59 protein-coding genes, 3 tRNA genes and 2 pseudogenes (1 of these 64 running past the window's edge) are annotated in these 54,972 nt (G+C 68.2%); 32 read left to right on the top strand and 32 right to left on the bottom strand.

What is annotated here, in order from left to right:
* On the bottom strand, positions 1–972 hold the 5' portion of the coding sequence (gene lat, locus FDZ84_RS15540) for an L-lysine 6-transaminase (RefSeq protein WP_168586492.1). 396 nt of this gene lie to the left of the window's left edge; 972 of the gene's 1,368 nt are visible here — the first part of the coding sequence; it begins with the start codon at positions 970–972; its stop codon lies beyond the left edge, outside the window.
* Positions 973–1,168: 196 nt separating this feature from the next.
* Here lat and FDZ84_RS15535 point away from each other — a divergent pair.
* Positions 1,169–1,961, top strand: a pseudogene (locus FDZ84_RS15535) (AfsR/SARP family transcriptional regulator); the annotation flags it as partial.
* Between the two features lie 253 nt (positions 1,962–2,214).
* Here the strand turns inward: FDZ84_RS15535 and FDZ84_RS15530 are convergent.
* Genes FDZ84_RS15530 through FDZ84_RS15520 form a run of 3 tightly spaced genes read right to left on the bottom strand, consistent with a single transcriptional unit; the run spans position 2,215 to position 5,354 of the window.
* Complete coding sequence (locus tag FDZ84_RS15530) at positions 2,215–4,464, bottom strand: 2OG-Fe(II) oxygenase (RefSeq protein WP_168586491.1); 2,250 nt, start codon at positions 4,462–4,464, stop codon at positions 2,215–2,217.
* 45 nt (positions 4,465–4,509) lie between these two features.
* Complete coding sequence (locus tag FDZ84_RS15525) at positions 4,510–4,899, bottom strand: hypothetical protein (RefSeq protein ID WP_168586490.1); 390 nt, start codon at positions 4,897–4,899, stop codon at positions 4,510–4,512.
* Positions 4,900–4,913: 14 nt separating this feature from the next.
* A complete protein-coding gene (locus tag FDZ84_RS15520; RefSeq protein ID WP_210435577.1) occupies positions 4,914–5,354 on the bottom strand; it encodes an SEC-C domain-containing protein in 441 nt (146 codons plus the stop codon).
* Positions 5,355–5,794: 440 nt separating this feature from the next.
* On the opposite strand from FDZ84_RS15520, the gene FDZ84_RS15515 reads away from it, so the two are divergent.
* Entirely contained in the window at positions 5,795–6,376 is a 582-nt protein-coding gene (locus tag FDZ84_RS15515) for a DUF1841 family protein (protein ID WP_168586489.1), read from the top strand.
* Between the two features lie 19 nt (positions 6,377–6,395).
* Positions 6,396–7,706 (top strand): helicase-associated domain-containing protein, encoded by a 1,311-nt coding sequence (locus tag FDZ84_RS15510; RefSeq protein WP_168586488.1) that lies wholly within the window; start codon positions 6,396–6,398, stop codon positions 7,704–7,706.
* Between the two features lie 882 nt (positions 7,707–8,588).
* On the opposite strand, the gene FDZ84_RS15505 is transcribed toward FDZ84_RS15510, so the two are convergent.
* The 5 genes from FDZ84_RS15505 to FDZ84_RS15485 all read right to left on the bottom strand — a co-directional run bounded on the left by FDZ84_RS15505 (position 8,589) and on the right by FDZ84_RS15485 (position 12,616).
* Positions 8,589–8,661 (bottom strand) — tRNA-Ala (locus FDZ84_RS15505).
* Between the two features lie 73 nt (positions 8,662–8,734).
* Positions 8,735–9,502, bottom strand: coding sequence for a gephyrin-like molybdotransferase receptor GlpR (gene glpR / locus FDZ84_RS15500; protein ID WP_168586487.1), 768 nt, complete (start codon positions 9,500–9,502; stop codon positions 8,735–8,737).
* 267 nt (positions 9,503–9,769) lie between these two features.
* Positions 9,770–10,435 (bottom strand): GNAT family N-acetyltransferase, encoded by a 666-nt coding sequence (locus FDZ84_RS15495; protein WP_168586486.1) that lies wholly within the window; start codon positions 10,433–10,435, stop codon positions 9,770–9,772.
* Between the two features lie 7 nt (positions 10,436–10,442).
* Entirely contained in the window at positions 10,443–11,666 is a 1,224-nt protein-coding gene (gene glp, locus FDZ84_RS15490; RefSeq protein WP_168586485.1) for a gephyrin-like molybdotransferase Glp, read from the bottom strand.
* 47 nt (positions 11,667–11,713) lie between these two features.
* Complete coding sequence (locus FDZ84_RS15485) at positions 11,714–12,616, bottom strand: UTP--glucose-1-phosphate uridylyltransferase (RefSeq protein ID WP_168586484.1); 903 nt, start codon at positions 12,614–12,616, stop codon at positions 11,714–11,716.
* Positions 12,617–12,653: 37 nt separating this feature from the next.
* On the opposite strand from FDZ84_RS15485, the gene FDZ84_RS15480 reads away from it, so the two are divergent.
* The 4 genes from FDZ84_RS15480 to mscL all read left to right on the top strand — a co-directional run bounded on the left by FDZ84_RS15480 (position 12,654) and on the right by mscL (position 15,138).
* Entirely contained in the window at positions 12,654–13,250 is a 597-nt protein-coding gene (locus tag FDZ84_RS15480; RefSeq protein WP_168586483.1) for a 5-formyltetrahydrofolate cyclo-ligase, read from the top strand.
* Between the two features lie 98 nt (positions 13,251–13,348).
* Positions 13,349–13,675 (top strand): FmdB family zinc ribbon protein, encoded by a 327-nt coding sequence (locus FDZ84_RS15475; protein WP_168586482.1) that lies wholly within the window; start codon positions 13,349–13,351, stop codon positions 13,673–13,675.
* A 212-nt stretch (positions 13,676–13,887) separates the two neighbouring features.
* Positions 13,888–14,538, top strand: coding sequence for an SAF domain-containing protein (locus FDZ84_RS15470; RefSeq protein WP_210435576.1), 651 nt, complete (start codon positions 13,888–13,890; stop codon positions 14,536–14,538).
* Positions 14,539–14,679: 141 nt separating this feature from the next.
* The gene (gene mscL / locus FDZ84_RS15465) at positions 14,680–15,138 is read left to right on the top strand and encodes a large conductance mechanosensitive channel protein MscL (RefSeq protein WP_168586481.1); all 459 of its coding nucleotides are present in this window, start codon (positions 14,680–14,682) and stop codon (positions 15,136–15,138) included.
* A gap of 29 nt (positions 15,139–15,167) precedes the next feature.
* On the opposite strand, the gene FDZ84_RS15460 is transcribed toward mscL, so the two are convergent.
* The gene (locus FDZ84_RS15460) at positions 15,168–15,353 is read right to left on the bottom strand and encodes a hypothetical protein (protein WP_168586480.1); all 186 of its coding nucleotides are present in this window, start codon (positions 15,351–15,353) and stop codon (positions 15,168–15,170) included.
* Between the two features lie 151 nt (positions 15,354–15,504).
* Here FDZ84_RS15460 and FDZ84_RS15455 point away from each other — a divergent pair, with 151 nt between their 5' ends.
* The gene (locus tag FDZ84_RS15455; RefSeq protein ID WP_168586479.1) at positions 15,505–15,774 is read left to right on the top strand and encodes an antitoxin; all 270 of its coding nucleotides are present in this window, start codon (positions 15,505–15,507) and stop codon (positions 15,772–15,774) included.
* Positions 15,775–15,844: 70 nt separating this feature from the next.
* On the opposite strand, the gene FDZ84_RS15450 is transcribed toward FDZ84_RS15455, so the two are convergent.
* Positions 15,845–16,345, bottom strand: a complete 501-nt coding sequence (locus FDZ84_RS15450; protein ID WP_168590083.1) for a molybdenum cofactor biosynthesis protein B — start codon at positions 16,343–16,345, stop codon at positions 15,845–15,847.
* Between the two features lie 256 nt (positions 16,346–16,601).
* Entirely contained in the window at positions 16,602–17,558 is a 957-nt protein-coding gene (locus tag FDZ84_RS38880) for a S1C family serine protease (protein WP_168586478.1), read from the bottom strand.
* Between the two features lie 105 nt (positions 17,559–17,663).
* Between FDZ84_RS38880 and FDZ84_RS38875 the strand changes: the two genes are divergently transcribed.
* Entirely contained in the window at positions 17,664–18,215 is a 552-nt protein-coding gene (locus tag FDZ84_RS38875; RefSeq protein ID WP_168586477.1) for a hypothetical protein, read from the top strand.
* Positions 18,216–18,343: 128 nt separating this feature from the next.
* On the opposite strand, the gene galT is transcribed toward FDZ84_RS38875, so the two are convergent.
* The 7 genes from galT to mrf all read right to left on the bottom strand — a co-directional run bounded on the left by galT (position 18,344) and on the right by mrf (position 24,548).
* Complete coding sequence (gene galT, locus FDZ84_RS15435; RefSeq protein WP_168586476.1) at positions 18,344–19,417, bottom strand: galactose-1-phosphate uridylyltransferase; 1,074 nt, start codon at positions 19,415–19,417, stop codon at positions 18,344–18,346.
* Positions 19,414–20,205 carry a DeoR/GlpR family DNA-binding transcription regulator gene (locus FDZ84_RS15430; protein ID WP_168586475.1) on the bottom strand — a complete coding sequence of 264 codons (792 nt, stop codon included), beginning with the start codon at positions 20,203–20,205 and terminating at the stop codon, positions 19,414–19,416. Before FDZ84_RS15430 ends, galT begins: the two co-directional genes overlap by 4 nt.
* 180 nt (positions 20,206–20,385) lie before the next feature.
* Positions 20,386–21,816: a HAMP domain-containing sensor histidine kinase gene (locus FDZ84_RS15425; RefSeq protein WP_168586474.1), complete on the bottom strand. Its 1,431-nt coding sequence runs from the start codon at positions 21,814–21,816 to the stop codon at positions 20,386–20,388.
* Positions 21,813–22,508, bottom strand: coding sequence for a response regulator transcription factor (locus tag FDZ84_RS15420; RefSeq protein ID WP_168586473.1), 696 nt, complete (start codon positions 22,506–22,508; stop codon positions 21,813–21,815). The genes FDZ84_RS15425 and FDZ84_RS15420 overlap by 4 nt, the downstream gene beginning before the upstream one ends.
* Positions 22,509–22,644: 136 nt before the next feature.
* The gene (rpmF, locus tag FDZ84_RS15415; protein WP_168586472.1) at positions 22,645–22,797 is read right to left on the bottom strand and encodes a 50S ribosomal protein L32; all 153 of its coding nucleotides are present in this window, start codon (positions 22,795–22,797) and stop codon (positions 22,645–22,647) included.
* A 119-nt stretch (positions 22,798–22,916) separates the two neighbouring features.
* Positions 22,917–23,168 (bottom strand): type B 50S ribosomal protein L31, encoded by a 252-nt coding sequence (locus tag FDZ84_RS15410; protein ID WP_168586471.1) that lies wholly within the window; start codon positions 23,166–23,168, stop codon positions 22,917–22,919.
* 123 nt (positions 23,169–23,291) lie between these two features.
* Positions 23,292–24,548: a ribosome hibernation factor-recruiting GTPase MRF gene (gene mrf / locus FDZ84_RS15405; protein ID WP_168586470.1), complete on the bottom strand. Its 1,257-nt coding sequence runs from the start codon at positions 24,546–24,548 to the stop codon at positions 23,292–23,294.
* Between the two features lie 97 nt (positions 24,549–24,645).
* Here mrf and rpmB point away from each other — a divergent pair, with 97 nt between their 5' ends.
* The 7 genes from rpmB to FDZ84_RS15370 all read left to right on the top strand — a co-directional run bounded on the left by rpmB (position 24,646) and on the right by FDZ84_RS15370 (position 29,477).
* Positions 24,646–24,882, top strand: a complete 237-nt coding sequence (gene rpmB / locus FDZ84_RS15400) for a 50S ribosomal protein L28 (protein WP_168586469.1) — start codon at positions 24,646–24,648, stop codon at positions 24,880–24,882.
* Entirely contained in the window at positions 24,882–25,049 is a 168-nt protein-coding gene (rpmG, locus tag FDZ84_RS15395) for a 50S ribosomal protein L33 (protein WP_010316403.1), read from the top strand. The genes rpmB and rpmG overlap by 1 nt, the downstream gene beginning before the upstream one ends.
* Positions 25,050–25,114: 65 nt before the next feature.
* Positions 25,115–25,420, top strand: a complete 306-nt coding sequence (gene rpsN, locus FDZ84_RS15390; RefSeq protein WP_168586468.1) for a 30S ribosomal protein S14 — start codon at positions 25,115–25,117, stop codon at positions 25,418–25,420.
* A gap of 3 nt (positions 25,421–25,423) precedes the next feature.
* Positions 25,424–25,663, top strand: coding sequence for a 30S ribosomal protein S18 (rpsR, locus tag FDZ84_RS15385; RefSeq protein ID WP_168586467.1), 240 nt, complete (start codon positions 25,424–25,426; stop codon positions 25,661–25,663).
* Between the two features lie 179 nt (positions 25,664–25,842).
* Entirely contained in the window at positions 25,843–26,523 is a 681-nt protein-coding gene (gene bluB / locus FDZ84_RS15380; protein WP_168586466.1) for a 5,6-dimethylbenzimidazole synthase, read from the top strand.
* Positions 26,524–26,610: 87 nt separating this feature from the next.
* Positions 26,611–28,095 (top strand): diguanylate cyclase, encoded by a 1,485-nt coding sequence (locus tag FDZ84_RS15375; protein ID WP_210435704.1) that lies wholly within the window; start codon positions 26,611–26,613, stop codon positions 28,093–28,095.
* 92 nt (positions 28,096–28,187) lie between these two features.
* Positions 28,188–29,477: a hypothetical protein gene (locus tag FDZ84_RS15370; protein WP_246869031.1), complete on the top strand. Its 1,290-nt coding sequence runs from the start codon at positions 28,188–28,190 to the stop codon at positions 29,475–29,477.
* Between the two features lie 28 nt (positions 29,478–29,505).
* Here FDZ84_RS15370 and FDZ84_RS15365 read toward each other — a convergent pair whose 3' ends face one another.
* Positions 29,506–31,548, bottom strand: a complete 2,043-nt coding sequence (locus FDZ84_RS15365) for a tetratricopeptide repeat protein (protein ID WP_168586465.1) — start codon at positions 31,546–31,548, stop codon at positions 29,506–29,508.
* Positions 31,549–31,690: 142 nt separating this feature from the next.
* On the opposite strand from FDZ84_RS15365, the gene FDZ84_RS15360 reads away from it, so the two are divergent.
* From FDZ84_RS15360 to FDZ84_RS15350, 3 genes are all read left to right on the top strand, one after another.
* A tRNA-Arg gene (locus FDZ84_RS15360) sits at positions 31,691–31,763 on the top strand.
* A gap of 134 nt (positions 31,764–31,897) precedes the next feature.
* Positions 31,898–32,389 (top strand): hypothetical protein, encoded by a 492-nt coding sequence (locus FDZ84_RS15355; RefSeq protein ID WP_168586464.1) that lies wholly within the window; start codon positions 31,898–31,900, stop codon positions 32,387–32,389.
* A 192-nt stretch (positions 32,390–32,581) separates the two neighbouring features.
* Positions 32,582–33,334 carry a hypothetical protein gene (locus FDZ84_RS15350; RefSeq protein ID WP_168586463.1) on the top strand — a complete coding sequence of 251 codons (753 nt, stop codon included), beginning with the start codon at positions 32,582–32,584 and terminating at the stop codon, positions 33,332–33,334.
* A gap of 32 nt (positions 33,335–33,366) precedes the next feature.
* Here FDZ84_RS15350 and FDZ84_RS15345 read toward each other — a convergent pair whose 3' ends face one another.
* Positions 33,367–34,014, bottom strand: a complete 648-nt coding sequence (locus FDZ84_RS15345) for a hypothetical protein (RefSeq protein ID WP_168586462.1) — start codon at positions 34,012–34,014, stop codon at positions 33,367–33,369.
* A gap of 392 nt (positions 34,015–34,406) precedes the next feature.
* The gene (locus FDZ84_RS15340) at positions 34,407–34,658 is read right to left on the bottom strand and encodes a hypothetical protein (protein WP_210435574.1); all 252 of its coding nucleotides are present in this window, start codon (positions 34,656–34,658) and stop codon (positions 34,407–34,409) included.
* 60 nt (positions 34,659–34,718) lie between these two features.
* Between FDZ84_RS15340 and FDZ84_RS15335 the strand changes: the two genes are divergently transcribed.
* Positions 34,719–35,639, top strand: coding sequence for a hypothetical protein (locus FDZ84_RS15335; protein WP_168586461.1), 921 nt, complete (start codon positions 34,719–34,721; stop codon positions 35,637–35,639).
* Between the two features lie 308 nt (positions 35,640–35,947).
* Here FDZ84_RS15335 and FDZ84_RS15330 read toward each other — a convergent pair whose 3' ends face one another.
* The 4 genes and pseudogenes from FDZ84_RS15330 to FDZ84_RS15315 form a co-directional block, all read right to left on the bottom strand.
* On the bottom strand, positions 35,948–36,607 hold the full coding sequence (locus FDZ84_RS15330) for a hypothetical protein (RefSeq protein WP_210435573.1): 660 nt from the start codon (positions 36,605–36,607) through the stop codon (positions 35,948–35,950).
* A 148-nt stretch (positions 36,608–36,755) separates the two neighbouring features.
* Positions 36,756–36,833 (bottom strand): annotated as a pseudogene (locus FDZ84_RS40660) (hypothetical protein); the annotation flags it as partial.
* Positions 36,834–37,004: 171 nt separating this feature from the next.
* Complete coding sequence (locus FDZ84_RS15320; RefSeq protein ID WP_168586460.1) at positions 37,005–37,214, bottom strand: hypothetical protein; 210 nt, start codon at positions 37,212–37,214, stop codon at positions 37,005–37,007.
* Entirely contained in the window at positions 37,211–37,423 is a 213-nt protein-coding gene (locus FDZ84_RS15315; RefSeq protein WP_168584098.1) for a hypothetical protein, read from the bottom strand. Before FDZ84_RS15315 ends, FDZ84_RS15320 begins: the two co-directional genes overlap by 4 nt.
* Positions 37,424–37,438: 15 nt before the next feature.
* Between FDZ84_RS15315 and FDZ84_RS15310 the strand changes: the two genes are divergently transcribed.
* The 7 genes from FDZ84_RS15310 (at position 37,439) to FDZ84_RS15280 (ending at position 44,423) form a co-directional block, all read left to right on the top strand.
* Positions 37,439–38,020, top strand: a complete 582-nt coding sequence (locus FDZ84_RS15310) for a DUF5753 domain-containing protein (protein WP_210435572.1) — start codon at positions 37,439–37,441, stop codon at positions 38,018–38,020.
* Positions 38,020–38,223 carry a DUF397 domain-containing protein gene (locus tag FDZ84_RS15305; RefSeq protein ID WP_168586459.1) on the top strand — a complete coding sequence of 68 codons (204 nt, stop codon included), beginning with the start codon at positions 38,020–38,022 and terminating at the stop codon, positions 38,221–38,223. The genes FDZ84_RS15310 and FDZ84_RS15305 overlap by 1 nt, the downstream gene beginning before the upstream one ends.
* A 234-nt stretch (positions 38,224–38,457) precedes the next feature.
* A tRNA-OTHER gene (locus FDZ84_RS15300) sits at positions 38,458–38,514 on the top strand.
* A 232-nt stretch (positions 38,515–38,746) separates the two neighbouring features.
* Entirely contained in the window at positions 38,747–39,139 is a 393-nt protein-coding gene (locus FDZ84_RS15295) for a hypothetical protein (protein WP_168586458.1), read from the top strand.
* 1,245 nt (positions 39,140–40,384) lie between these two features.
* A complete protein-coding gene (locus tag FDZ84_RS15290; protein WP_168586439.1) occupies positions 40,385–41,638 on the top strand; it encodes an ISAs1 family transposase in 1,254 nt (417 codons plus the stop codon).
* Between the two features lie 381 nt (positions 41,639–42,019).
* The gene (locus tag FDZ84_RS15285; protein ID WP_246868362.1) at positions 42,020–43,561 is read left to right on the top strand and encodes an IS1380 family transposase; all 1,542 of its coding nucleotides are present in this window, start codon (positions 42,020–42,022) and stop codon (positions 43,559–43,561) included.
* A 649-nt stretch (positions 43,562–44,210) separates the two neighbouring features.
* On the top strand, positions 44,211–44,423 hold the full coding sequence (locus tag FDZ84_RS15280) for a hypothetical protein (RefSeq protein ID WP_168586457.1): 213 nt from the start codon (positions 44,211–44,213) through the stop codon (positions 44,421–44,423).
* A gap of 254 nt (positions 44,424–44,677) precedes the next feature.
* On the opposite strand, the gene FDZ84_RS15275 is transcribed toward FDZ84_RS15280, so the two are convergent.
* The 3 genes from FDZ84_RS15275 to FDZ84_RS15265 all read right to left on the bottom strand — a co-directional run bounded on the left by FDZ84_RS15275 (position 44,678) and on the right by FDZ84_RS15265 (position 46,900).
* Positions 44,678–44,893: a hypothetical protein gene (locus tag FDZ84_RS15275; protein ID WP_168586456.1), complete on the bottom strand. Its 216-nt coding sequence runs from the start codon at positions 44,891–44,893 to the stop codon at positions 44,678–44,680.
* Positions 44,894–44,905: 12 nt separating this feature from the next.
* The gene (locus tag FDZ84_RS15270; RefSeq protein WP_168586455.1) at positions 44,906–45,088 is read right to left on the bottom strand and encodes a hypothetical protein; all 183 of its coding nucleotides are present in this window, start codon (positions 45,086–45,088) and stop codon (positions 44,906–44,908) included.
* 387 nt (positions 45,089–45,475) lie between these two features.
* On the bottom strand, positions 45,476–46,900 hold the full coding sequence (locus FDZ84_RS15265; RefSeq protein WP_168586454.1) for a PLP-dependent aminotransferase family protein: 1,425 nt from the start codon (positions 46,898–46,900) through the stop codon (positions 45,476–45,478).
* Between the two features lie 49 nt (positions 46,901–46,949).
* Between FDZ84_RS15265 and FDZ84_RS15260 the strand changes: the two genes are divergently transcribed.
* The 5 genes from FDZ84_RS15260 (at position 46,950) to FDZ84_RS15240 (ending at position 51,082) form a co-directional block, all read left to right on the top strand.
* Positions 46,950–47,381 (top strand): hypothetical protein, encoded by a 432-nt coding sequence (locus tag FDZ84_RS15260; protein WP_210435571.1) that lies wholly within the window; start codon positions 46,950–46,952, stop codon positions 47,379–47,381.
* A gap of 172 nt (positions 47,382–47,553) precedes the next feature.
* Positions 47,554–48,759 (top strand): amidohydrolase, encoded by a 1,206-nt coding sequence (locus FDZ84_RS15255; RefSeq protein WP_168586453.1) that lies wholly within the window; start codon positions 47,554–47,556, stop codon positions 48,757–48,759.
* An 80-nt stretch (positions 48,760–48,839) separates the two neighbouring features.
* The gene (locus FDZ84_RS15250) at positions 48,840–49,532 is read left to right on the top strand and encodes a hypothetical protein (protein ID WP_168586452.1); all 693 of its coding nucleotides are present in this window, start codon (positions 48,840–48,842) and stop codon (positions 49,530–49,532) included.
* Positions 49,533–49,559: 27 nt separating this feature from the next.
* Positions 49,560–50,666, top strand: a complete 1,107-nt coding sequence (locus tag FDZ84_RS15245) for an ImmA/IrrE family metallo-endopeptidase (RefSeq protein WP_168586451.1) — start codon at positions 49,560–49,562, stop codon at positions 50,664–50,666.
* Positions 50,667–50,797: 131 nt separating this feature from the next.
* Positions 50,798–51,082 carry a hypothetical protein gene (locus FDZ84_RS15240; RefSeq protein WP_168584097.1) on the top strand — a complete coding sequence of 95 codons (285 nt, stop codon included), beginning with the start codon at positions 50,798–50,800 and terminating at the stop codon, positions 51,080–51,082.
* Positions 51,083–51,173: 91 nt separating this feature from the next.
* Here the strand turns inward: FDZ84_RS15240 and FDZ84_RS15235 are convergent, their stop codons facing one another.
* The 3 genes from FDZ84_RS15235 to FDZ84_RS15225 all read right to left on the bottom strand — a co-directional run bounded on the left by FDZ84_RS15235 (position 51,174) and on the right by FDZ84_RS15225 (position 54,903).
* Positions 51,174–51,680, bottom strand: coding sequence for a methylated-DNA--[protein]-cysteine S-methyltransferase (locus tag FDZ84_RS15235; RefSeq protein WP_168586450.1), 507 nt, complete (start codon positions 51,678–51,680; stop codon positions 51,174–51,176).
* Positions 51,681–51,693: 13 nt separating this feature from the next.
* Entirely contained in the window at positions 51,694–53,160 is a 1,467-nt protein-coding gene (locus FDZ84_RS15230) for an AlkA N-terminal domain-containing protein (RefSeq protein ID WP_168590079.1), read from the bottom strand.
* A gap of 201 nt (positions 53,161–53,361) precedes the next feature.
* Positions 53,362–54,903, bottom strand: a complete 1,542-nt coding sequence (locus FDZ84_RS15225) for an SWIM zinc finger domain-containing protein (RefSeq protein WP_168586449.1) — start codon at positions 54,901–54,903, stop codon at positions 53,362–53,364.
* Positions 54,904–54,972 lie beyond the last annotated feature (69 nt).

The following is a 54,972-nucleotide window of genomic DNA, read 5'->3' as shown; positions in this document are numbered from 1 at the left end:
GTTGTCGGCGACCTCCAGTACGCGGCGACCGCCCATCACACCGCACACCTGCAGCCGCTTGCCGAACGCCACCAGGTCCGGTTCCAGCCCGAGCGCCTGGTGCGCCCAGGCCCGGCCGGTCAGCGCGCCGGTCTGCACCTCGTCGGCGACGGTGAGCACGTCGTTGTCCCTGCAGAGCTCCTGCACGGCCTGCAGGAACTGCGGCCTCAGGTGCCGGTCGCCGCCCTCGCCCTGGATCGGCTCGTACACGAAACAGGCGATCTCCGCGCCGTACCGGCGCATCGCCGCGCGGGCGGCGTCGAGCGCGACGGTCTCCTCCGGCAGCAGCTTGGCGCTGTCCCACCGCTCGCCCGGTTCGATCGCGGGGCTGGGGATGCGCGGCCAGTCGAACATCGGGTAGTCGCGGATCTTCGCCGGATCGGTGTTGGTCAGCGAGAGCGTGTAGCCGCTGCGGCCGTGGAAGGCTCGCTCCAGGTGCAGCACGCGGCTGCCGCGCAAGGCGATCCCGTTGCGCGCGTTGACCTTGGTCTTCCAGTCGAACGCGACCTTCAACGCGTTCTCCACCGCGAGGGTGCCGCCGTCGATGAAGAACAGCAGCGGCAGCTCGGGCACGCCGACCACGCGCCGGAAGGTCTCGGCGAAGTGGGCCTGCTCGGTGGTCGCGAAGTCCGGGTTGGACGGCTTGACCCGCCCGGCGCGCACCAGCGCGGCCTCGAACTCGGCGGTGCGCAGGCCGGGGTGGCCGTGCCCGAGCGGCGCCGAGCTGAAGAACATCGTCATGTCCAGGTACTCGGTGCCGTCCCGGGCGTCGCGGAGCCGGCATCCGTCGCCGGCGTCAAGGTCCACGACGATGTCCAGCAGATCACCGGTGACGTGGGCTTTCAGCGCCGCGACGGCGTCGGTGGCCGCCTCGCGCGGGCTTGGAACGTCGGTCGGTACCACTTCGCGAACGGTCTCGTGCTGAGCGGTCATGTTCGGCCTCCCGGCGCCGCGTGGTGCGGTGTCGCGCATCACTTGTCAAGAAGAATTACATCAGGAATCCGCGAATAAGCAACATCTTTCCGTCATAACTGCGTATAGGCGAAAGATTTTTTCTCCCGCGGGCAGGGGGAGGCCCGCGAGAACCGCAGCGCGTGGATGCGTCAGGCGAATCGGGAGCCGTCGCCCTGGCCACGACAGCCGGGATGCGGACGCATATCTCGAGACGGCGCTCACCGAGTTTCGCGCGCTCGGTGAACGGTGGCGGATTTCGTTCGCCCTGACCGAGCTGGCGAACCGAATCGCGATGCGCGGCGAGTTCGCCAGTGCGTGCGAGCACTATGAGCAGGCGATCGCGGTCGTCACCGAGGTTGGTGCCACCGACGATGTCGTGCCGATGCGGTCGCGGCAGGCCCAGTTGTATTGGTTGTTGGGCGATGAGGAGGCGAGCGCGGCCGCCATGGCCGAGGCGCAGCGGTCCGCGGAACGAGTCGCCTGGCCGAATGCGCTGGCCGAGCTGGCGCTGGCGAAGGCGGAGCTCGCGCGCTGGAGCGGCAAGCCGAGCAGGCACACCGACAACTCGACGTCGCCATAGCGATGCTGGGCGACGACGCCGAGCGGGAAACGTCCGCGCGGTGATACAAGACCTGCTCGGCTACCTTGCCGAGGCTCTCGACGAGGCCCGCGAACACCGCATCGCGGCCTTCCAGGCGGCGTCCGAGGCGGGGTATGCGCCCTCGATCGCGCAGGCACTCGTCGGGATCGCGGACCTGGCGCTGCGCCAGGAACAGTTCGAGCAAGCCGCGCGGCTGCTCGCGGCGAGCACAGGCGTGCGCGGCCTGCAGGATCGTTCGCAACCGGATGCGGCCCGGATCGAGCAGGCCACGCGACGTCACCTCGGCGACTCGCGGTTCACCGAGGCGACGCGGGCGGGGGCGCAGGCGAGCTGGCGTGAGTTGGTCGCGGTCACGCTCGCTTCTTAAGTCGCGGTCACGCACCGCTTCTTGAGTCGCGGTCACGCTCGCTTCTTTAGTCGCGGTCACGCTCGCTTCTTGAACGTGGCGGACGCCCTGCAGATACCCGACGAGCGCGATCCCGGCGCAGATACCCGACGGGCGCGATCCCGGCGCACCAGGCGAGGGCGGCGATGCTCGATCTCGCCGACCGCGCCCTTCACGCCGGGGAAACCTGGGTACAGGCCAGGCCCGGGCAACGGTACGCACCGCAGGACGTGCCTTATGTTCGCGCTGATACGTCATCCAACGTCGAGATCAACCACTTCAGGTCGGTCTCGGCGGTGTGCCGCGCGGTCTTGGCGCGCGTGAACAGCTCGTCGGTTTTCGTCAGCACGAGCGTGTATGGCCGGCCCTTTCGTCGAGTCTGGTGCCGAACCGGCAGCCCGGCCGAGTCGATCTGGGTGTGCACGTGCTGGCGTCCGTTCTTCACCAGCGGCCACTCGAAGATCCGCCGCGACCGGGACTCGAGAAACGTTCTCAACGTGTCACACAGGTCACACCTGCACCCGGTCCACGCGATTGACCAGTCGTCGTCTTCCCGCGGCGGCCGCGCGACGATCGTGCCAAGCCGCTGCGCGCAGTCCCGCGCGATTTTGTCGAACCCAGCCGCCCGCCGCGACGCCACCGAGCGCAATGCCGGCATCAGACATTCCAGCACCGTGTCCTCGTATCCGCGCAGCGCTGTGGTGATCTCCTCGCGCAACGTGTCGTCGGCCGCCTCGATGAGCTGTGTCAGCGGTGAACTGAGCATCTCCAGACTCGGCCGGCGGGCATCGGTGCGCGCGGTCGTGGTCCAGGTCCGCAACTCATCGTCCAGCCAGTGCCACGTTCGGGCGGCCAGCAGCCGCACCACCTCCGGTCTTCCGGCAACACGTAGCGCCTCGCACAGACCTGGGAGTCCCTCGACCCACTCGTGCCGGTCGGTTCCGTAGTGGTGCCTCCGTTCGAACCACCCGTTGATGACGTCCCGCGTCCACTCCTGGCCGTACCGCCCGGCCGCTGCCGCCAGCCCGCCCGCGTGCTCCCGTGCGAGCGTCTCCACACGGAACGGCTTCAGCAGCATCGCCGACGTCCCGGCAACACCCAGGCCCGCTGCCACGTCCAGCGCGTCGCCGAGCAATCCCGCGCGCGACGCGGTCCTGTTCCAGAACGGCGCGAGCGACTCCGCCGCGGCCCGTGCCCACGCCAGGTCGCCGGCCTGGATGCGATCGCGAAGCTCGTGCAGCGCCCACTGCGATCCGGCCTCGGCACGCGCCGCGAAAGCCCGGTCCCGGGGCCACACGACGACCGCGGCCCGCCGGTACCACCGGTCCAGCGTGTTGCCGTAGTTACCCATGTAGCCCTCGTACTCGGACTGGTAGGGCTCCATAGCCGCATTCGGGGTGGTGGTGCACACCTCATAGTCGCGGACGTACAGCGAGATCGGCTCGCCGCCGGTGCCGTCTGGGCCGGTCCACCAGCCGAGGGTGATCTCGTCGTTGATCAGGTCGGTGAGCTGATCGTCGCCGGGGTCCTCGTCATAGTCCTCGTCCCACCCGTAGTCGTCGGACGGCTGGACGTCCCAGGTCTCCTTCACCTCGGCGAGCGCCAGCACTGCCTCGCATCCAGCCCGCTCCGCGGCTGCGCGCATCAGCGCGGCACGTTCCGCGTCGTCGCCCTTGAGCCGACGCCAGGTCAGGCCCCGCTGGGTGTATTCGTGGTCTAGCAGGAAGACCAGCCGGTTCGGTGGGTCAAGGTCGCGGCCGCCGTACCGCGGGGTGGCCGGCGTGGCGAAATGCTCGGTCAGGCAGTGCGCCAGCTCGGTGACCGGGCCTGCCTCCGGGGCCGCGGTCTCGGCACCGGCAAGCAGGTTGAACGTGAGCGTCACCCGGTACCCGGACCTGACCGGCGTGACCTCATGACGGCAGTTCGAGTAGAACGCGACGAGGGTCAGCTCCTTTTTCGACGCGCGGTAGGTCCTGCTCTCCCCGGCGTGGTCGATGACCAGTTCCCCGCCGGTGTGCGCCGACGGCAGTGACACCACAAGGGTGCCCACCATCTCGTCGTGCTTCTCCGAGTCCTGGTGAGGCAGGAAGAACTGTCCCTTGCCGTAGACCAGCATCGCGTGCGGCTCCGCCCGCAGCCGTGCCGTCCGCGGGAGCCCGAGCTCGTCACGGAAGTGGTCCAGCGCGCCGTCCAGCACCGCCGTCCAGTCGGGCCCTCCGAGCGTGATCTGATCCGGGGTCAGCTCCCACGTGTCGCGGACCCCGGTGTCGGTCAGCGTCTCCTCGCCCCGGCCGAACATCGCCGGCCGCGCCACCGCGATCAGTTTCTTCGCCATGGGTGCGCGGATCGGCAGGCGTACCGGCCCGACACCGGACACCTCAAGCTCGAGCATGTGCGCCGGTGCCAGCAGTTGAGCGCTGAACGACCCTGTCGGCTCGACGTCGTCGAACAGTTGTGCAAGCCGTTCCCGTGCCGTTTTCGTCATGTGTCCCCTCATATGCTCGCCGGACGTTGCCGATGTGCAGCCGGCTCAGTCTTCGCCGCTGAGCCCGTTAGCCTTGGGTGGTAACCAGTGAGTGCGGTAGGCGCGCTCGATGCCCGGGTCTCCCGATTTGGAGAACCGCAGTCGGCGGCGATCCCTGGTCCAACTGACGTATACCGTCTCGCTGGGGCGCATGCCTTCGCTCTCGGCCCAGCTTCGGAAGATCCGCATCGCAGTACTGATCTTGGGCAGGCTGGCGACCATTACCCGCTCCAGGTATGGCACACGGCAACGCCGCCAGTCCTCAACTCTCTCAGGCCGAAGCCAGCCGGTGGCGAGCAACGCGTCGATCGCGGTGACGTAGCCGTTCCTGGCGACGGCGGCAGTGCCGGCTGCGGCGATCCCGCGCCGGAGTTTCGCCTGATTCTGGGAATTCATCGACCACTGGACCTTCAGTCGAGGGAGCCCAGGCCGTGTGGTCGGCAGCATTGCTTGTACTTGCGCCCCGAGCCACACCAGCAGGTCGCGCCTCGTGCCGGTGGCCAGGGGATCATGGCGGGTCCGGTCCGCAGGTCCGGGTAGGCGAGCAGGTCTTCCGCCGACGGCTTGCGGACTCCGTTGTCTCGCAGGAAGGCCTCAAAATCGGCGACGTTGCCGGGCGTCTGGTTGACGCCGTGGCCGGCTCGCGTGACGAGTGCGCAGTGCCGCTCGACCAGCTGCCGGTGCTCGTCCCAGGTCGCGCCCACCTCGGCGACCAGGTGTGGCCACCGGGCGACCAGCTTCGCGTGCTCGGCCGGTGGCCAGAAGACGGACAGCGTCATGGTCGAGTAGTAGTACGTACGGTCCCGGCCGGCCGGGCTCCAGTTCGGGGTCACGCGGACTGGGATTGTCACTCTGCGTCCTCTTTACCAGTCGGTGGTGTCGCTGAGGTGCAGGCATTTTTGCAGGAGGGGGTGGCCTTGCGGATGGCGGCCTGCTCGGCGGGGAACGCCTCGGCGACCTCCGGGCAGGTGGCCTGCGCGGCACGGGACCAGTAGCGGACGGCGCGGTCGACGAAGGCGGCGAGTACGCGAACGGCTGGAAGGCCAGCAGCGGCAACGACAACAACGTGTCGAAACCTGGGCGGCGCAGCACCGCGACAGCCCGGTCCACCAGTGCCGACGCCGCCGGATCGACCACCGGAGCCGGCACCGGCCAACCGGCTGAGCCGCCCCCGCAGCGCCGCGGGCGATTCCTGTTGGACGGAAAATGGCTCGTGCCCGACATCGAGCACACCGCAGCGGAGCCGGCTACCCGACGAGCCCGCGCCGGCACGACATGAGAACCTGTTTTCGTGAGCCCAGTAAGCAAGGGGCGCAGGCGCAAGCCCAAGAAGTCCGGTCGAAGTAGGCGTGCCTCCCGGTCTCCTGGGTACGCCTCGCCGCCAGGACCGCCGGTAGAAGGCAATGTCGAGCCGGCGGCATATCTGGACGACGTTCCGCCGTCGGCGGACAAGGCCGAGGTCGAGAGCATCCTGGACCGGCGGATGTTCACCGTGGCTCACCAGAGCACCGTCATCGACGGCGAGCGGTTCGACCGGCTCAACCCCGCCGACCCGGATGAGCGAGCGATGCTCATCGAGAGTGAGCATCCCGAATACCACGATTCGTTGGCCGATCCGGTCTTCGAGGGCGAACTCGACGGGCGCTCCCCCCGGCTGCACCTGGCGATGCACGAGGTGATCGCCAACCAGTTGTGGGACGACGACCCACCCGAGGTGTGGCAGGCCGCCCGACGGCTCCGCGACCAGGGCATGAACCGGCACGACATCCTGCACAGGCTCGCCGCGGTCCTCTCCGAGCACATGTACCCCGTCCTGGCCAAACATGAGCAGTTTGATGCCGAGGCGTACCGGCGGGCCCTCAACGACCTGTAGCGCGAGTAACCTCCGCACGGTGAACGACGTCCTTGAACATCAGGTGCGGCCGACCGAGCAGGAGGCCCAGCTGAACCTGCGGGCGGTACTGGAGTTGTGCGCGGCCGGCGAGGTGCGGTGCAGCGAGAAGACCGGCCGGCCGTCGGCGGCGACCATTCGTACGGTGCGTTCGCGCCTGGCGAGCGGCGATTTCTATCCGGACGAGCCGATCGCGGCGTTCGCGTGGCCCTTGTTGCTGCAGGCGGGCGGGTTGGCCAGGATCGACGGTGGGCGGCTGCGGTTGACCCCGAAAGGCCGTGCCGCGTTGGCCGCTCCCGCGGCTGAGGTCATTCGGGCGTTGTGGCAGCGGTGGTTGACGCACGCGGTGATCGACGAGTTCAGCCGGATCGACGAGATCAAGGGCCAGCGGATCAAGAACGTGATCAGTGCCGCCAAGCCTCGCCGGCAGGTCGTCGCCAGGGCGCTGGCCGGCTGCCCGGTGGACGAGTGGATCGGTGTGGACGGCCTGTTCGCCTCGATGCGGCGGGCACGCCTGAATCCCGCCGTCGCCCGCAGTGACATGGCGTTGTGGAAGCTGTACCTCGTCGATCCGCAGTACGGCAGCCTCGGCTACGACGGCTTCCACCGATGGGAGATCCTGGAAGGCCGCTACACGCTGGCCGTACTGTTCGAGTACGCGGGCACGCTGGGCCTGATCGATGTCGAGTACGTGCATCCCGACGGCGAGCGGGACGACTTCCGGGACAACTGGGGCGCGGACGAGTTGGATGCCCTGAGCCGTTACGACGGCCTACAGGCGATCCGGCTCAACGCCTTGGGCTGCTTCGCCCTGGGCCTCGCGGATAGCTACCAGCCGCCGGCCGCCACCGGTCAGGAACGCGGCCTGAAGGTCCTACCGAACCTTGACGTGGTGGTCACCGGCTCGCTGCCGCCGGGTGACGAGCTGTTGCTGTCGGCGTATGCCGAGCAGACCGCGGATCGGGTGTGGACGATCTCGTCCACGAGCCTGCTGACCGCCCTCGACACCGGGCGTGAACTAGCTGAGTTCACCGGCTTCCTGGCCAGCCGTGCCGAGAATGAGGTACCCGGCACGCTGGATACCCTCGTCGACGACATCAGCCGTCGTGCCGGACAGTTGACCGACCTCGGGCACGTCCGCATGATCGAGTGCGCCGACTCGGCGTTGGCGACGCTCATCGCCCGCGACCGGGCAACGCGCTCCCTCTGCCGGCTCGTCGGTGATCGCCATCTCGCCATTCCGCTCGACAGGGAGTCGAAGTTCCGCGTGGCCGTGCGGAAGCTTGGCTATGTCATGCCCACATCATCCTGACCTAGCGTGGAGGGCGATGTCGACTACGTCATCGTCATAGCCGAGTTACGCAGGCGCTGCGTCACGCACAACAAGGTGGGACAGAAAGCCCGCGCTGGCGGGATTCTCGGCCGAGCCCAAGATCGGGTACCTCAACCACACCGACCTCCTACTCCACGGCCTTCAATCGGGCGCGTGTCTTAGTAGTACCTCTAAGTAAGGTGGAGCTGAGGGAACTTACTCGATTACCACCGAAGTGCTGGAGCCTGTCGCGTTTTCGGCGAAAACGGCTGAACCGAAGTACCAAATCAGTTTCGATCGCCGTTCCTCCGCCAGTGGCCGCCTCAGCCGTCATCGATCGATCACGGTACGTGATGGGCGCGATTCTGCGACCGGCTCGCTGGTCCGTGAACAGACCGGGAACACTGCCCAACGCAAGGAGCCGACGAGACGAATCCACCGCACCGTGGGGGGCATGGGGGGCTCGGCCCCCCAATGTCATAACGCGAAGAGCCCCGCCGACGCATTCCGTCGATCACGGTACGTGATGGGCGCGATTCTGCGACCGGCTCGCTGGTCCGTGAACAGACCGGGAACACTGCCCAACGCAAGGAGCCGACGAGACGAATCCACCGCACCGTGGGGGGCATGGGGGGCTCGGCCCCCCAATGTCATAACGCGAAGAGCCCCGCCGACGCATTCCGTCGATCACGGTACGTGATGGGCGCGATTCTGCGACCGGCTCGCTGGTCCGTGAACAGACCGGGAACACTGCCCAACGCAAGGAGCCGACGAAACGAATCCACCGCACCGTGGGGGGCATGGGGGGCTCGGCCCCCCAATGTCATAACGCGAAGAGCCCCGCCGACGCATTCCGTCGACGGGGCTCTCCCAATCTTCGCGTGGAGCTGAGGGGAATCGAACCCCTGACCTTCTCGATGCGAACGAGACGCGCTACCAACTGCGCTACAGCCCCTTGTTGAGTGCTGACGAAAGCTTAGCAAGGCCCGAAATCAGCTTTCGCAGCACCCCCTCTTAGGGGCCCTGGGCTATTCGCCGGAGGCTCGCCGGTAAGGCTCCCAGGTGCGTTCGTCCAGCTCATCGAACATGGGGTCCTCGTCGTCGATCTCCACGCGTACGGCGCGCGCGGCCGGCCGGCGGTCGTCGGGCCGCCCGGTTTCGCGGTCACGGTCCTCGTCGTGCTCGTCGACCGGCTCGTCGATGTCGACGTCGTCGTCGTAGTCGTCGATCTCGTCGCGCTCGCCGGACATCCGGGCCAGCCGACGGCTGCGGATGTCCTCTTCGATGCGGACCTGGCGGCGCAGGTATGCGAGGTAGCCCACGACGACCAGGTCGGTGGCGCCGTGCAGCCACCATATGACCGGCCATACCAGGGCACCCAGCAGCGCCGTGGTCACCGCCACGAGCAGCATGACGAGCACGATGCGCTGCCGTCGGGCGTACTTTGCGCGTGCGGCCAGCGCCGCGGCTTCCGGGTCGAATCCGCCGCGGCCGGGCCGGTAGCGGCGGCCGGCGCGGACGTCATCGCTGTGCACCCGTCGCCACGAGCCGTCCGCCTCGTACTCTTCGATGGCGTCGTCAAGGTCGGTGTCAGGCATCCCGAGCGCCTCCTCCACCTCGTCGGTTGTCGCGGCTCCGGGGGTCGCCGGGCGCCGTCCGCTGCCTCGCCGCACGACTCGTGCGGCCAACGCGGAGTCGGTGGTCTTGGAAACTTCCTGGCGGCGGCGGGCGAACATTGGAACCAGTACCACCAGCCACGCCGCTGCCAGCGCAGCGAAGATCAATGAACTGGGCATGCCTCGCCACCTCCCCCTGGCCACCGGCAGCACACAAGTCTGCGATCGCCACGCTAACCACGTCAGCCACTTCTGTCTCGAAACACGCCGAGTCACCTTGGTCCCCGGAAACAAGAGAACCGCACGTTCAGAGCAGTCGGCGGCAACATCGACATCGGCGTGTCCGTCCCCGTACCGCCGAATGGCGAGACATCTGCCGCCGTTCGGTGCATTTTTCGGTCGATCCCGCCCGGTCGGCGGTGACGGTGCGTGATCAATATCTCGGCGTCATGGCCGGCTCGCGCCGCCGGTCCTGATCAGCCTGCTCACCGCGCCGTCGGGGACCTCCTCGACCGTCAGGGCGTACACGTAGTGGTCCCGCCAGGCGCCGGCCACATCCAGATAGCGGTGGAACAGCCCTTCGCGGCGGAAGCCGGACTTCTCCAGCACCCGCACGCTCGGCTGGTTTTCGGGCCGCACGGTGGCCTCCAGCCGGTGCAGCCCGACGGGGCCGAAGCAGTGGTCCACCGCCATCGCGACGGCCGCCGTGGCGACCCCGCCGCCGGCCAGGCGCGCGGCCACCCAGTAGCCGATCCACCCGGAGCGCAGCGCGCCGCGCACGATGTTGCCGACGGTCAGCTGCCCGGCGAACTCGCCGCCGATGGTGATGGTGAACGGCAGCGCCTGGCCGCGTCGGGCCATGCCGCGCAGCGCGCTCCACTGCGCGGGCCAGGCCATCAGCGCGTTGCGCTCCTGCCAGCCTCCGACCGCGGTGGGCTCCCACTTCTGCAGGTAGGTGCGATCTTGCAGCCTCGTCCGGCTCCAGGCCGAGCCGTCGCGCAGCCGCGGCGGGCGCAGCGCGACGGGGCCGCGCGCCGTGATCAGCGGGCCGAGGCGCGCCGGCCAGCCGGGGTGGCGGCCGATCGGGAACCCATCGGCGTCGGCGGGCTGCATCGGTGGCTCACGCGCGCTGCGAGAGGAACCGGACCTGCACGTCCTCCCCGGCCGCGACGTCGGTGGTGTCCTCATCGACCACCACCAGGCAGTTGGCCTCGGCCAACGACGCCAGCAGGTGCGATCCCGAGGTGCCCAGCGGTTGCACCAGGTAGGAGCCGTTCTTCGGGTCGCGCAGCAGCTGGCCGCGGAGGAAGCCGCGACGCCCCTTGACGGAGGCGACCGGGGCGAGCAGTTCGGCCGCCACGGTGCGCCGGTGCGGGTTGAGCTTGCCGAGCGCGGCGCGGACCAGCGGCCGCACCAGCACCTCGAAGACGACCAGCGCGCTCACCGGGTTGCTGGGCAGCACGAAAGTGGGGATCTCGTCCGGGCCGAGCCGCCCGAAGCCCTGCACCGAGCCGGGCTGCATGGCCACCCGGGTCAAGTCGAGCTCCCCAAGGTCGGCGAGGGCCGCCCGGACCTCGTTGCCCGACGCGCCGCCGGCACCGCCGGCGATCACCACGACCTCGGACAGCAGCAGCCGCCCCTCGACGATCTCGCGCAGCCGGCGCGGGTCGCTGTTGACGATGCCGACGCGGGTGACCTCGGCCCCGGCGTCCCGCGCTGCGGCGGCCAGCGCGTAGGAGTTGACGTCGTAGACCTGACCCTGGCTGGGAGCGCGGTCGACGTCCACGAGTTCGTCGCCCACCGAGATCACCGACACCCGCGGCCGCGGATGCACCAGGACCTTGTTCCGGCCCACCGCCGCCAGCAGTCCGACCTGCGCCGCACCGATGGGTGCGCCGCGGCGCACCGCCACGTCGCCGGTCTGCACGTCCTCGCCGGTGCGGCGGACGAACGCCGCCGACGGCACCGGCTGCCGGACCGTGACCTTGGCGGGGTGCTCGTCGGTGTAGGCCAGCGGCACGACCGCGTCGGCCAGCGTCGGCAGCGGCGCACCGGCGACCACCCGCACCGCCTGCCCCGGTTGCAACCGGCGCGGCTGCCGCGATCCGGCCTGAATCTCCCCGACGACCGGCAGCACCGTCGACTCGTCGACGGCCGTCTGCACGTCGACGCTGCGCACCGCGTAACCGTCCACCGCGGCCTGGTCGAATCCGGGCAGCGCCTGTTCGGCGACGACCTCTTCGGCGCACAGCAGGCCCTGAGCCTCGGAGATCGCCACCCGCACGGGCGCGGGCCGGACGGCGGCTGTGAGTACGCGCGCGAGCTGCTCCTCCACTGATCTCATGGCTGTCGACCTCATTCCCGCGTGCCCGAGCCGTGGCCGGCGCGGCGTTAGCTCCTGCTGATCCGTTCGACGAGCCAGTTTCGCAGTTCCGGCCCGTATTCGGGATCCTCCAGCGCGAAGTCCACCGCAGCTTTGAGGAAACCGCCAGGATTTCCGAGGTCGTGTCGCCCACCTCGATGGACCACTACGTGCACCGGGTGTCCTTCGGAGATCAACAACGCTACGGCATCGGTGAGCTGGAGTTCACCTCCGGCACCGGGCTCGATGCGCTTGAGCGCGCCGAAGACGGCGCGATCCAGCAGGTAGCGACCGGCGGCGGCCAGGGTGGACGGGGCCTCGTCCGGCGCGGGTTTCTCGACCATGCCGCGGACCTGCTTGACATCGTCGTCATCGGTGTCGGTGACGTCGAAGACACCGTAGGCGGAGATCTGCTCGCGCGGCACGTCGAACGCGCACAGCACGCTGCCGCCGTAGCGGGCGCGCACCTCGGCCATCCGCGTGAGCACGCCGTGCGGCAGCACCAGGTCGTCGGGCAGCAGCACGGCGACCGCGTCGTCGGCGTCGGTCAGGTTCGGTTCGGCGCAGCCCACGGCGTGCCCCAGTCCGAGGGCGCGCTCCTGCAGCGCGGTCTCCGCGGCGATCAGGGCGGGCCCGCGGCGGACCTTTTCGAGCAGTGCGTCCTTGCCGCGGTCCTTGAGCGTCTGCTCCAGCCCGGGTTGCGGCCGGAAATACTCGATGATCGCCCGCTTGTCCGGCGAGGTCACGATGATCAGGCGCTGCGCGCCCGCTTCGGCGGCCTCGGTGGCCACCAGTTCGATCCCGGGGGTGTCGACGACCGGGAGCAACTCCTTCGGCACCGCCTTCGTGGTCGGCAGGAATCGGGTTCCCAGGCCTGCGGCGGGCACGATGGCGGTCCGGAACGCTGTGGGCGTGCTCGTCGGGCTGCTCATGGCCAGGGAGCCTATCGGGCATCCCTAGAGTGGACCTGTGAGCTCACTGGACGAATCGTTTACGACCAAGTCCGAGTGGCGCCGCGTGCTGCTGGAACAGCGCGGGGGCGTCGCCGACGACACGCGGTCTGCCGAGGCCAGGGCGCTGCAGGAGGCGTTGCTGAGGTGGCTGGACGGCCGACCGGTGCGGACGGTGGCGGCGTACGTCCCGGTGGGCGGCGAGCCGGGGTCGCCAGGTTTGCTCGACGCGCTGCTCGACGCCGGGCTGCGGGTGCTGCTGCCGGTCGTGGTCCGCGGCGGCCCCCTGGAATGGGCGGAGTTCACCGGCCCGGACTCGCTGCGCCCCGCCGGGTTCGGCCTGCTCGAACCGGTCGGCGACCGGCTGGGGACCGCAGCGATCGAGCAGGCCGACGCGCTGCTGGTGCCCGCGCTGGCCGTGGACCACAGGGGGGTTCGGTTGGGGCGCGGTGCCGGTTACTACGACCGGTCGCTGCCGATGGCCGCGCCGAACGCGCCGCGGATCGGTGTCGTCCGGGACGGCGAATTTGTCGCCGAGCTACCCGGGGAGCCGCACGATGTGCGGATGACCGGGGTACTGACACCCGGTCGTGGGGTGGTTGGCCTACCGGTGTGACATAGGAGTGTTTGCACCGGACACCCTACGTGACGCATTATCGTATTTAGCACTCCTGCAGTTCGAGTGCCAAGACGAGATGTCGGAGGTTCACGGCCGTGCCCACATACCAGTACGCCTGCACCGAATGTGATCACCAGTTCGAGACGGTGCAGTCGTTCAGTGAGGACTCCCTCACCGAGTGCCCGAAGTGCACCGGCCGGCTCCGCAAGCTGTTCAACGCCGTGGGCATCGTGTTCAAGGGCTCGGGCTTCTACCGCACCGACAACCGGTCCTCGAACTCGTCGGCCAGCTCGACCAGCAGCAGCTCCTCCTCGTCGAACAGCGGTAGCTCGTCCTCGTCGAACAGCAGTAGCTCGTCGTCCGAGTCGAGCTCGTCCTCTTCGAGCAGCAGCTCCTCGACCACCAAGGCCGCCGCTTCCTGATCTCCGCCCCAGTTCGCCGACCGCAGCTGACGCGGTCGGCGATTTTCGTGTGCACGCCCAGTGATCCTCCCCGTCCGAGGGAAATTCGTCCGGGGGAGCCGAGTTATCCACAAGGGACCGGTCTGTCCACAGATTTCCGCTACCCCCTCCCGCCCCGGCGCGCAACTCCCTAACTTCGGAGGTCATCAACGACCGCTACCGGGGAGTGGACCATGGCTTCGGAGGACCGCCTCAACTCGACAGCGCTGCACCGGATCGGCGCGCTTTTCCTCGCCAGACGGGGTTTTCGCCTGCACGCCCTGCGCAGGCTGACCGCCGTGGCGCTGCTACTGCTCGCCGCCGGGCTCGCAGTGCAGCCAGGCCACGGGCCGCCGGACTCACGCGTCGGGGTGCTCGTCGCCGCGCGCGATCTGCCGCCCGGTCGGGTCCTGTCGAAGGCCGATGTGGCGCGCCGCGAGCTGCCGGCGGACCTGGTGCCGGACGGCGCGTTGCGGGACGTTGCGGCCGCCGAGGGGCGGGTGCTCGGCACCGCCGCGCGCAGCGGGGAGCCGCTGACCGACGTCCGGTTCGACGGTCCGCTGGTGGCATCCGGGGATGCCGGGACCGCGTCCGCGCCGGTCCGCCTCGCCGACCCGGAAGTGGCCGACTTCCTGGTGCCCGGCAGACGAGTGGACCTTGTCACAACTACCACTCGATCGGGTCACGCTTCGGTGCTCGCCGAAAACGTCCGAGTGGTCGCCGTGCAAGTCCCGAAGGACCGCAACGACAAGGGCAGACTCATCTTCGTGGGACTACCCGAGGACACCGCTGCGGCGGTTGCCGCGGCGTCCCTGCTTCAGCCGGTCACCGTTACGCTCCGCTGAGTGCGCCTAGCGCGCCGCCCTCTGTGATTCGGCGCGTCATCCATCTGGCATTCGCGCGCGCGTCCTGGCATTCGCGCGTCGCACCCATCGATCGATCCGGGCTCGTCCGGACCACCCATGATTCGGAGAGGAGCTCCCAGCGTGCTCAAGGGCTTCAAGGACTTCCTGATGCGCGGGAACGTCATCGACCTCGCAGTCGCCGTGGTCGTCGGCAGCGCGTTCACCGGGCTGGTCACGTCGTTCACCACCAGCATCATCAAGCCGATCATCGCCGCCACCGGGGGCGGCAACGTCACCGGCCTGAGCATCCAGCTGCGCGACGGCAACGGGGCCTCGATCATCGACTTCGCCGCGGTGATCAACGCGGTGATCACGTTCTTAATCACGGCGGCGGTCGTCTACTTCCTGTTCGTGCTGCCGATGAAGAAGATCTCGGAACGCCGCAAGAAGGGCAAGGAAGAAGGTCAGGCCGAGCCGACCGACGTCGAGCTGCTACTGGAAATCCGCGACCTGCTGCGCCGGGAGCAAGGCCTCCCACAGGTCAAGGGCCTCGCCGTCGAAGCCGAGAAGGCGAGCGCGCGCAACGGCCAGCGGAATTGAACATCGCCGCCTGCTGAGGCCGCCGAGCGTCAGCGGGCGTCGTGGTGCGGTGGGCGGTTCTCCCGGTACCAGCGTTCGCCGTCACCCGCGGTAGTCCGGTCCGGGCGGTCGTCGGAAGTGGTCTCGGGCAGGACGTCGCCGAAGATCTCGGCGAGCCTACGCCGCCGCTCCCGTTCTGCGGGGTCGGTGGTTCTGCCTGGGTCGTTCGCGGTCACACCTCCATCGTGCCCCATCGCGATGAGCGGTTAGGAGCGCCGCGCGGCCATCGCTGTGATGTCGGCTACAGTGAATGTTGTTGCAGGTCAATGCCTGCGGGAGCGGCGCCGGGCGTGGCTCACCGGGTGTCGAAGCCACGGGAGGCAAGAGATGAGTTTCCTGGACAAGGCCAAGGAACTGGCGAACCAGGCCAAGGACAAGGCCGAAGAACTCGCCGAGAAGGCAGGCCCCAGCGCGGCGAAGGGACTCGACGCCGCCAAGTCGAGCCTGGACAAGGCCACCGGCGGCAAGTACCACGACAAGATCGAGAACGTCAGCCACAAGGTCGAGGGCATCCTCAAGCGGGACGGCCACGGCCCCGGTGACAAGGGACCGGGGGAAAAGGGCGGCCCGACCGAACCTGGCCCGAAAACCCCCTGACGCCAACCGGAACCCGAAGAGAACAGGCGGTGGCGGCTCCGCTCGGAGCCGCCACCGCTTCGTCTTCAGGTCAGGTCGTTTCCAGGCCCGAGAGCTGTTCGATCACGTGGGTCACCAGGGGGGTCAGGGTCGCCATGCCGTCCCGGACCGAGGCCCGGGAACCCGCCAGGTTCACCACCAGCGTGCTGCCGGAGACCCCGACCAGGCCTCGCGACACCCCGGCCTCGACCGCGCCCGCCGCCAGCCCGGAGGCCCGCAGGGCTTCCGCGATGCCCGGGACCGGGCGGTCCAGGACCCCCGCCGTCGCATCCGGCGTGACATCCCGGGGCGACACACCGGTGCCGCCGACGGTGATCACCACGTCGACCCCGCCGATCACCGCGGTGTTCAGCGCGTTGCGGATGTCGACGGTCTCCCCGGCCACCGCGACGGTACCGTCGACGATGAAACCGGCTTCCTCCAGCAACTCGGTCACCAACGGACCGATGTTGTCTTCCTGCTCGCCCTGGGCGACCCGATCGTCCACCACGACCACGAGGGCCCGCCCCAGCCGCTGCGCGCTGCGTTCCATGCCGGTAACCGTAGTGCCAAGGGTCTCCTCGGTCAGATCCAACGAGTTGGTGAGATCGACAATCCTCACCGGCCTGCGCGGAACCACGGTGCCTGTTTCGTCGGACATGTTCCTCCAAGTCCTGCGATGTCCCCGAGTTGATTTTTGACCGTTGTGCGATGCCGAGCCGTCGACCGCGCCGGGCGGCTCGGAGGGGGCAGGGCAGCCCGGCGCGGTCGACGCGGCACACGGCCGGCGAACCGGCCGTGCGTTCTGATCACCCCTTCTGGCCGGTCAGGGTGGCGTCCACGGTGCGATCGCCGCCCGTGCCGGTGATGGAGATCCGCACCCGGTCCCCGGGGCTGTGCGAGCGGACCGCGGCCACCAGGGAGTCGGAGTCCACGATCGCCCGGTCGTCGATCTTGGTGATGACGTCGCCGGACTGGACCCCGGCCTGCTGGGCGGGTCCGCCCGCGGTGACGTCGCGGACCTGCGCGCCGGGTTGCTGAGCGTTGCTGATCCGGACGCCCAGGGTCGTCTGGGTGGCCGAGCCGGTGTCCTTCAGCTCGGTGGCGATGCGCCTGGCCTGGTCGATCGGGATCGCGAAGCCGAGCCCGACCGAACCGGCCTGCTGCTGGCCCGAACCCGGGCTGTAGATCGCCGAGTTGATGCCCACCACGTTGCCGTCCATGTCGACCAGCGGGCCGCCGGAGTTGCCGGGGTTGATCGCGGCGTCGGTCTGCAGCGCGTTGAGCACGGTGTCCTCGCTGCCGGACTCCCCACCGGCGCGCACCGGGCGGTCCTTGGCGCTGATGATGCCGCTGGTCACGGTTCCGGAGAGGCCGAACGGCGAACCAATGGCCACCACTGGCGCACCGACCGGCAGGTCGTCGCTGCGGCCGAGCCCGACCGGGGTGAGGCCGGTGATGTCGGCCTTCACCACCGCGAGGTCGGACGACGGGTCGGTGCCGACGACCCGCACCGAAGCCGAGCGGTTGTCGTGGAACAGCGCGGTCAGCTGGCCGCGCTGCCCGCCGCCGTCGACGACGTGGTTGTTGGTGAGGATGTAGCCGTCGCTGCTGAGCACGATCCCGGAGCCCTCGCCGGCGCCGCGCGCGGTCACCAGCTGCAGCTGGACGACGCTGGGCAGCACCTTCTCGGCGACCTGCTGCACCGAGCCCTGCGGCGCGGTGCTCGCACTGCGCGCCGGCCGCGGTTGCTCCAGCGAGGTCACGGCGCCCTTGTCACCGCCGAGCTGGTACCCGACGTACCCGCCGACGCCGCCGCCGACCAGGCCCGCGACCAGCGCTAGCGCCGCCGCACCTGCGATCAGCCCGCCGTGCCGGTTTCGCTGCTGGGGCGGCTGGACCGGCGCGCCGTAGCCCCCCGAAGGCCACGGCTGCGAATGCGGGAACTGCTGCGTCGAGTGCGGCGGCTGCGCCGCCCCAGCCTGGTGATGGGAATGTTGCTGCTGGGGCTGAGTTTGCTGGTGATGGGCATGCTGCTGTTGAGCGTGCTCGGCTTGGGGCTGGGGTTGCTGATAATGGGCTTGCTGCTGTTGAGCGTGCTGCTGTTGAGCGTGCTGCTGTTGAGGGTGCTGCTGTTGAGGGTGCTGCTGTTGAGCGTGCTCAGCTTGGTGCTGCGCCTGCTGGGGTTGCTGGGACTGGGCCTGGTGCTGCGCCTGCGGCTGAGCCGGAGCTTGGGGCTGCTGGGGCTGTTGCTGCTGGGGCTGCAGCGGCACCCCGGCTGGTGGCGTGTCGCCGGTGCCCGCGGCGGGCCCATTCGCCTGCGGCTTCGGTTCTTCCGGCTGATTGCCGGAGTCGCCCGGGGTGTGTTCGGTCATGGCTCCACCTTGCTCCAGATGGCTGAGAAGTGTCTGAGACCAGGCTGAGGGTCTGCCTGATAACCGTTGGCGCGGCCTGTGATCTCCGACGCGCCCCGTGAGCGCTTTTGGGCGTTGGAGCCCCCAAAAGTACTCACGGCCCCTCCGGCACGGCGCTTCGGACGTCGAGGGGCGGATTACCGCAGCCGGGCGGCGATCTGCTCAGGGGTGACGTCGTTGATCCACACCGCCATGCCAGACTCCGAGCCCGCGAGGTACTTCAGCTTGTCCGCCGAGCGCAGCACCGAGAAGACCTCCAGGTGCAGCCAGGAAAGCTCCCGGCCGGTGCGCACCGGCGCCTGGTGCCAGGCCGCGATGTAGGGCAGCGGGCGGTCGTAGAGCCCGTCGAGGCGGCGCAGGATGTCCAGGTACGTCACCGCGAAGTCGTCGCGTTCGGCGTCGGTGAGCGCCACGATGTCCGGCACCTGGCGGTGCGGCACGAGGTGCACCCCGACCGGCCACCGCGCGGCCGCGGGCACGAAGGCGGTCCAGTGCTCGGAGTCGACGATCACCCGCTCCCCCGCCGCGCGCTCGGCGGCGAGCACGTCGCCCTGCAGGTGCCGACCGTGCTGCGCGAGGTACTTCTCGGCGACCTGCAGCATCTTCTCCGTCTTGGGCGTCACGAACGGATATCCGTAGATCTGGCCGTGCGGGTGGTGCAGGGTGACGCCGATCTCCTCACCGCGGTTCTCGAAGCAGAACACCTGCTCGACGCCGGGCGTCTCGGCCAGGCCGGCGGTCCGGTCGGCCCAGACGTCCACCACAGTCCGCGCCTGCGGTGGGCTGAGCTCACCGAACGACGAGTTGTGGTCGGAGGTGAAGCACACCACCTCGCAGCGGCCGCTCGCGGGCGCGACCGGCACCATCGGCATTCCCTCCACAGTGGACTCGGCGCCGGGAATGCCCTGGGCGAACGACGGGAACTGGTTCTCGAACACGACGACGTCGTAGTCGGGCTCCGGGATCTCGGTGGGCCTCCCGGGGGCGCTCGGGCACAGCGGGCACAGCTTGGCTGGCGGCTTGTAGGTCCGCGCCTGCCGGTGCGCGGCGATCGCGACCCACTCGCCGGTCAGCGGGTCCCGTCGCATCTCCGAAGCCGGGGCCTGCGGCGGCAGGTCCCTGGTGTCGTCGGCATCCCGGGTACGCGCCGGGTCGGCGTCGAAGTAGATGATCTCCCGGCCGTCGGCCAGGCATCGCGCCGTCCGCTTCACCGCTCCTCCTCCACGCCCTGCTGATCGGCCAGCAGCAGCTCGACGTGCTCGGTCAGCAACTGGCGCGCGTCGCCCGGCAGGCCCTGGTCGCTGATCAGCAGATCGACCTCGTCGAAGTCGACGATCGTGGAGATCCCGACCGTCGACCACTTGGAGCTGTCGGCGACCACGACCAACCGGCCTGCCGCCTCGGCCAGCGCCCGGTTCGTTTCGCTCTCGTTCAGGTTCGGGGTGGTGAAACCGGCCCGCGGCGCCATCCCATGCACCCCGAGGAACACCAGGTCCAGGTGCAGGGAGCGCAGCGCCTGCACCGCGACGGGCCCGACCAGCGCATCCGACGGGGTGCGGACGCCCCCGGTGAGCACCACGGTGCGGTCGGTGCGGCCGCGCTGCTCCAGGGCGTCGGCTATTCGCACGGAGTTGGTCACCACCGTCAGGTCGGCGACCTCGTCGAGGTGCCGCGCGAGCGTCCAGGTGGTCGTTCCCGCGGACAGGCCGATCGCGGTGCCCGGGCGGACCTGTTCGGCGGCCAACCGCGCGATCGCCTCCTTCTCGGCGAGCTGCCGCACCGACTTCGCCTCGAAGCCCGGCTCGTCGGTGCTGCGGCCGATCATCGAGGTTGCGCCGCCGTAGACCTTCTCCACCAGACCACGGCGGGACAGCGCGTCGAGGTCGCGGCGGATCGTCATGTCCGACACGCCCAGCCGCTGCACCAGGTCGCCGACCTGCACCGCCCCGGTGCGCCGCACCTCGTCGAGGATCACTTCCTGGCGTTGCCGCGCGAGCACTCCACCCGTCCCCTCAGCCCGTCGGGGCCGCGTAGGGCTCGTGAGTGTTCGTTCCGGTTCTTACCGGCACCAACACTCACGAGCCTACCCACGCAGCCCAAGCAAACAAGAACCAACATTACCCGAACCGGCGACTCGCGAATGGCACAGCAATCCGACACAGCGGACGAAGCAGAGTGTTCATTGATGTTCGATGTACGGCGGGCTGCCCGGCAGCGCCATGCGCAGGAGCGCCCCGCCCTCGGGCGCCTCACCGGCCCAGACCGTCCCGCCGTGGCGCTCCGCGACCTGCTTGACGATCGACAGGCCGAGCCCGGAGCCCGGCAGGGTCCGCGCGTCGGAAGACCGGTAGAAGCGCTCGAACACGTACGGCCGGTCCGCCGCGGCGATGCCGGGCCCGCTGTCGGCGACCTCCAGCTCGGTGGTCGCGCCGTTCGCGGCCGGATGCAGGTCCACCCGCACCCGGCCGCCGTCCGGGCTCCACTTCGCGGCGTTGTCCAGCAGGTTCAGCACCGCCCGCTCCAGCGCGGTCGCGTCGCCCATCATCACCCACGGCTCCAGGCGGACGTCGAACTCGATGCGCGGCGCCCGGCGCCTCGCGCGGCTCAACGCGCGCTCCACGACTTCGACCAGGTCCACCGGCTCATGCACGGCCTGCGGGGTGTCCTCCCTGGCCAGCTCGACGAGGTCGCCGACCAGCGCGGACAGCTCCATCACCTGCGCCTGGACGTCGGTGAACATCTCCGCCCGGTCCTGCTCGGACAGCTTCGGCGCGTCCGGCCGGGCCGAGGCCATCAGCAGCTCCAGGTTGGTGCGCAGCGAGGTCAGCGGGGTGCGCAGCTCGTGACCGGCGTCGGCAACCAAACGCCGCTGCCGTTCCTGCGACTCGGCCAGGGCGCCGAGCATCTTATTGAAACTCGTGGTCAGGCGGGCCAGCTCGTCGTCGCCGCCGACCGGGATCGGGCGCAGGTCACCGGTGAGCGCGACGCGCTCGGTGGCCGCGGTCAGCCGCTGCACCGGCCGCAGCCCGGCGCGGGCCACCGCGGTCCCGGCGGCCGCCGCGAGCAAGATCCCGGCACCGCCCATCACCACCAGCACCACGCTCAGCTGCGCGAGCGTCCGCTGCGTGGGTTGCAGCGACGTGGACATCACCAGCGCGGCGTTCTGCCCGGTCGGGACCGCCACCACGCGGCTGTTGGTGCGCTGATCGGTGCGCAGCGACTCGCCGGTCTGGCCCTTGGCGACCGCCAGCTCGTCGAGGCTGATCGGCGGCCGGTCGTTCGGGCCGACCACGACGCCGTCCGCGGACAGCACGCTGATCTTGAAGTTCTGCGCCACGAAGAACGCCACCGGCACCTGCTGCAGGTCCGAGGTACGCACCAGCGGGCCATCGGCCGCTTCCACCGCGCGCTCGGTGAGGTTGTCGTCCAACTGCTGGTAGAGGCTGTCGCGCACGGTGATGAAGGCCGCGACCGACACCAGCGCGACCGCGCCGGCCACGCAGATCGCGGCCAGCCAGGTGACCCGGTTGCGCAGCGAGACGCGCTGGAACCGGCCTTTCGGGCGCTCTTGCGGGTCGAGGTCGGGCGGAGGTGGTGCGGGGACTGTCACGGCGGCGTCTCGCGGAGCACGTAGCCGACGCCGCGGACCGTGTGAATCAACCGCGGCTCACCCTCGGCCTCGGTCTTGCGGCGCAGGTATCCGATGTAGACCTCCAGGGCGTTGCCCGAGGTCGGGAAGTCGTAGCCCCACACGTCCTCCAGCAGGCGGCTGCGGGTCAGCACCTGCTTGGGGTGCGCCATCAGCAGTTCCAGCAGGGCGAACTCGGTGCGGGTCAGGCTGATCGGGCGCTCCCCGCGGCGGACATCGCGGGTGCCCGGGTCCAGCTCCAGGTCGGCGAAGTGCAGCGCGGCCGGCTGCGCGTCCTGCCCGGCCTCCGGCGGGGTGGCGCGGCGCAGCAGCGCGCGCAGCCGGGCGAGGAGCTCTTCGAGCGCGAACGGCTTTGGCAGGTAGTCGTCGGCGCCCGCGTCGAGCCCGGCGACCCGGTCGGACACGGCGTCGCGAGCGGTGAGCACCAGGATCGGCAGGTCGTCCCCGGTGCTACGGAGGCGCCGCGCGACCTCCAAGCCGTCCAGGCGGGGCATCATCACGTCGAGCACCATGGCGTCCGGACGGTTGCCGGCCAGGAAGTCCAGTGCCTGTTGACCGTCCGCAGCGAGCTCGACCTGGTACCCGTTGAACTGCAACGACCTTCGCAGCGATTCCCGCACGGCACGATCGTCGTCGACGACGAGGATGCGCATGGGAACAGTCTTACCCCTAGCCCTGAGAAGCAGCTGAGAACCCGCCGTGCGTCGCGACACCTCGTGACATCCGTCTCCACTTCGGCGTGATCCCGGCGCGCGCCGTCACCCGGGGTGATCGCGCGCGCCGGATCGGTCACCGCTGCTGGAAGTGCCTGATGAGCGCGCGCGGCACCAGCTTGCGCTGCCCGTCGACGACGATCGGCACCAGATCGGGTGCCGTCGCCTTCCACTGCGATCGGCGGTGGCGGGTGTTGCTGCGGGACATCTTCCGCTTCGGAACGGCCATGGCGGTCCTCTCGTCGTTGCATTGATGGGCGGAGCGCTCGGCCTGTCCGCCTCCTCTGACGAGGCAAACAGGCCGTTCGCTCCAAAAACTCGCGAGCAGATCCGGTCGCGTCGCCGCTGTCAGCGGATCCGGTCGCCGTAGCGGCGGCGGAACTTCTCGACCCGGCCCTGGGTGTCCAGGACCCGCTGGTTGCCGGTCCAGAACGGGTGCGAGTAGGCGGTCACGTCGATCACGATCAGCGGGTAGGTGTTGCCGTCCTCCCACTCCGTCCGCGTGTCGGACGTGGCGGTGGAGCGGGACAGGAACCGGTCCCCGGTCGTGCGGTCCTGGAACACGACGGGCCGGTACTCGGGATGGATTCCTGGCTTCATGACTTCTCCTCGTAGGTTTTCGGCGCGGAGCCGCTGGCGGGAGCGCGGCGATTTCGCGCGAAATCGCCGCCCGGCACGCGTGGAAAGTGCCGATTTCGCGCGAAATCGCCGCCCGGCGACGCGCTACCGGATGCCGGTCTCGCCGGTGGCGTCCGCGGTGGTCTCCGCCGGGTCGTCGCCGCACGGGTCGGTGTGCCACTCGCCGAACGGGTCCTCGTAGCTCGCCCACGCGCGCTCGCCCCCGGCGAGCTCGTCGTCGGTGAGCAGGGCGTGGCGCAGGGCGTGGGCGATGTCCTCCGGGTTGGCCTCGTGGACGATCACGACCAGCTCCTGCATCCGGTCGCCGTAGTAGTCGTCCCAGGTCAGCGAGGCCCTCACCTGCCGTTCCGGCGAAACGTCGGCCCACTGGTCCGGCTCCAGCGCGGCCAGCCACGGCCCGGCGTGCGCGACGCCGAGTCCACCGCCCGCGGACTCCAGCCACAGCGCGACGCCCGGCTGGCTGGCGACCCAGACGCGGCCGCGGGTGCGCACCACGCCGTCCAGCAGCACGTCGATCGCCTGGTGCAGCCGCTCCGGGTGGAACGGCCGGCGCTCCTCGAAGAGCACCACCGACACCCCGGCATCGGTTTCCAGCGACGGCTGCCCGCGCAGCAATCGCCCCTGCGGCCCGTCGACTTCGCCGCGGCGCGCGTCGGCGGGCACCTTGGCCAGCAACGCGGAAACGTCCAGGTCGTCGAGGTGCATGCCGGGCGCGTTGGGCGTGAGCCGGGCGATCACGGCCTCGGTGCGCACCTGGTTCCACCGGTCGTCGGCACGTCCGGCGAGCACGATCGCGTCGGCGAATTCGACCTGCCCCACCGCGACCTGGGCGACGGTGCGCTCGTCGTCCGCGCTGCCGCCGAGCCCTCGCTCGACGAGCTCCTCCTCGCCGGTCGCATCGGCGAACCAGGTCGCCAGGTCGACGGTGGTGACCACGGCCTGGACGTCGACGTCGCTGGCGAGGGGGCGGTCGTCCACCAGGACGTGCTGCAGCGCCCAGCAGATGGTTTCCGGCTCCAGCGCCGGATCGAGCTGCACGACGATCCGCGTCACATCGGGCGCGGCGGACAGCCTCCGCAGCAGCGGCAGCATGTCCAGGCGCAGCGTGCAGGACACGCAGCCGTGCGCGAGCTCCAGGATCTCGGTGCTCTCGCTGTCGCCGTGACGGACCAGGCGCCGAACGACGCCCTGGGCGACTTGGCGCAGGTCGTGGTGCACGAGCGCGGTGCCCGCCGGGTCTTCCCGCCGGGCCGTTTCGGCTGCCGCCGCGACCTGCCCCGCGCGGATCCCGGCCACCATGATCAGCGGAATCCGCCGGTTCGCGGACGACTCGGTTCCCATCCCCACCTCAATCGACAACGGTTTTCATCTGATGCGGACACACGCTACCCTCGACAGCGGCGAAATGAAAACGAATGTCATTATCGAGAGGAAGGTCATGTCCATCCGCTGCCAGGTGACCGGGAAGAAACCCGGCTACGGCAACCAGGTCTCCCACTCCAACCACCGCACTCGCCGCCGCTGGCTGCCCAACGTGCAACGGCGGCGCTACTGGCTGCCGTCCGAGAACCGCTGGGTCCGGCTGCGCGTGTCGACGAAGGGCATGAAGACGATCGAGAAGCGGGGCATCGAGGCCGTGGTGGCCGAGATGCGAGCGCGAGGGGAGCGCATCTGATGGCCAAGAGCACCGACGTCCGCCCGGTGATCAAGCTGCGGTCCACGGCCGGCACCGGCTTCACCTACGTGACCACCAAGAACCGCCGGAACGACCCGGACCGCCTGGTCCTCCGCAAGTACGACCCGGTCGCCCGCAAGCACGTCGAATTCCGCGAAGAACGCTAGACGGTGATTCCCGGCTCTTGACCAGTGAGCATTCGCGAGCCCGGAGAGTTGAAAGGAACGGCCAAGTGGCCAAGAAGTCCAAGATCGCGCGCAACGAGCAGCGCCGCGAGATCGTCGCCCGCTACGCCGAGCGGCGGGCCGAGCTGAAGAAGATCATCGTCGCCCCCGGGAGCAGCCCGGAGGAACGCGAGGCCGCACAGCGTGAACTGCAGCGCCAGCCGCGCAACGCGAGCCGGGTGCGGCTGCGCAACCGCGACGCCGTCGACGGGAGGCCGCGCGGCTACTTCCGCAAGTTCGGCGTCTCCCGGGTGCGGCTGCGCGAGCTCGCGCACTCCGGCGAGCTGCCCGGCGTGACGAAGTCGAGTTGGTGAGCCGTGCGCAACAACGATCGGCCCAGCGGCCGCCGCAAGCCCAACCTCCTCCAGCGCGAAGGCGTCGTCCAGGTGGACTGGAAGGACACCTCGCTGCTGCGCAAGTTCATCTCCGACCGGGGCAAGATCCGCTCTCACCGCGTCACCGGCCTGACCGCGCAGGAGCAGCGCGAGGTGGCGAAGGCGATCAAGAACGCCCGCGAGATGGCGCTCCTCCCCTACCCGTCGAACGGCCGCAAATGAGGCGTTCGCCCAGGTGAAGGGCCGTGAGTGCTTTGGGGTGCTATGGCGCCCCAAAGCACTCACGGGTCCTGACCGGGCATAACTCGTCCCCCTGCCCCGTCCGGTAGCAGGTGTTGCGGGCGGCCAGGCACGGGTGCCCCTTACCCCCTTGCCCCAGCGGCGCGGCAGGATGGGCGGCGATGACGATTGCCCGCCGAGCCCCGAAGCTGACCGAAACCGCCCCCGCCGCCGACCTCTACGACGTGATCAACCGCCGCCGCGACGTGCGCCGGGAGTTCACCGGCGGCGAACTCCCCGACCCCGTGCTGCGCCGCGTGCTGACCGCCGCGCACAGCGCGCCCAGCGTCGGCCTGTCCCAACCGTGGGACTTCGTCCTGGTCCGCGACGACGTCATCCGCCGCTCCTTCCGCGAGCACGTGCTGGCCGAACGCAGCGTGTTCGCCGCCCAGCTCGACGGGGAACGCGCCGAGACCTTCGCCAAGATCAAGGTCGAGGGCATCGTGGAGTCCTCGCTGGGCATCGCCGTCACCTACGACCCGAACCGCGGCGCACCCCAGGTGCTCGGCCGCCACGCGATCGCCGACGCCGGCCTGTACTCGGTGTGCCTGGCCATCCAGAACCTGTGGCTGGCCGCCACCGCCGAAGGCCTGGGCGTCGGTTGGGTCAGCTTCTACCGCGAGGAGTTCCTCCGCCGCCTGCTGGGCATTCCGCAGGGGGTGCGTCCGGTGGCATGGTTGTGCGTTGGACCGGTGCGGGCCCTGGCGGACACACCTGACCTGGAACGTCAAGGCTGGCGGCAGCGGTTGCCGCTGGAGCAGGTTGTCCACTACGACAAGTACGGCCACGGTCGCAACCGGTAGCCTGTAGGCCACGAAAACCGCTCCGGCACGCGGTTCCATTACTAGGTGCGCTCCAGCGAGGACGCGGTGCAGCAGGATGATCCGCTGATGGTCGGCCACCTGCCGGCCCAAGACCGCCACGTGCGGTTGTTGCTGGACTCCGGCCGTTTCGCAGAGGCCAACGCGGCGTTCGACGAGCTGCTCGCGGCCGGGGCGAACCACGTCGACGAGCAGTGGAACCGGCCCACCGTGCTGGTGCACCGGGCCTCGGTGGCGTGGCGCTTGGAGCGCATCCCGCTCGCCCTGGAGCTGATCGCCGAGGGCTGGACCGACCTGGACGTGGACCGCCCCGAGGGCGCGGCGGCCGCCCACACCATCAGCATGCTCGGCTACCTGTTGGAGACGATCGGCCACCGCGGCCCGGCGCTGAACCTGATGGCGCTCTCGGTGCAGATCGCCCGCGACTCCGGCGACCAGGCGGCGCTGGCGCACTGCCTGAACAGGGAGGGCAACGCGCGGGTGTTCCGCGCCATCACGCGCCCGGACGAATCGGGGGCGACGCAGTTCACGTTGGCCCGCGACCTCTTCGACGAGTCGCAGGCGCTGTCCAAGCCGGGTCAGGTGAAGCGCTCGGCGCTGGCAGGTTTCGCGCGGGCGCTGGCCGGTGTCGGCGACACGGCAGCCGCGGAACAGGCCGCCCTGGAGTCGCTGGCGCTGGGGCGGGCCGCCGACGACTGGTTCACGACGTCGGTGGCGAACTGGGTGCTGGCGGTGGTGCGCCGCGACCAGGGCCGCCTGGGGGAGGCCCGGACGTTCGCCAGCCGCGCCCTGGACGGCGCCGAAACGATCCGCGACACCATGCTGATGATGCAGTTCTCCCTCGACCTGGCGGCGATCTGCGAGGAGCTGTCCGACCCGGTCGGTGAATCCGCCGCGCTGCGGCGAACGGTCGCCGCGGGCAGCACGGCCGTGGACGTGCTGCAGGAGGGCTTGGGGCAGGCCTTGGAGCAGCGCCGCGTGGCGGTGCAGGCGCAGCGCATGGCGGTGGCCGCGCAGGAAGCCGCGCTACGCGACCCGCTGACCGGTCTGACCAACCGACTCGGTCTGGAGCGGCGCGCGCCCATACTGCTCGAGAGCACCGCCGCGGCCGGGCGGGTGCCGTGGCTGTTGCTGCTGGACGTGGACTGGTTCAAGGACGTCAACGACCTCGCGGGCCACACCGCGGGCGACGTCGTGCTCCAGGAAGTCGCGCAGCTGCTGCGCCGCGAATGCCGCGCCGACGACCTGCTCTGCCGGTGGGCCGGCGACGAGTTCGTGGTGCTGCTCGTCGACGCCTCCGAGGAATCCCGCGACGCCGGGCCGATCGTCGCCGAACGGATCCGCGCCGCGGTGCACCGGCACGACTGGCAGCTGGTGCTCGGGCGGACGACGAGGCCGAAGACGGTGAGCATCGGGGTCGCGGCTGGCCCGGCGAACCTAGAGCACCTGTTCGCCGCCGCCGACATCGCGCTGTACCGGGCGAAGCGGGGCGGGCGCAACCGCTGGGAGATCGACGGCGACCGGTCGGCCGCGGACCGGTCGACCGCGGGTTGAGGCGGATCCGGCTCCGGTTAGGATCGGTCGCCGTGCCCACCACGCTGCGCCCCGATGGCGGCGGATTTCCCTTGCGCAGCAAGGTAGAATCGATGATTGACGCCGGAAGCCCGGAAGCCCGGAAGCCCGGAAGCCCGGAAGCCCGGAAGCCCGGAAGCCCGGAAGCCCGGAAGCCCGGAAGCCCGGAAGCCCGGAAGCCCGGAAGCCCGCTGGTGGCGGCGATGTCCGCTGGGCGGGACCGGGCTGGGCGCTGGGACTCCGCGCCGGTGCAGCGCCGGATCCTCTGTCTCGTGAGAACTCTGGCCACGCTGGACCGCCTGCTGGACGTGCTCCCGGTGCTCGCGGACGACATGCGGGTGGAGACCCGCTTCGCGGTGGCCAAGGGATCGGAGTTCGCCGCGAACCTCGCCGACGAGCTGCACCGCTCGCAGGCGCAGGTCGTGGACTGGGAGCAGGCCATCGGCAAGGACTTCGACTTCGCGATCTCGCCGAGCGGCAACGGCCCGCTGCACGAGCTGGAGGTCCCGGTGCTGACGCTGCCGCACGGCGCCGGACACCACAAGCTCCGCGCCACGGAAACCGGTGTGGCACAGGAAATTTCGGGCCTGTCCACCGCCCAGCTGATGCACGAGGGCCGGGTGGTCCCGGCGGTCGTCGGCCTCTCGCACCCGAACCAACTGGCCGAGCTGCGGCGCAGCTGCCCGGAAGCGGTCCCCCGCGCCGAGGTGATCGGCGACCCCTGCTTCGCGCGCCTGCAGGTCAGCCTGCCGATGCGCGGGCAGTACCGCGCGGCCCTCGGCACCGGCCCGCGAAAACTGGTGGTCCTGGCCTCGACCTGGGGCCCGCATTCGCTGTTCCGCCAACAAGGCGGGCTGGCGCAACAGTTGGTCGCCGCGCTACCCGCCGACTACCAGGTGGCGCTGGTGCTGCACCCGAACGTCTGGAGCAGGCATGGCGGCCTGCAGCTCGAAACCTGGCTGCGGACGGCCCTGCGCAACGGGCTCGTCCTGGTTCCAAAGCTACGCAAGTGGCAGGCCGCGCTGGTCGCCGCGGACGTGGTCGTCTCCGATCACGGGTCGCTGTCGTTTTACGCTGCCGCGCTGGGAAAACCGCTGCTACTGGCGGCTTTCGGCACCGGCGAGGTGGTGCCCGGCTCCCCGATGGCGCTGCTGAGAGGACGGGCGGAACGCCTGGACCCGGCCGGGGACGTGCGGGCGCAGATCGATGCGGCGCGGCCGATCCCGGATCATCGGCAGCTCGCCGACCTGGCCTTCCACGACGGCCCCTACCAGCGCCTTCGCGAGCTGATCTACCGGCGGCTGGAACTCCCGGAGCCGCCGTGGCCTGCCCGTCCGGAGCCGGTGGACCTGTTCCACTCGTGAGTGACCGTTCCGGTAAGAGCCGGAACGATCACTCACGATCGAGCTTGCGCTGCACCCGCTCCGCCTTCGGGCTCTGCGCCTGCTCGTAGATCGCCAGCGCCTCATTCAGGCAGTCCCGCGAGCCCGGCTGCCCGGTCGCGGCGAGCGAGTCGGCGAGCAGTTCCAACGGCTCGGCGAGGTCGAAGGATGCCTGCCGCTCCCGCGTCGTGGTAATGGCGTCCTGGAGCAGCGCGATGGCCTGCTCGTGCTGGCCGAGCGACTGGTGCGCCCGAGCCGCGGCGACCCTGATCTTTCCAGGAGTCCGCTTGTCCTCGGGGAATTCCGCGATCCGCTCCAGGGCGGCCCGCAACACCTCCAGGGCCTCGTCGTGGCGGCCGAGCCCGGAAAACGACTTGCCCATCAGGTATTCCTGCAGCGCCATGCCGCGACGGCGCCCCAACTCCTCGTTGAGCCGCCGCGACCGCTCGAAATTCCCGACTGCTCCGTCGAATTCGCCGAGCGCGTGCATCACCTTGCCCTGGAATTCCAGTGCGGAAGCCAGGATCCGCCGATGCCCGGCTCGCTCCGCCACGGCGACGGCCTGCGCGCATTCCTCCTGCGCTTCGGCGAGCTCGTCGCACTCCATCAGCAGCTGCCCGCGAAGGCTCCGCATCCGGGACTCCGCGACGGGATCCTCGATCTCCCGTGCGCACCTGATGGCCAGTTCCAAAGCCCCCAACGTGTCGGAATAGTGCTTATGCTGGTTGTGCAGCGCCCACAATGGACCGTCGCAGAGCGCGATCACGTCGACGCGCAAACCACTTTCTTCTGCCAACCGAACTATGCCGAGCAGGTTGACCCGCTCCCGCTCCAGCCACTCCAGCGCTTCTTCCCGAGTGGCGAAGGGATTTTCCCCGGCGACGTCGTCGTCCACGACGCGGAGGCGGCTCGGCTCCATCACCATCCGGTCGGCGAAGGCGCCCTGCAACCGATACCAACCGACGAGGCGCCGCAGCGCGTCGTCGCGCTTCGCGGCGCCGAGCGCCCGGACGGCTTCGGAGGAGGCGTGCTCGTCCACGAGGTCGTGGAGCAGGTACTGCTCTTGATCGTTCTCTTCCACCAGACACGTCCTGTGCAGCTCAGCGAGACGGGATTCGGCGTCGATCTCGGCGAGATCGGCTAACGCCGCCACCGCCCGGGTCGAGAACACGGGGCCCGGGAACACACCCAGCCACGCGTACAGTTCCTTCTCGGTCGCCTGGAGCTCCCCGACCGCGAGGTCCAGGGCCGAGAAGACCTTGTGGAAGTGCCTCCGCCGCCGGCCCGAGAGCTCCCGAACCGCCCGCGCGATGCTCCAAGACGCCCGCCGCTGCAAAAGACCGGCGACGACGCGCAACGCGATCGGCAACCCGCCGCACTGATCCACGAGCTCCGCCGCAGCGGCGGGCTCGGCGTCGACCCGCGCCCGCAGCCCGTTCCGCCGCAGGTAGTCGAGGGCATGCGGCGGATCGAGCGCGGTCAGCCGAATCGGGCGAACCCCGTCCGGAACCAGGTCGGCGGCATCTTCTCGGGCTGTGCACAGCACGAGGCTGTCCTCCGAGGCGGGCAGCAACTTCTCGATCTCCCCCAGGTCGGCCACGTCGTCGAAGAAGAACAGCAGCTTCCGGCCCTTGGTCCTGCTGCGCAGCAGGACGATCTTGTCGTCCGTCGCCAGCGGGATCCGGTCACCGTCAACGCCCAGCGAACGCAAGCAGTGCTCGGCGGCCTCGTCGAGACTCCGCCGCCCGAGGTCGAAGTCGAACACCACCTGCCCGTCCTCGAACGCCCCGATCACCCGGTGCGACCAGTAAGTGCACAGCGCGCTCTTGCCGACCCCGTTGATCCCGCTGATCACCACGCACGCGGCCCGAGCACCGCGCCGCTCGGCCAACAGCGCGTCGAGTGCTTCGCACACCGGCACCCGATCGACGAAGTTGACCGGCTCCGCAGACAGCTGCCCCGGCGGCACATGCTCCTCGCGGAAGTGCACGCCGCCGTGAACGGCCCCGATCTGCACGAGGTTGCGCACCGAACCGCTGTTCTCGTTGCCCATACCCACCCCAGTGGCGCCGAACGGTAACGATCATCTGACGATACGCGACGGAAGCCTGCGACCGGTGGGACGTGCGGGACGCCAACCGGGTGTCGGCAGCGAACGGCGGTGCAGGTAGGCTGCGAGACGGGTCGAAGACCAAGCCCTCGTAGCTCAGGGGATAGAGCACCGCTCTCCTAAAGCGGGTGTCGCAGGTTCGAATCCTGCCGGGGGCGCAAGTTGCAACCTGGCCCAAACGCTCCCTGACCTGCCAGAAGAGGCCAGGGAGCAGGCGGGACATTGTCCGGCTGTGTCCGGTCGTGATCCCCATTGTCCGGGTGTTCGTGCCAAATACGTGCCCACGAAAATCGTGAGCAGCTCAACCACTCGGGCGGTGGCCGAGCGCCGGATCCGGGAGCTTCAGGAAGGGCTTACGAAGGTCAACCGCCTCCTCCGGGCGAAGAGCGCCGAAGTACATGCACCCATCCAGTTCGTGATCGATGTCGTCTACAACAACGGCATCCGTCCAGTATGGAACGGAATCGCCGGGGTGTTCGGGCTCGGCAAGCTCGACGAGGTTCGCCTTGCCGGTGGCGGCGTGCTCCCGGGTTACGCCCCGGGTGTCGACTCCGTACCCGCGATGCTCTCGCCCGGCGAGGCGGTGCTGACCCCAGAGGCCACGCGGTTCCTCGGTCCGGCGAACATCCTGGGGGAACTATCCGGCTGGCCCCGGGCGCCGTCCCGAGTAGCGGGGGCCGGGCCACCGAGGGCGGGGCACGGCCGATCGAGATCAAGGTCTACCCGCGGGCTGACCAGTCCGAACAGTCCATCGCCACCGCGGTCCGCCGCGAGATGGCCCTGAACCTGCGGATGGGGTGACCCCACGTGGCGTTGGGCCGCATGCTCAACCAGGCATTCCCGCAACCGGCGACGTGGACCGTTGACGGCCTGGTGCTCGGCGACGTCGACGCCGAGGGCCGCGAATGGCTCGTCACCGGCGACACCGGGTGGTTCGACGGGCCCGCGCCCCGGACCGACCGCACCGCGCGCAGCGGTGACGGCTCGTTCCGCGGCCGGGCCCACCGCGGCGAACGGATCCATCACCCTCGAGGGCGTGTGCGCGTGCGCGTCGGTGGAATCGCGGCGGGCGGCGCAACGCCTCATCACTGGAATCTGCGCCGATGGTGGGCGGCTCTACGAACTGGCCGACGTCGAGGACGGGCACCGTCTGGCCGCCGACGTCGAACTGGACGCCGCACAGTCCGCGGCGCCGATCAGCGACACCGTGTTCCGCTGGTCGATCCAGCTCGCCGCGCCGGATCCGCGGCTGTATGCGCCGTGGGAATCCACCTCCACCGGCATGCCGCTACCCGGCACCGGCGGGGTCGACGCCACCGACCCGGGCGTCAACGCCACCGAACCCGGGGTAGACGCGGGGGAGCCGACCAACACTGGTGTGGCCCGGGTCTACAACGGCGGCAACGCCCCCACATCCCCACTGCTGACCATCCGCGGCCCCGTGGTCCGCCCGGTGGTGTGGGCTGTGGACTCGAGCACGACGTTGTCCTACTCCGGCACCCTCGGCCCCGCCGATTTCCTGGTCATCAACACCGGCGCGTTCACCGCCCAGGGCTACCCCGGGTATCAACCGCTGCTCGGCGGCACCGCCAACCGCCGCTCGCTGCTGACCCGCGACGGCCCGTGGCCCGAAGTCTCGCCCGGCGGCACCGAAGGGTTCGCCCTGTCCGCCGATGGCGTGAATCCCGATGCGCTGCTGATCGTCGAGCACCGTCAAGCCTGGTACTAAGTGGTCGGTTTCGTAAGAATTCAGGAACGGTCTTACCGAGCCTCGCCAGAAAAATTCCGAAGCATGCCTGGGGCGAGGTCCAGGGATAGCACGGCCGTGTTCGCCGAATCAAGCCTCCAACCGACGGCCCCGGGACCGCACTTTACCGCGGTGTCACGCGTGTCCGAGACGTTCGTCCCGGTGTTGAAAGGCGTGTTGGGCGTGTTGGATAGGACGTTTGTGTAAAGGAAACTACCGTTGCTGTACACGCACTGATGAAGATTTAGGTACCGGCGGCTGGCTAGATCCAGGGATTGCACGGCCACGTTCGCCGAATCAAGTCTCCAACCGACGACCGCAGGACCGCAGTTCACCGCGGAATCAGGCGTGTAAGAGATATTTGTTCCGGTGTTGAAGGGCGTGTTGGGTGTGTTGGATAGCACGTTGGTGTAGAGGAATCGATCATTGGTGTACACGCACTGATGCAGATTCAGATACCGGCCGCGGACCCTATCCAGGGATTGCACGGCCACGTTCGGTGAATCAAGCCTCCAACCGGTGGTTGCGGGACCGCACTTTACCGCGGTGTCACGCGTGTCCGAGACGTTCGTCCCGGTGTTGAAAGGCGTGTTGGGCGTGTTGGATAGGACGTTTGTGTAAAGGAAACTACCGTTGCTGTACACGCACTGATGCAGGTTCACATAACGGTCTCCTGATGCCATCGCAGGCGTTGCCGTGAGCGTGAGCGCACTCAAGCTCAGCACTGCCACGACGGCGGATCTCCACGACTTCAGGGCTCTTATAACGGGCACGCTAAGTCCTCCTCCTGCTTTTCGACCGAGCCACACCGGGTGTCGACCACGACCCCGGTCATCGCCGCCACCGAGCGTCCATTCTGCAACGCAGAGTGTTGGTACGTCAGATACCTTTCCTCTGCTCAAATGATGCCGTGATCAATCGGATTTCACCGTAGCGCCGAATTACCTACAATGGCGATAGGCCAACTGCATGAGAGGCTTGCGCTTTAGCGTGACTCACCACCGTCACCAAAAGTAATGAAGGTTGAGGCATGCTTGAGCGGGCGACTTTGCGGTTAGTTTCGTAATTTCTTCGGGACGATCACGCGGGCTGTGGGAAGCTCGGAGGCGGCGTCCCGTTGTTCGTGCTGGCTGACCAGGACCAGCAGGACAGATAGGTCCTCCTGGGTGAACTTCCACTGGAAGGGCCTCGCGGTCGCGTTGTAGCGCTTCTCGAATTCGGCAAGTCGTTGTTCTACCTCGACCAGATCCGTGAAGTCGTTGGGAGACACGACTTTGCGTTGTACTGCTGAGAAGTAGATCTCCACCTCGTTCCACCAGGCTTCACCGATCACGCGAAATAAGATGACCGCAAAGGAGATTCGCCGATGCCTACTGTCCTCGAAGGACTATCGCCCTGGTTCGTCAACAAGCGGCTCGACCCCCGCGACATGCGCGCCGGGCTCGCCGCCGCATTCGCCGGCGGCTACGACACCACGCCCGGCAACCTCACCGGCGAAGCCGGAGTGCTCCCCGGAGGTGGAGGCTCCAACGGGCAACTCGGCGTCGTCGCCCTCGACCAACCGGGCATGGGTGTCCAGGTCATCGCCGGGCAGTGCGTGATCCCGGTGGCCGGGGAGCTGGGCTACGTCGGAACCCTGCCCACATCCGGGACGCTCGATATCGCCCCGGCCGACCAGACCAACCCGCGCATCGACCTCATCGTGGCCCGCGTCGTCGACTCCGCGGAGGGCACCGGCGACCGCAAGTTCACCGTTGAAGTGGTGCAAGGGGTGGCGTCGGCGACCCCGTCCGAGCCGTCGCTGTCCGGCATGAACTGCGTGGTGGTGTCCGCGGTGCGCGTCAAGGCCTCCGCCACGTCGATCACGGTGTTCCTACGTCGCTGTCCCTGGCGACGGGCAGGAGAACGCCAAGACCTTCGGCACCGCGTTCAGCAACGAACTTGTGGATGCCGGGTGGCCTGCGCTGGAAGACGCCAACAGCGACCACTCATCCAGCACCAACCGCGACGAGCTCAACGCCTACGCCGCCGCGTACCTGGCCGCTTACAAGCGCCCGTTGGTCGCCCGCAGCGCCACCGTCGCCCCCGCGCGCGTCCGGGCCGAATCCCGCCGGCGACGGGAACACGCTCTACGTCGGGTTTGAGTGGGACTACCACGGCGTCAACAGTCGCCCAGTCCCGAGCAGTACGACGCTGCGGTGCGAGCGACGCGGGCTGTCCGACCAGCTCACCGCGTGGCTGCACACGATCGTTCCCGCCGCCTGGTCCGCGCCGATCGCCTGGCTGATCACCGCCGGCGCCCCGGCCTGGCTCACGGATCCGCTCGGCGACGCCGGGCCGACACTGGTCGTGCCCATCGTGCTCGCGGCGGTCTGCTGCGCCGACTCGAGTCGCGGTTGCCCGCCTGGCTGGCCCGGCTACTGCTGGGCTCGGCCACGCCGCCGACCTACATGGACTCGCGCTCGACCGTCGAGTAACGTCGCCAATGCCCGGCCGCCACACCACCCCCTGGTCGCGGCCGGGAACCAAACACGATCGCCACCGCATCCTTCCGGTTCGCCGGTCGGGTGCGGGGACGCGTTCGTCGTTTCCAGGTCAGGTGTGGATCGGCCAGCGGTGCGTGCCGTGGGGTTCATCGAGCCAAACGTACTGCGTAGTCGGTGTCACGGTGAGCCCGAACCGTTCCCATCCGGGCCGTTCGCGCTGTACCCACGTGGCATGTGCGTTTTCGACGGTCTTCCACAGCGACCGCGGTCCGGCTTCACGGACTCGGTACGCTCCGCCGTCGGGTTCCAGATCGATCTCCGCCCAGGACCGGTCGGCCGTCGCGATCCACGCGGCGGTCGGGGCCCGCGTCGGATCGCTTCCGGTGTAGCCGCAGGACACGCCGGCCCCGATTTCGAGCGCCACGAGAAACCAGACGACGAGGTTCTGCAAGGTCTCCGGTGAGACGGTGGTTTTGCGCTCCGCAGCATCCGAGCGGTCACGCGGCCGGGAAACGCTGGTGTATGCCTCACCCTGCTTCCGCAACCCCATGAACGCCGCATAGGTTCGGTCGAATCGTCCTTCGGCACCCTCATCCGTTCGCCGCAGCAACGCGAGGCTTCCCGCGTTGACCGCACGTTTCACGTCCGTGAGGATCAGACCGCCGGGCCGGGTCTGCTCGACCCACGCCCACAGTTGCAGCGGCTTGTACATCGCATCGGCCGCCCGGTTCGGGTGGTTGACCCACAGCACCGGCAGCGCGGACAGCACACCGCCGAAGCCGAACTTCGCTTCCCGCGCCGCGTGGGTTCGCCATTGCGGGCGCCATTCCAGGCGGAAACTGGAATGGCGTCGGCGAGCAGTACCAGATCGAGCGGATGTCCTCCAGCGCCACGCTGCGGTGCTCTGTGGCCAGATTCCCTACCCAACGGGAAGCGCGGAGTTCCGCGTCAAGCACGAGCCGGTCCGGGAACCAGCTCGTGTTGGCGCGGAACACCGTCCCCCCTCGCTGTGTGAGGGTTTGCACAACGGCGTCCACCGGGGCGTCTGTAGGCGACCGTCAGCGCACCCTCGCCGCTACCGGCGTGTTGTGCCGGGGCGTAGTAAAATCTCGCCCACAGCGCGAGCCCGCCAACGCCGAGCAGGGACATTGCGACCAAAGCGGCAATCATCGCTTTGCCTCCGATAGGTCGATAACAAGCGGTTGCGGCGCGGCCCCTTCGCCGCGCAATGCGGCGGCTACCGTCGCGAGCTGGTCGCCGAGCTGTCCGATTTCGTCGTCACTCCACAGGCCGCGCTCAACGTCGTCGGCGGCGTAACCCAGCATCAACACCGTTGCGCGGATCATGCGCCCGATGTAAGCGAGCTCGGCGCTCATCGCGCACCCACCGCCGGCGGCATCGGGACCTCGGCGAGCACGTGCGCCGCCGCGTTGCAGTCCGGGCACGTTTCCCAAAGCAACGCCAGCGTCGTGTTTTCCACGGCCAACTGGTAGCCGCACAGGGTGGCCACCACGCGAAGGTCGGCGCGTCCGCTGAACAGCGGGAACAGCTTGTCAATCTGGCCCGTGACCCGGACGGGTCGCACTGGCTTTCTGTGGGCATGCCAGAGCAGCAGCGCCAGCTCGCTGCACTGCTGGAGATCGAACGTGAGGCGACGTGCATCACGACCGTGCCACCGCTGCTGATCCCCGGCCTGCTGCAGACCGCCGAATACGCGCGGGAGATCATGAAGACGGGCGGCGTGCCAGTCTCCGAGATCGACACTCGGGTGGCCGTTCGTCTTGGGCGACGCGACGCGATCACCCGCAAGGACCCCGCCAAGCTGCGCGCCTTCATCGGCGAATCGGTGCTCTACCAATTGATCGGCAGCTCGGGAATCATGATCGATCAGCTGGAAGCGCTGGTGAAGTACTCGGAGCTGGACAACGTCGAGCTTCGGATCATCCCAACCCGGTGTGGCTGGCATCCAGGCCTCGAGGGTCCGTTCTCGCTGGCCGAGTTCGACGATCAACGCAGAACACCGGTGGTGCACTTGGAAAACCGAATCTCTGCGCTATTCCTGCACGAGCCAGACGAGGTGAATGCATACCAGACAGCCCTCGATAGGGTGAAGGAAGTTGCGATGAGCCTGGACGCCTCTTCCAGGCTCATCGCTGATGTCATCGGAACGGAGACAACATAATGAGCGTATCTCACGCCACCCCCAGCGGCTGGCGTAAATCGAGCCGCAGCACAAACACTGACAACTGTGTCGAGGTCGGCCACGTCGGTGACGGCGTCGCCGTGCGCGACACGAAGAACCGCGCCGCCGGATACTTCACGACGACCAGCGCGCAGTGGGCCGCGTTCGTCGCGGCGGTGAAGGCAGACAAGTTCGGAGCCTGACCCTGCGCCAGCACAACACCCCCGCTCGATCCGTGCGGGGGTGTTCGCGTTTCTGCCAGCAGTCAGAGGGCGGCACGTCAACCCTCAACGTTCGTCCATTGTGGTCACAAATGGGAGCAAAATGGGAGCAGCGGCGACTAGACGACGCTATGAGCCGCTAGCCGCCACGTACCCAAAAACCACCTCCTACCTGCCCATATGTCAATCTGACTATTCGGGGCTAAGTCTTGCTATGCCCCCGAAACCGCTCTTCTAAAGCGGGTGTCGCAGGTTCGAATCCTGCCGGGGGCGCTACCAGCATTAGCCCGCTGACCCGTGGCGGGACGCCAGATCGATGATCTTTTTGGAGCAGAAATCGGAGCCGCCTCCCCGTCGAGGGCTGCGGCGACCGCCGCCCACCGCCAGGGTTCCGCCTCGGCCACTACGCGCACGGCCTCGGCGATCGCATCGGAACTCAGCTCGGTCGTGGACGTTTCCGGACTACCGATGATGTCGCGCACCTGCGTCCAACGGGCATCCGCCAGTGCTCGTACCGCATCGTCGTCGTCCACCCGCAGTAACCGTCTCCAGCTGCGCTCCGCTGCTGGCCGCCGACGCCGAGTGGCTTCGCGGATACATCGACTGGTGCACCACGCAGCCGTGGGCCGACGATCTCGCCGAGGATCTGCGCGAGCTGCACGCCCAAGCCCGACAGCTCGCCGGATACACGCCCCCGCGGCCCGTCGCCCCGTGCCCGGACTGCGGCGGCCCGCTGTGGCCGCTCGGCGACACCGACACCGGTCGCGGTCTGCTGCGGCGACTGCCGGGCCACACTCTGTGGCTTCGACCTACTGCGTCTCGGAGCTGCACTTGCGTTGCAGAGGACGGCATAGCACTGATGGTCAGTTTCCAGAAGCACCAAGCTAAACGGGTGTGATGGCGTCCCGTCTGGCGGGACAGCACCACACCCGCGATCACTCACAAGACCAGCGATCATTCACAGAGAACTACGCCTCGAATCGACGACTCGCCGTAGTGCCAGTCATTATCCTGATCAACGAACCTGAAGGGATCCACGCGCACACACGCCGTGTCCGGCGCATAGGCAATGTCTAGGCGCACCGTGTACGGCACCAGACAGTCGTTCTGGATGCGGAAGGTCGTGTAGAGAGGCGGAACCTCTTTGACCACGCGCCACGTAACACAGCTAGGAGCGGGTGGCGAAGCGACGTCAACGTCGTCGCCTTCTGCGGTCGCTGCTTCAGGAACCCCCAGCAACATCATCGCAACCGCGGTCGCACCTACCAGTGTTCTTCTCAATTTTCATTCCCCCTGAATTGACGTGGGTCAGCGCTCGCCATGTAGCCATGTCTCGCACTAACTCGTTCGAGCTACTCAAACAACGACACCGGGAAGTAATGACCCCAATTGGCCATATACCCGGCAGCGTCGGTTTCTTCCTTTCGGAGGAGCTGAAGCTCTCGCGTAACGTTGACGACGAATTGAGAGAACGGAACTCTTGCCTCGACGACACAGTCCGCTCGACGCGGTGTCCACATGGTCGTTGTTGTTCAGAGAACTCCGCGTAGCTGACGTACTGAAGGTGAACTCACCAGCATCCGTCTCTGCAAGCATGACGCCGCCGTGCACGCCTGACAGGCGAACCTCGAACGTCTCCGACACCGCGCGCTGCTGATCTTCACTCATGGGCTGTAACGATCTCGCTCATCGAGCGCCAGCGCAACGTTGCCACTCGTTCCCCGGCGCCACGCCAGTGGTGTATAAGGTGATCCCTTCGCCGTTAGCGCTTTCATACACGAACTCTGCGGCGTCGCCCCGGCCTGGACCGAACTGCCAGCGCCAGACTGAAAGACTAGGGTTAGTGCCGGGACGGTTGTACCCGCCAAATTGCATAGTGTCCGACAGGCAGTTCTGGAAAGCATCGGCGGTCTGTTCTGTAATTTCGTGGTCAAGGTCCACATGGACCACACCCTTAGTGGGGTCACCGCACCGCATCTTCAGGGATTGCCCCGAAGGGGACCCGTACTCGGCGACGATGGAACTCGGGAGGGCAGATCAGGGCTAAGGCAAGATCGCGCGGAGTGATCAACTCGGCTCGTAGGGTAGCCGGCCGGGTTGGCGTGCTGGGCCGGGAGATGGAGGATGGCCTCCTTCTGGGATCATGGAAATTGCGAAAAACCAAACTCCAGAAGAAGGCCATCCGTTGTCATTTTCTCATGGCTCGTCATGGGCGTCGTTTCCGGGTAGCGCCGACGGTGATGATGCCGATCTGGCGGAACTGATGAAGTTGCTCGGCAAGGTGCCGGATCGCCGTAAGCGGAAGGGCCGTGTGTACAGTTTGGCGTTCCTTCTCGCGGCGTCGTTGATCGCAGTGCTGGCGGGCGCGTCGAATTTTCGGCAGATTGCCGACCAGGTCGCCGATCTGCCGGCGTCGTTACTGCGGAAAATAGGTGGACGATGGTGCTGGTTCCGCGGGTTTTTCCGTGTCCCGGATACGTCCACGATCCGGCGCGCACTGGAAAATGTCGATGTAGCGAAGCTGGAAGGACTGATCGGGCCGTGGCTGCTGCGTCATGCCCGGCCTATCCCGGGCGGCACGTTGCGACTGGCTATCGACGGCAAAGTGCTGCGCGGTTCGTGGATCGGGGATCACGAGTCGTTCACGCTGTTCTCCGCGATGATCCACTGCGATGGTGTCACCGTCGCCCAAGTGGCCGTTCCCTCGGGAACCAACGAGATCACCCAGGTCAAGACCCTGCTCGACGGTGTCTCCCGCGGTGTGGACGGCCGTGTGGTGGTCACCATGGACGCCGTGCACACCCAGCGAGAGACCGCCGAATACATCGCCGGCGAACGCGGATTCGACTACGTCATGACAGTAAAGGGAAATCAAGCGGCGCTTAAGAAAAAGATATACGACCACACTCTTCCGTTCTTGCGGAAAGCCCCGCATCATGTCGTCGTCGATGACACCCACGGCCGGATACGCCGTTGGACTACCTGGATTACCGACGCCGACGGAATCGATTTCCCACACGCTCGCTCCGTAGCCTGCGTCAAACGAGAAGAAAAAACCCTTTCCGGAGAACTCGTGAGCAAAGAGCACGCCTGGATCATCACCAGCCAGAACACCACCACAGTCACCGCCGAAGTCCTACACGACCAAGTCCGCGACCATTGGGGAATAGAAAACAAAAGCCATCACGTCCGTGACACAACATACCGGGAAGACGCACAACAAATCTATACCGGCACCGGCGCCCATATACTGGCAACATTACGGAATACCGCAATATCGATGCTTCGCATAACCGGACACAACGACATCCGCCGGACAACCGAATGGATCAGCAGGGACCGTACACGAACACTCCCCGTCCTGTCACTCCAAGTTGCGGGGCGCAACACACAGTGATCTTGCCTTTGCCCTGGAGGGCAGATCCATCAAAACACGCCCAGGCGCGCACAGCCTTTATTCACGTCGGCCGCATTCTGCACCGCAGCGTCACGAGTAGCGGAGGTAGCCGAAGCCGGAACCGACCCCAGCAGGAAACCAGCGACTACGCAGGAAACAGCGCCAGCACGTTGTAGTGATGTCATGCGGTCCACGCTAACCAGATGAGCACCGTGCACCCGCAAAATCCGCTTCAATCACTCGAAAAGCGCAACGCAAACCATCGTCGTGATCTTTCTTCATTTTCTTAGAATTCCCGCATTAGCCCTGACTTTTCATGTGGGTCGGTTGTGTTGCGGCGTGCCTGAACACAGAAAGTGCTCCTGACCTGGGAGGATACGGGTGTCTGACGTCCGTATCGCAACCAAGGTGAGGAGCACTTTCGAGGTGCAGGCTACTGGGTGGTCGCGGGGTTTGGAAGTCACCGCTGATGGTGAGGGGATCGTGTCGCACGCCGGGCTTGCGCTGCTGCGCGGGTTGACCGATAAGACGGGTTTGACCGCAGGCTTGTCGAAGGCGCTGGCCGGCACCCGGTTGCTGGTGCATAACCGGGGCCGGGTGGTAGCGGATGTGGCGTGCGCGATCGCCGACGGGGCGCGGGCGATCAGCGATTTCCGGGTGATGGGTGACCAGCGGGAGCTGTTCGGGCCGGTGGCGTCGGTGCCCACCGCGTGGCGGACGTTGGAAGAGATCGCCGACGGCGGAACCCGCACGGCGAAGAAGATCACCGCCGCAGTGAACACTGCCCGCCGGTATGCGTGGGACCAGATCGTGACACGCCACGGCACGCTTCCCGGGGTGCGCATCGCGGACAAGACCCTGGAGGGGGTGACCTGCGTCCGCATCGACGCGACGGTCACTGACGCGCATTCGGACAAGGAGTGGGCGGAGGCGAACTTCAAGGGGTTCGGCCATCACCCGCTGCAGGCCTACTGCGACAACACCGGGGGTGAGCCGCTGGCGTGGATGCTGCGCCGCGGTTCGGCCGGCAGCAACACAGCCGAGGACCACATCGCCATCACCGATAGTGCGATTGCCGCGCTGCCACAACAGTTTCGGAGGCGGTTGATGGTCACTGTGGACGGTGCCGGCGCCAGTCACGAGCTCATCGCACATCTGGACAAGCTCGCGTCCCGGCGCGGATACCAGCTCATCTACTCGGTGGGGTGGGCGCTGACCGAGCGGGAGAAGACCGCGATCCGGCTGGTGCCCGAGCGGGCGTGGGTGCAGGCGATCGGGCCGCGCGGGCAGCTGCGTGAGCGACGCGCCGAGGAAGCCTGCGACAACCCCCGGTGCACACACGCCCGCTGCTGGGTCGAGCAGGCCCACGTGGCCGAGCTGACCGGGCTGCTGCGGCAGGGACCAGGCGGCGACCAACTCTCCGCCTGGCCGGAGAAGATGCGGGTGTTCGTGCGTCGCGAACGTCCCCATCCTGGGGCGCAGCTGACCCTGTTCGAAACCCAAGACGGGTGGCGCTACACGCTGTGGGTCACCAACCGTCCCGAGACCACGAAGGGGTGGCTGGGGCAGTCGCAGTACATCGACGCCGCGCACCGGGTGCACGCCCGGGTGGAGGACTGCATCCGCACCGGCAAGGACACCGGCCTGGGCCGATTCCCCTCCCGCGACTTCGCGATCAACACCGCCTGGCTGACCACATCCATGACCGCCGCCATCCTGCTCTCCTGGCTCAAACTCCTCGCCCTCGACGGCGCTCTGGCCAAAGCCGAGCCGAAAACGTTGCGCTACCGCATCCTGCACACCGCGGCCCGCCTCGTCCGCGGCGGCCGCCGACGACGACTCAAAATTCCCCGCACCTGGCCCTGGGCCACCCAGATCGAGAGCGCCTGGCAGCGCATCACCGCCCTGCCACAAGCACCCTAACCAGCGCCAACCCGCCCCTACGACCCAAGAAAGACCCCGGGGCCCGTGGAACCCCCGGCCACCCGGCCCGACAGCCGGGCAACCATCACGCCCAGGCCGCGAAAACCAGCCCCACCACAGCAAAACCCAACCCCCTCACCCGCTCACCGACCGCCATGAAAAGTCAGGGTTAGCGCTTCAGTCGAGCAACAGAAGGGATTCCGCCACATGACCCGCTCTCCGATCGTCCGCTACCGCGACGGCAGCACCCTGGTTGACCGGGCGAGAGCGCCCGCGTCCCGGCCAGACGGGAAGGCAGGCGGCCCCGCACCGCCAGAAGGGGCGCTCTGAAGAGCACAGAGATGTCCTCGCCGGACGGGCAGGCCAACGGGGTGAGGGGTCGCGCTCGAACGCTGCGGTTCGGTCGTGGCTGCGCTGCCCCACCCGACCAACTACCGCCGCAAGGGCTATCAGGCCGTGTCAAGGGGGTAACACTTGCGCACAAGGCGTACCGTGACCAGCAGCGGTTGCCCCTTGACACGACCTGATCGGGCTTCGCCGGGTCGACGACGTGAGGGCAGAGGCCCTCCCTTTCGGGGCGCGCCCAAGGACCTCCGAGCGCGCTTAGTTCGGCCCAAAAGCTCCGGAATGCTTTCGAGGGAGGAGCCCCATGCCCGCCGTCCACATTCCTAGCCGCGACGAGCTCGCTTTCGCGGTCAACACTGCGCGAACTTGTCTGCCCTCACCTCCGAGACTGGCCTACTACAGCGGCCTCGGCTTGCTGGCCGTGTTTGATGTGCTGGAGTGGCCAGTTGCGGTGGCCATCGGGATCGGGGCGGTGGTCGCACAGCGAGCCGCCCGCCGAGTCCAGACAAGATCGTGAACTAGGCGTGGCGGCCGGAAGGCTCTCCTAAAGCGGGTGTCGCAGGTTCGAATCCTGCCGGGGCGCAAAACCGCTGGTAAAAGCCGTGGGGGCTGATCTAGTTCAAGATCAGCCCCCACTTTATCCCCGGCTACGTCCCCAACTCCTGCATCACCTTCACCGAAACCAACTGACCCACACCACCGAGCGGAGAACGAAGCACGCTCCCGCACCCTTCGTCGAGTGCGGGGGCGCGTTCGTCGTTTCCGGGGGGATTACACAGGCGGGACAAGACCCGGCAGGTAGCCCTTGCCGTCGCATTGCGGGCAGGTGCGCCATTCGGCCATCGTCATGCCGGTCTGCATGTCCTCGGTGGCCTGCACGACGTAGATCCGCGGTTCGCTGATCTTCCGCATCCCACCGCAGGTGAAGCACAGTGCGTTCGGACCGCCAGCGCGCATCTGCTCGTCGTCGTCGTTGTTGCCCACCATGCCCCTACCTCATCATGCGGGCGGCCCGAAGCCGCGTTGGCGGCCCGGTGTTTCGCGGCAGTGCCGACATCTCGACTGCGCCATCACCGTGCCCATCTCACCCGTGGTCATTGACATGATCGCGCGCGGCAGCGTCACGTACCGGCTGCCATCACAGCCGCGGCAGCGCGACGTCGTCTCGCCGGTGTCGCTCATCGCTACCTCCTACACCGCGGGCGGACTCTCCAGCTGGCCGGAGCCGTCGCACGTGTTGCAGTTGTCATCGCAGTCGACCTGTTCGGCTTCTTCGCCTTCGCTCTTGCGCCGCGATTGGCTACGTACCTCTGTGTATCCCGTGCCATTACACGAGGGCCGCATGAACAGCATCGTAGTGATCCTCCCCCTGTCGGTAATCATCTGTCGAGGTACCCGGCGCGCGGGGAAACGGTTGCGGCACCTGCCGCGCGCCGATTCCCACCAGCCACCAATGCGAGTCGGCCGTGCCGCTGTCGCGCGCCGGGGCGCGAGCGCGCGCAGCCGCTTCGCGTCGACGGTGACCATCCGCAGTTCTCGTCCGTAGTCCGCGACGCCGCCAAGGCGCGGTCAGGACTGCTGCCTCGAGTTCCGCGAGCGGTGGGCCGCTGCGATTGCGGCGATGAGACCGGGGAGTGCGTGCTCGGCGAACCGTCCGTAGCCGAGCACGAACGCGGGTGCGGCCCGGTCGGGGTCGGCCCAGTGCTGGGCGGCGCCCTCCACCAGCGCACCTCGTGCGCGCGCGTCGTCGAGCAACCCGTTCTCGTCGGTGCCTGGCGGCAGGCGGACGTAGACGTGCAGACCCGCCGCCGCACCGGTCGGGGTGGCTTCGGGAAAGTGCGCTGCAAGAGCCTTGAGCGCCGCATCCCGCCGGCCGCGGTAGATCGGGCGGACCCGCCGCAGGTGCCGGGTGAATCCGCCGTCCTCGACCAACCGCGCGAGCGCGAGCTGCTCCAGCAGCCCCGACCCCATGTCGTCGAAGAACTTCTCCTGGACGAGATCACCCACCAGGGATTTGGGCGCGGCGACCCAACCGAGCCGCAGCGCGGGACTCAACGTCTTGCTTGCCCCACCTGCGTAAACGACGTGTTCGGGGTCGAGCCCCTGGACCGCGCCTGCTGGAGCGCGGTCGTAGCGGAACTCCGCGTCGTAGTCGTCCTCGATGACCAGGACGTCGTGGCGCTGGGCCCACCGCACCAGTTCCCCGCGCCGCTGCGGGCTCAGGACCGCACCTGTCGGGTAGGAGTGCGCCGGTGCGACGAGCACCGCAGCGACCTGCTGCTCGCGCAGCCGGGCCACGTCGATGCCGTCGTCGTCGACGGGCACGGGGACCACGTGGATGCCCGTCCTTTCGACTGCCCTGCGGTGGAAGGCGAAGCACGGGTCCTCGACCGCGATCCGCTCGGCCCCGCGGGCGCGCAGGAGGCGGCAGAGGAGCACGAGCGCCTGTGTGAATCCGGTCGTGATGACCATCGTCTCGGGTGCCGTGCGGACTCCTCGCACGCGACCGAGATAACCGGCCAGCGCGGCCCGGAGCTCGGGCGCGCCTTGCGGACCCGGGTAGGTGAGCCTGCAATCCGGTGTGCCGGCGAGTGCGGCCCGGTAGTGCCGGTACCACTCCCGCCTGGGGAATGTCTCGGTGTCGGGCAGTCCGCCGACGAACCGAGCCGCCGCCGTCGGTGCCGAAAGCGGCTCGATGCTGTCGGCAGGCGCGACGTCGCGGACCCGCGTGCCCGATCCGCGACGCGCCACCAGGTAGCCATCGGCGATCAGGTTCCGGTATGCCTCGACGATCACGGTGCGGGAGACCCCGAGATCGCCGGCCAACGCGCGGGACGGCGGCAGCAGCGTGCCGGCCGCCAGGCGCCCGTCCTGGACCGCCGCGCGCAACCCGTGCTCGACCTGCTCCCGAAGCCGACGCGGAGCGGATCGATCCAACGGCACCAACACGTCCGCCGGGAACTCCGAATGCGTTGAATTGGTTTGCTTGTTCATGATTAGATTGGATCTTGTAGCAACCCAATCGGCGCCGCAAGATCGGGGCATGGACCGATTCCACTCCCCGCTGTTCACCCGCTTCGAGCCCGGGCCCGCCCTGAATCCGGCCGGGCCGGTGCTGGTGAGCGGCACCGAACTCACCCTGCACCGCCGCCGCGATCTGGTCGGCGTGGCGCGCGCCGGGATCCGCCTGCGCCGGGGTTGGTACGCGATGCCCGGCGCGGTCGGGTTGTGGCTCTGGGTCTCGCCGCTGGAGGGCAAGAGCGGGGCGCTCTCGGTTTGGACCGGCGAGCACGACCTGCAGCGGTTCGTCGGCCTGCCCGCGCACGTCGAGATCATGCGCCGCTTCCGCGACCGGGGCACGGTCCGATCCACCACCTGGACCGCGGACGTCCTCGACGCGCGGAGCACGCTGGGCGGCATGCGACGGTGGATCGACACCAGCCCGGAGCCTGTCGTCGGAAAACCCGCACACTGATCGGCCGGAACTGCTCCGAATGTTGTAGCCGTGCGGCAGGAACCCGCGTCCTGTATGCACCCGTTCCACGGCGAAGATCGACGCTCGCGTTCTCGCACATCGAGCTTGGCCGAGCACCCTCGCTGGCGAGCCTCGCCGACGTGCTACCAACGACGTGACGAACGGAGAGCCAATGCTGATCACCAACGTCCGCCCGTGGGGCGGCCAGGCCTCGGACATCGAGCTCCAGGACGGCCGGATCAGCGCCATCACCCCGCACTTGACGCAGGCCACGAGCGCCGACTCGGTCGACGGCCGCGGGCGGCTCGCCCTGCCCTCGTTCTCCGACGTCCACTGCCACCTCGACTCGACCCGGCTGGGCCTGCCGTTCCGGCCGCACACCGGCAGCCCGGGGATCTGGCCGATGGTCATGAACGACCGCGAGAACTGGCGCGACGCCGAGTGGAGCGTCGCCGAACGGGCCACCTACACGCTCCGCCGCATGATCGAGCAGGGCACGACCCGGGTGCGCAGCTACGCCCAGATCGACGCGGACTGCGGGCTGGAGCGCTTCGAAGGGGTGCTGGCCGCGAAGGAGGCGCACCGCGACCGCTGTGACGTCGAGATCATCGCGTTCCCGCAGGCAGGCCTGCTGCGGGAGGACGGCGTCCCGCCGCTGATCGACGAGGCGCTGGCCTCGGGGGCTGCCGTGGTCGGCGGCATCGACCCCTGCACGCTCGACCGCGACCCGGTGCGCCACCTGGATGTCCTGTTCGGACTGGCGGAGAAGCACCAGGCGCCGATCGACGTCCACCTGCACGAGCCCGGCGAGCTCGGGGTGTTCTCGGTCGACCTGATCCTGGAGCGCACGCGCGCGCTCGGCATGGCGGGGCAGGTCACCATCTCCCACGCCTACAGCCTCGGCAGCGTCTCGGAAGCCACCACCCGGCGGCTGATCGCGGAGTTCGCCGAGCTGGACATCTCGATGGCCACCGTCGCGCCCGCGCGGCACCACTCGCTGCCGCTCACCGAGCTCACCGCCGCCGGGATCCGGGTCGGGCTGGGCGAGGACGGCCAGCGCGACTACTGGTCGCCGTACGGCAACGCCGACATGCTCGACCGCACGTGGCAGCTCTCGTTCACCAACCAGTTCCGCGCCGACGAGCTCATCGAGCACTGCTACGCGGTGGCCTCCCGCGGCGGTGCGTCGATCCTCGACCGCTCTCTGCCGCGGCTGGCGTCGGTCGCCGACCGCCCCGGGCTCGCCGTCGGTGACCAGGCCGACCTGCTGCTGGTCGATGGCGAAACCGTTGCCTCCGCCGTGATGGACCGCGGCCGCGACCGGACGGTGATCCACAACGGCCGCGTGGTCGCCGACGGCGGGGCGTTGACCGCGTAAGGCGACACCGCCCCGATTGGCGGTTCCCCAGGGAGATCCACTTTCGTTAGAAACGGATCATCGGCGCTGGGGAGGGCTTGATGTCAGGCACGATCGTCTGGACCGGTACCGCTGCGCAACGCCGCCTTCAAGAGCTTGGGCTCAATATCGCTCAGGTTGATGAGGCCATCCGGGCCGGAGTGAACGCTAGGCGTTCCAACAACGACTTCGAGCCCCGATCCGCCCCCGGCCTCAAGGACTGGATCGCACGAGTAGGTGAGCTCCGTCGCCGCGTAGTGGCTGAGGCCGGCTGGCGATACGCGGATCCACGGAACGTGCCGTTGGTGTACGAAGCCCACAAGAGCAGGGCATTGGGTGTCTTGTTGGGTGACCAGAACACGGGCGACGCTCGCTCGAAGACGGGCCCCCGGAGCAAGTACCCGAAGGGCGCGGTGATTGCTGAGGCTACGGCGCAAGGTACCGGGCAGCCGACACTCGATCTCGACCTGACGCAGTCGAGCAACCGCGGGCATCTTGACATCGAAGACCTCGCTGCGATGGACGTGTGGTTCCTCGTGACCTATCCCCTCGATGTCGGCGACGAGTTCATGGTGCGCAGAGAGGTCTCATTGGCAGACCCGATCTCTCCCGACAGGCACATCACGTCCTGGAGACAACGACTGGTCTTTCCACCGCTGCGGTTCGCCCCCATCGTGATGCCAGGAGGACCCGAGGACCCGGACCAGATCGATGTCTACGTTCGAGCTCTTCAGCCCGGTGCTGAGTTGGGCTGACCGAGACGGGTGGACAATGGCGGAGTCATGTTCTCGCCAGGCCGCCTCGTACTTGCCCGCCGACGTCGTGGGCTGACTCAGGCTGAACTGGCCAGACGGGCAGGAGTTACCGCAAGGCGCATCGGCGACTACGAACGCGGCCGGCTGGAACCCGACCGCGCGGCATTGGGTTCCCTCGCCGAGCAACTCAGGTTCCCGCTGAACTTCTTCGCAGCACCTGAACCCGATGAGATCGCATCGGGTGCGCCTTCCTTCAGGGCGCGCAAGAAGACCACAGCGATCAAACGCGATGCCGCGACGAGCTCGGCCGTTTTCGCAGTGGAGTTCAACCGTTGGCTTGAAAGCCGTTTCGACCTGCCGGAAGCCGCGGTGCCGATCATCGATCGGGTGGACCCGGAGATCGCAGCGGAGATGGTGCAGGCGTCATGGGGCATCGAGCTCAAACCGACGACGAACATGGTGCACCTCCTGGAGTCACGCGGGGTTCGACTGTTCGCCGTGTCACCGGAAGATGCCGAGGTCGACGCTTTTTCACTTTGGCATCGAGGGCGGCCGTTCATCTTCCTCAACACCCTCACTTCGGGGGAACGCGGCCGGTTCGATGTCGCACACGAACTCGGGCACCTGGTGCTCCACTCAGGGGCTGCGGAGCTACCGTCGCAGGAAGCGGAAGATGAAGCCAACGCTTTTGCGAGCGCTTTCCTCATGCCGCGCACGAGCGTGCTCACTCATATGCCAAGAGAACCGCTGACAAGTCAGATCATCGAAGGCAGGGCCATTTGGCGAGTGTCAGCCATGGCGCTAACGCACCGGCTTCGTGACCTCGGGCTTCTCACGGGTGATCACTATCGGTCCGCATGCGTGGAACTCAGCCAGCAGGGGTTCCGCGGGGCCGAATCCGGCGGGATTCCCCGGGAAAATTCTCAACTGTTGACGAAGGTCTTGCGTGCGCTTCGCGGACAGCGGATCAGCCTTGCAGACGTCGCCGATGAACTCTGCCTCCCACTAGAGGATCTGACCAATCTCATGCTCGGGCTCAGCATCACCGCGGTACCGGGTACCGGCGCGGGTCGAGGTTTTGATGCCAGGAGAACGGCCCGCCGGCCGCGACTAACCCCGATTACACCTAGCTGATCACACGCGGCGGTGACGGGCTCCCGATCGCCCGGGAGGGCACGGACCGGCCACTGCTCGTGCTCAGCTTCTCCCCCGTGCACCTGTCCCGATGACCACCGCAATTTCAATGGAAATTGCGTTCCTCCGGCGTGTCGGACCACGACACGCCGGAGGCTGTGGACAACTCACGCAATTTCAATGGAAATCGAAGGGGACCGGCCGACCTCGGCATCGACCTCGGCATCGGCATCGACCTCGGCATCGGCATCGGCATCGGCATCGGCATCGGCATCGGCATCGGCATCGGCATCGGCATCGGCATCGGCATCGGCATCGGCATCGGCATCGGCATCGGCATCGGACAGGATCCTCGGGGGCACCGGCCGCAACCCAGCCTGGACGCCCTGAAGCCCGAGGGCCGTGAGGTCTTCTGAGCTGCGCTGGTTTGTGCTGGTTTGCGCTGGTTCAAAAGACTCCCGGCCCACTGCCAGCGAAATCGTGTCCGGCCCCGCCCCAGAACAGGCGCTAGAAGTCGAGCGCCGCCTGCATGCCAGCGGTGTTGCGCCGCTCGAAGTCGAGCAGGTGCTGCTTCCGGTCCAGCCCGCCGCCGTAACCGGTGAGGTTGCCGGTGGATCCGACGACGCGGTGGCAGGGCACGATGATGCCGATCGGGTTCTTGCCATTGGCGAGCCCGACGGCCCGCGAGGCACTGGGCTTTCCGATCCGCTCGGCCAGCTCGCCGTAGGAAATGGTTTCGCCGTAGGGGATTTCGCACAACCCCGACCAGACCGTGCGCTGGAACGGGGTGCCGACCAGCGTCATGGGCAGGTCGAACTCGTTGCGCTGCCCCGAGAAGTACTCCTCCAACTGCTCGATCACCGGCCCGAAGGGCGCGGTGTCCGGCTCGCCGAAGTTCTCCTCCGGCGGGCGGTGTCGCTGATGCTCCATGTAGAGACCGGTCAGGGCGCCGTCGACGGCGACGAGCGTCAGCGGGCCGACGGGGCTGTCGATGACGGTGTTCACCGGGTGCACTGGAATCCTCTCCTCAGGCCGGTAGCCGGTTGATCGCGTGGTCGCCGGTCGCCCACAGATACTGCACGGCGTACGCGCGCCAGGGACGCCATGCAGCGGCATGACCGGTCAGTGCCGCAGGCGTCGAGGGCAGCCCCAGGCTACTTGCGGCGTACCGGATTCCCAGGTCGGTGGGCACGAACGCATCGGGATCGCCCAGGGCGCGCATGGCGATCGTCTCGACGGTCCACGGGCCGAATCCGGGCAGCTCAGCGAGCTGGGCACGAGCCCGATGCCAGTCGCTGCCGACGCTCAGATCGATACCACCACCCGCCAAGGACTCGACCAACGTGGTGATGGTCTTGCGGCGAGCCTTCGGGAAGGCGAGCGTGTCCGGATCCAGCGACGCCAAGGCACTCGCATCCGGGAACAAGTGGGTCAACCCACCGGCGGGATCGTCGACCGGCTCGCCGTGAGCCGTCACCAACCGAGCGGCATGCGTGCGTGCCGCAGCAGTCGAAACCTGCTGCCCGAGCACGGCGCGCACCGCGAACTCCGCAGCGTCGACGGTGCGGGGCACCCGACGCCCCGGCTCCTTGTCGACCAACGGCGTGAGCACCGGGTCGGTGCGCAACAGGTCGTCGACGGCGACCGGATCGGCGTCGAGGTCAAGAAGCCAACGGCAGCGGGTGATCGCGGCCGACAGGTCCCGAAGATCGGTCAGGGTCAACCGGCAGTCGATGTACTCGGGCTGCGGCCGGAGCGCGAGGACGCCGTGCCCGTGCGGCAGGCGCAAGGTCCGCCGATAGGCCCCGTCAAGCCATTCCTCAACCCCGGGCACTGCGGTCGCGGCGAGGTGCCCGAAAAGGTTGTCCGGGCACAACGGAGCCCGGAAAGGCAACCGCAACGCGAGTGATCCGGCTGCGACCGGCTGCTGCCGGGAAGCCCGCGCTCGCAACTCGGTGGGCGCGAGGTCGAAGATCTCGCGCACGGTGTCGTTGAACGTCCGCACGCTGGCAAACCCAGCGGCGAAAGCGACATCGCTCATGGGCACGGTCGTGGTCTCGATCAGCAGTCTCGCGGTCTGCGCGCGCTGCGCCCTGGCCAGGGCAAGCGGTCCGGCCCCAAGTTCGGCCAGCAAGTGCCGCTGGATCTGCCGCACGCTGTACCCCAACCGAGAGGCGAGCCCGGGTACGCCGTCCCGATCGACGACCCCGTCGGCGATCAGCCGCATGGCCCGCCCAACGAGGTCGGAGCGCTCGTTCCACTGCGGAGACCCGGGGCTGGCGTCGGGTCGGCACCGCTTGCAAGCCCGAAACCCGGCCTGCTGAGCAGCGGCGGCGCTCGGGTAGAACCGCATGTTCTCCACCTTGGGAGGAACAACGGGGCAGCTGGGCCGACAGTAGATCCCGGTGCTGACGACGGCGGTGAAGAACCACCCGTCAAACCGAGCGTCCTTGGACTGAACCGCCCGCACACACCGAGCCACATCCTCGTGCATACCCACCAGCATCACCGGGGTCCGGGCCGCAAGCTAGCGAAAAAACGACATCAACGTGCGCAGGGCCGACAAACCCCTCGTGAGCACTTCTGGGGGCTATAGCACCCCAAACCACTCACGGGCCCTGAGCAGCAGAAACGGCCGCTACGAACTGCCTGCCGATGGCTGCTGCGAATTGCCTGCCGATGGCCGCTGGCTCCGTCACAAGCCGTGTTCGGCGAGGATCGACAGGAAGTTCCGCTTGCGCCGGTGGGTTTCCTTCAGCCGCCTAACGTCTGCCGCGAAAGCCTCCCTTTCTCCAACACGGGAATGCAGGCCCCGCAACGTCGTCAACAACTGAGCTGCGCGGAGGTAGCCCTGGCGGCTGGTTTCCGCGATGGCCGTGTCGACCTGCGGCCGGTAGATGGCGATGGCATCGGCCGGGTGGGTCTCCGCCCGGCGCTCCGCGACGGCCATTCGGGTCGACGGGTCGCAGTCATACTGCTGCACCACCTGCCAGGACGCATCGATGTCGTCTTCCGCCAGCAGAATCCGCGCCAGTGTTGCGGCCGCGAAGGATTTCCCGGCCTCGACTCGCTTGCGCAGCACCTGGTGCGCCCGCTCGCGCAGCTGCGACCATTGTCCGGTACGCTCGGCGGCCCCGCGCAATCGCCGGTAGGTGTCCTCGTTGGGATCATCGGCGAATCCGGCTTCCAGGAGCTCCACCGCGTCGGGCCCACGGCCTTCCGCCTGGTAGAGGTCGACGAGCAGGTCCACAAGCCGCGGATCCCGCCGACCCATGTCCCGAAGACCGCGCTGCAACCAGTCGATCGCCTCATCAACGCGACCGGCCTCGCGCAGCACATCGGCGATTCGCACGTAGGAGTAAGGATTGGAGAGGTCCTCGGCAAAGGTCTTGATCAGCGTGTCGGTGTCCTCGGTTTCCCGGACGAACTCCTCGCGCAGCCAGCGTAGCCGCCACACCGGGCATCGGCTTCCGGGCTGATCCAGGCCGAGCCGATAAGCCGCGAGCCCCTCCGAACCGAGCAGTTCGATGACTTCACACAGTTCGATGCTGGGCCAATCCGAACCGTTGAGCCGGAAGGACGCCAGCCAGTTCCCCAGCTCCTCCGGATCGGGCGGATCGACCTGGCAGGCATCCAGATAGAGCTGCCAAGCCGCATCAGCGACCTCCTCCACCTCACCCTCGCCGCAACCGGCGGCGGCGCCGACGTGAGCCATCACCTCACGCAGCAAGGACTGCACGTCAGTCGCGTGATCGGGCAACAGGCGGCGAAACGCATCCAGCGTGCCGTAGGCGCGGTCGGCATAGGCGACCGCTTCGTCGTAATCGAGCCAATCTGTCTGCAGCAGATCGATCTGATCACGCAGTGCCGAAAAATCTGGCTGGTCCGACGTGGTGGCCGCCAGCAACCGCAAGCGTTGGTAGAGCGCGGGATCGTCCTGCGCCTGCTGCCAGATCAGATCAATGAGTTCACTCTGGTCCAGGGTCTCCAGGAAAGCCCGAACATCGGAACCCGGCGCAAGCTTGGCGTCTCGTGGTGCGACAGCAAGCATCCGCAACCCGACGGCGACGCAGTGCTTGCAGAAAGCGCCCTCGCGCCCATAGGGACAGCTGCAGTCCCCACCCAGCCTGCCGCCGAGGTCACGCAACCGAACCCGATAGCTGTCGGTGCCGGCCACGCTCGCCACGACGCCATCGGGCAACTCGGCGACGCTGCCCACGGCGTCCTGGTAACCCAATCCCCGATCAAAGGACCGCTCTCCAGCAAGCCGCCGCAAGTCACTTTCGGTAAACCACGCCATGCCCCA

This window comes from Saccharopolyspora sp. ASAGF58 (assembly GCF_012277335.1).
Lineage (GTDB): Bacteria > Actinomycetota > Actinomycetes > Mycobacteriales > Pseudonocardiaceae > Saccharopolyspora > Saccharopolyspora hattusasensis.
Note: the sequence above shows the minus strand (reverse complement) of the source record. Positions and strands in the feature narration are given on the sequence as shown.

What these genes read in the sequence shown, in the direction of transcription:
- rpmB (WP_168586469.1), top strand. Translation starts at nt 24,646, where the DNA reads ATGTCCATCCGCTGCCAGGTGACCGGGAAGAAACCCGGCTACGGCAAC.
- FDZ84_RS15410 (WP_168586471.1), bottom strand. Translation starts at nt 23,168, where the DNA reads ATGAAGCCAGGAATCCATCCCGAGTACCGGCCCGTCGTGTTCCAGGAC.
- FDZ84_RS15230 (WP_168590079.1), bottom strand. Translation starts at nt 53,160, where the DNA reads ATGCACGAGGATGTGGCTCGGTGTGTGCGGGCGGTTCAGTCCAAGGAC.
- FDZ84_RS15530 (WP_168586491.1), bottom strand. Translation starts at nt 4,464, where the DNA reads ATGACGAAAACGGCACGGGAACGGCTTGCACAACTGTTCGACGACGTC.
- FDZ84_RS15455 (WP_168586479.1), top strand. Translation starts at nt 15,505, where the DNA reads ATGAGTTTCCTGGACAAGGCCAAGGAACTGGCGAACCAGGCCAAGGAC.
- FDZ84_RS15275 (WP_168586456.1), bottom strand. Translation starts at nt 44,893, where the DNA reads ATGGTGGGCAACAACGACGACGACGAGCAGATGCGCGCTGGCGGTCCG.
- FDZ84_RS15255 (WP_168586453.1), top strand. Translation starts at nt 47,554, where the DNA reads ATGCTGATCACCAACGTCCGCCCGTGGGGCGGCCAGGCCTCGGACATC.
- FDZ84_RS15485 (WP_168586484.1), bottom strand. Translation starts at nt 12,616, where the DNA reads ATGAGCAGCCCGACGAGCACGCCCACAGCGTTCCGGACCGCCATCGTG.
- FDZ84_RS15335 (WP_168586461.1), top strand. Translation starts at nt 34,719, where the DNA reads ATGCCTACTGTCCTCGAAGGACTATCGCCCTGGTTCGTCAACAAGCGG.
- FDZ84_RS15305 (WP_168586459.1), top strand. Translation starts at nt 38,020, where the DNA reads ATGAGCGTATCTCACGCCACCCCCAGCGGCTGGCGTAAATCGAGCCGC.
- FDZ84_RS15470 (WP_210435576.1), top strand. Translation starts at nt 13,888, where the DNA reads ATGGCTTCGGAGGACCGCCTCAACTCGACAGCGCTGCACCGGATCGGC.
- FDZ84_RS15420 (WP_168586473.1), bottom strand. Translation starts at nt 22,508, where the DNA reads ATGCGCATCCTCGTCGTCGACGACGATCGTGCCGTGCGGGAATCGCTG.
- glpR (WP_168586487.1), bottom strand. Translation starts at nt 9,502, where the DNA reads ATGCCCAGTTCATTGATCTTCGCTGCGCTGGCAGCGGCGTGGCTGGTG.
- bluB (WP_168586466.1), top strand. Translation starts at nt 25,843, where the DNA reads ATGACGATTGCCCGCCGAGCCCCGAAGCTGACCGAAACCGCCCCCGCC.
- rpmG (WP_010316403.1), top strand. Translation starts at nt 24,882, where the DNA reads ATGGCCAAGAGCACCGACGTCCGCCCGGTGATCAAGCTGCGGTCCACG.
- FDZ84_RS15280 (WP_168586457.1), top strand. Translation starts at nt 44,211, where the DNA reads ATGCCCGCCGTCCACATTCCTAGCCGCGACGAGCTCGCTTTCGCGGTC.
- FDZ84_RS15250 (WP_168586452.1), top strand. Translation starts at nt 48,840, where the DNA reads ATGTCAGGCACGATCGTCTGGACCGGTACCGCTGCGCAACGCCGCCTT.
- FDZ84_RS15370 (WP_246869031.1), top strand. Translation starts at nt 28,188, where the DNA reads ATGATTGACGCCGGAAGCCCGGAAGCCCGGAAGCCCGGAAGCCCGGAA.
- FDZ84_RS15310 (WP_210435572.1), top strand. Translation starts at nt 37,439, where the DNA reads ATGCCAGAGCAGCAGCGCCAGCTCGCTGCACTGCTGGAGATCGAACGT.
- mrf (WP_168586470.1), bottom strand. Translation starts at nt 24,548, where the DNA reads ATGGGAACCGAGTCGTCCGCGAACCGGCGGATTCCGCTGATCATGGTG.
- FDZ84_RS15265 (WP_168586454.1), bottom strand. Translation starts at nt 46,900, where the DNA reads ATGAACAAGCAAACCAATTCAACGCATTCGGAGTTCCCGGCGGACGTG.
- FDZ84_RS15245 (WP_168586451.1), top strand. Translation starts at nt 49,560, where the DNA reads ATGTTCTCGCCAGGCCGCCTCGTACTTGCCCGCCGACGTCGTGGGCTG.
- glp (WP_168586485.1), bottom strand. Translation starts at nt 11,666, where the DNA reads ATGAGATCAGTGGAGGAGCAGCTCGCGCGCGTACTCACAGCCGCCGTC.
- FDZ84_RS15365 (WP_168586465.1), bottom strand. Translation starts at nt 31,548, where the DNA reads ATGGGCAACGAGAACAGCGGTTCGGTGCGCAACCTCGTGCAGATCGGG.
- FDZ84_RS15450 (WP_168590083.1), bottom strand. Translation starts at nt 16,345, where the DNA reads ATGGAACGCAGCGCGCAGCGGCTGGGGCGGGCCCTCGTGGTCGTGGTG.
- FDZ84_RS15525 (WP_168586490.1), bottom strand. Translation starts at nt 4,899, where the DNA reads ATGAATTCCCAGAATCAGGCGAAACTCCGGCGCGGGATCGCCGCAGCC.
- FDZ84_RS15260 (WP_210435571.1), top strand. Translation starts at nt 46,950, where the DNA reads ATGGACCGATTCCACTCCCCGCTGTTCACCCGCTTCGAGCCCGGGCCC.
- FDZ84_RS15290 (WP_168586439.1), top strand. Translation starts at nt 40,385, where the DNA reads ATGGAAATTGCGAAAAACCAAACTCCAGAAGAAGGCCATCCGTTGTCA.
- FDZ84_RS15375 (WP_210435704.1), top strand. Translation starts at nt 26,611, where the DNA reads ATGGTCGGCCACCTGCCGGCCCAAGACCGCCACGTGCGGTTGTTGCTG.
- FDZ84_RS15495 (WP_168586486.1), bottom strand. Translation starts at nt 10,435, where the DNA reads ATGCAGCCCGCCGACGCCGATGGGTTCCCGATCGGCCGCCACCCCGGC.
- FDZ84_RS15270 (WP_168586455.1), bottom strand. Translation starts at nt 45,088, where the DNA reads ATGAGCGACACCGGCGAGACGACGTCGCGCTGCCGCGGCTGTGATGGC.
- rpmF (WP_168586472.1), bottom strand. Translation starts at nt 22,797, where the DNA reads ATGGCCGTTCCGAAGCGGAAGATGTCCCGCAGCAACACCCGCCACCGC.
- FDZ84_RS15320 (WP_168586460.1), bottom strand. Translation starts at nt 37,214, where the DNA reads ATGAGCGCCGAGCTCGCTTACATCGGGCGCATGATCCGCGCAACGGTG.